The sequence below is a fragment of the Flavobacterium sp. H122 genome (assembly GCF_004959765.1).
GTDB lineage: Bacteria > Bacteroidota > Bacteroidia > Flavobacteriales > Flavobacteriaceae > Flavobacterium.
Window position 1 is genome coordinate 57,672 of sequence record NZ_SJZD01000010.1, and the last position, 48,357, is coordinate 106,028.

44 protein-coding genes and 1 tRNA gene (1 of these 45 cut by a window edge) are annotated in these 48,357 nt (G+C 34.7%); 20 read left to right on the top strand and 25 right to left on the bottom strand.

All coding sequences use genetic code 11. The features are described from left to right. The 7 genes from EZM65_RS13705 to EZM65_RS13735 form a co-directional block, all read right to left on the bottom strand. A protein-coding gene (locus EZM65_RS13705) for a UDP-glucuronic acid decarboxylase family protein (RefSeq protein WP_136669123.1) crosses the window boundary here: on the bottom strand, positions 1-172 show its 5' end (the start). It extends 812 nt beyond the left edge of the window; only the first 172 of its 984 coding nucleotides appear in the window; its start codon is at positions 170-172; its stop codon lies beyond the left edge, outside the window. Further along, positions 172-1,029 (bottom strand): dTDP-4-dehydrorhamnose reductase, encoded by an 858-nt coding sequence (gene rfbD / locus EZM65_RS13710; RefSeq protein ID WP_136669124.1) that lies wholly within the window; start codon positions 1,027-1,029, stop codon positions 172-174. Before rfbD ends, EZM65_RS13705 begins: the two co-directional genes overlap by 1 nt. Continuing rightward, positions 1,023-1,574 carry a dTDP-4-dehydrorhamnose 3,5-epimerase gene (rfbC, locus tag EZM65_RS13715; protein WP_136669125.1) on the bottom strand — a complete coding sequence of 184 codons (552 nt, stop codon included), beginning with the start codon at positions 1,572-1,574 and terminating at the stop codon, positions 1,023-1,025. Before rfbC ends, rfbD begins: the two co-directional genes overlap by 7 nt. Next, a complete protein-coding gene (locus tag EZM65_RS13720; RefSeq protein ID WP_136669126.1) occupies positions 1,574-3,259 on the bottom strand; it encodes a hypothetical protein in 1,686 nt (561 codons plus the stop codon). Before EZM65_RS13720 ends, rfbC begins: the two co-directional genes overlap by 1 nt. Positions 3,260-3,344: 85 nt before the next feature. Continuing rightward, complete coding sequence (locus EZM65_RS13725; protein ID WP_136669127.1) at positions 3,345-4,211, bottom strand: carboxypeptidase-like regulatory domain-containing protein; 867 nt, start codon at positions 4,209-4,211, stop codon at positions 3,345-3,347. A gap of 9 nt (positions 4,212-4,220) precedes the next feature. Further along, on the bottom strand, positions 4,221-5,708 hold the full coding sequence (locus tag EZM65_RS13730; protein ID WP_136669128.1) for a GH3 auxin-responsive promoter family protein: 1,488 nt from the start codon (positions 5,706-5,708) through the stop codon (positions 4,221-4,223). Next, positions 5,708-6,190, bottom strand: a complete 483-nt coding sequence (locus EZM65_RS13735) for a peptidase (RefSeq protein ID WP_136669129.1) — start codon at positions 6,188-6,190, stop codon at positions 5,708-5,710. Before EZM65_RS13735 ends, EZM65_RS13730 begins: the two co-directional genes overlap by 1 nt. 148 nt (positions 6,191-6,338) lie before the next feature. Between EZM65_RS13735 and tatA the strand changes: the two genes are divergently transcribed. Together tatA and EZM65_RS13745 are read left to right on the top strand one after the other, a co-directional pair. Beyond that, on the top strand, positions 6,339-6,515 hold the full coding sequence (gene tatA / locus EZM65_RS13740; protein ID WP_136669130.1) for a twin-arginine translocase TatA/TatE family subunit: 177 nt from the start codon (positions 6,339-6,341) through the stop codon (positions 6,513-6,515). A 23-nt stretch (positions 6,516-6,538) separates the two neighbouring features. After that, positions 6,539-7,000, top strand: a complete 462-nt coding sequence (locus tag EZM65_RS13745; protein ID WP_136669131.1) for an Lrp/AsnC family transcriptional regulator — start codon at positions 6,539-6,541, stop codon at positions 6,998-7,000. On the opposite strand, the gene argH is transcribed toward EZM65_RS13745, so the two are convergent. The 9 genes from argH to EZM65_RS13790 all read right to left on the bottom strand — a co-directional run bounded on the left by argH (position 6,997) and on the right by EZM65_RS13790 (position 17,349). Next, entirely contained in the window at positions 6,997-8,307 is a 1,311-nt protein-coding gene (gene argH, locus EZM65_RS13750) for an argininosuccinate lyase (protein WP_136669132.1), read from the bottom strand. The two genes, EZM65_RS13745 and argH, sit on opposite strands and share 4 nt — an antisense overlap. Beyond that, complete coding sequence (locus EZM65_RS13755; protein ID WP_136669133.1) at positions 8,279-9,373, bottom strand: M20 family metallo-hydrolase; 1,095 nt, start codon at positions 9,371-9,373, stop codon at positions 8,279-8,281. Before EZM65_RS13755 ends, argH begins: the two co-directional genes overlap by 29 nt. Before the next feature lie 3 nt (positions 9,374-9,376). Then, positions 9,377-10,150, bottom strand: coding sequence for an acetylglutamate kinase (gene argB / locus EZM65_RS13760; RefSeq protein ID WP_136669134.1), 774 nt, complete (start codon positions 10,148-10,150; stop codon positions 9,377-9,379). A gap of 4 nt (positions 10,151-10,154) precedes the next feature. Further along, the gene (locus EZM65_RS13765; RefSeq protein ID WP_136669135.1) at positions 10,155-11,102 is read right to left on the bottom strand and encodes an N-acetylornithine carbamoyltransferase; all 948 of its coding nucleotides are present in this window, start codon (positions 11,100-11,102) and stop codon (positions 10,155-10,157) included. Between the two features lie 64 nt (positions 11,103-11,166). Then, complete coding sequence (locus EZM65_RS13770) at positions 11,167-12,291, bottom strand: aspartate aminotransferase family protein (RefSeq protein WP_136669166.1); 1,125 nt, start codon at positions 12,289-12,291, stop codon at positions 11,167-11,169. Positions 12,292-12,326: 35 nt separating this feature from the next. After that, positions 12,327-13,289: an N-acetyl-gamma-glutamyl-phosphate reductase gene (gene argC / locus EZM65_RS13775; RefSeq protein ID WP_136669136.1), complete on the bottom strand. Its 963-nt coding sequence runs from the start codon at positions 13,287-13,289 to the stop codon at positions 12,327-12,329. Next, positions 13,276-14,487, bottom strand: a complete 1,212-nt coding sequence (locus EZM65_RS13780; protein WP_136669137.1) for an argininosuccinate synthase — start codon at positions 14,485-14,487, stop codon at positions 13,276-13,278. Before EZM65_RS13780 ends, argC begins: the two co-directional genes overlap by 14 nt. Then, a complete protein-coding gene (locus tag EZM65_RS13785) occupies positions 14,456-15,028 on the bottom strand; it encodes an N-acetyltransferase (protein ID WP_211196220.1) in 573 nt (190 codons plus the stop codon). The genes EZM65_RS13780 and EZM65_RS13785 overlap by 32 nt, the downstream gene beginning before the upstream one ends. 197 nt (positions 15,029-15,225) lie before the next feature. Next, the gene (locus EZM65_RS13790) at positions 15,226-17,349 is read right to left on the bottom strand and encodes a Tex family protein (protein ID WP_136669138.1); all 2,124 of its coding nucleotides are present in this window, start codon (positions 17,347-17,349) and stop codon (positions 15,226-15,228) included. Between the two features lie 54 nt (positions 17,350-17,403). On the opposite strand from EZM65_RS13790, the gene EZM65_RS13795 reads away from it, so the two are divergent. Next, positions 17,404-17,664, top strand: a complete 261-nt coding sequence (locus EZM65_RS13795; protein ID WP_136669139.1) for a DUF1294 domain-containing protein — start codon at positions 17,404-17,406, stop codon at positions 17,662-17,664. Here EZM65_RS13795 and EZM65_RS13800 read toward each other — a convergent pair. After that, entirely contained in the window at positions 17,661-18,704 is a 1,044-nt protein-coding gene (locus EZM65_RS13800) for a hypothetical protein (protein WP_136669140.1), read from the bottom strand. The genes EZM65_RS13795 and EZM65_RS13800 overlap by 4 nt on opposite strands. A gap of 82 nt (positions 18,705-18,786) precedes the next feature. Between EZM65_RS13800 and EZM65_RS13805 the strand changes: the two genes are divergently transcribed. Further along, positions 18,787-19,389 carry a trimeric intracellular cation channel family protein gene (locus tag EZM65_RS13805; RefSeq protein WP_136669141.1) on the top strand — a complete coding sequence of 201 codons (603 nt, stop codon included), beginning with the start codon at positions 18,787-18,789 and terminating at the stop codon, positions 19,387-19,389. Here EZM65_RS13805 and EZM65_RS13810 read toward each other — a convergent pair. Further along, complete coding sequence (locus EZM65_RS13810) at positions 19,386-20,300, bottom strand: cation diffusion facilitator family transporter (protein WP_136669142.1); 915 nt, start codon at positions 20,298-20,300, stop codon at positions 19,386-19,388. The two genes, EZM65_RS13805 and EZM65_RS13810, sit on opposite strands and share 4 nt — an antisense overlap. A gap of 79 nt (positions 20,301-20,379) precedes the next feature. After that, positions 20,380-20,811: a ribose 5-phosphate isomerase B gene (gene rpiB, locus EZM65_RS13815; protein ID WP_136669143.1), complete on the bottom strand. Its 432-nt coding sequence runs from the start codon at positions 20,809-20,811 to the stop codon at positions 20,380-20,382. Between the two features lie 805 nt (positions 20,812-21,616). On the opposite strand from rpiB, the gene rnr reads away from it, so the two are divergent. The 5 genes from rnr to EZM65_RS13840 all read left to right on the top strand — a co-directional run bounded on the left by rnr (position 21,617) and on the right by EZM65_RS13840 (position 26,861). After that, positions 21,617-23,797, top strand: a complete 2,181-nt coding sequence (gene rnr, locus EZM65_RS13820) for a ribonuclease R (protein ID WP_136669168.1) — start codon at positions 21,617-21,619, stop codon at positions 23,795-23,797. Between the two features lie 46 nt (positions 23,798-23,843). Beyond that, positions 23,844-24,527, top strand: a complete 684-nt coding sequence (locus tag EZM65_RS13825) for a head GIN domain-containing protein (protein ID WP_136669144.1) — start codon at positions 23,844-23,846, stop codon at positions 24,525-24,527. A 198-nt stretch (positions 24,528-24,725) separates the two neighbouring features. Beyond that, positions 24,726-25,397 carry a head GIN domain-containing protein gene (locus EZM65_RS13830; RefSeq protein WP_136669145.1) on the top strand — a complete coding sequence of 224 codons (672 nt, stop codon included), beginning with the start codon at positions 24,726-24,728 and terminating at the stop codon, positions 25,395-25,397. A gap of 66 nt (positions 25,398-25,463) precedes the next feature. Continuing rightward, positions 25,464-26,153, top strand: a complete 690-nt coding sequence (locus EZM65_RS13835; RefSeq protein ID WP_136669146.1) for a LysE family translocator — start codon at positions 25,464-25,466, stop codon at positions 26,151-26,153. 42 nt (positions 26,154-26,195) lie between these two features. Continuing rightward, entirely contained in the window at positions 26,196-26,861 is a 666-nt protein-coding gene (locus tag EZM65_RS13840; protein WP_136669147.1) for a GldM family protein, read from the top strand. A 120-nt stretch (positions 26,862-26,981) separates the two neighbouring features. On the opposite strand, the gene EZM65_RS13845 is transcribed toward EZM65_RS13840, so the two are convergent. Beyond that, positions 26,982-27,052, bottom strand: a tRNA-Cys gene (locus EZM65_RS13845). Between the two features lie 77 nt (positions 27,053-27,129). After that, complete coding sequence (gene folB, locus EZM65_RS13850; protein ID WP_136669148.1) at positions 27,130-27,486, bottom strand: dihydroneopterin aldolase; 357 nt, start codon at positions 27,484-27,486, stop codon at positions 27,130-27,132. Positions 27,487-27,595: 109 nt separating this feature from the next. Between folB and EZM65_RS13855 the strand changes: the two genes are divergently transcribed. Then, positions 27,596-29,281, top strand: coding sequence for a glutamine--tRNA ligase/YqeY domain fusion protein (locus tag EZM65_RS13855; protein ID WP_136669149.1), 1,686 nt, complete (start codon positions 27,596-27,598; stop codon positions 29,279-29,281). 418 nt (positions 29,282-29,699) lie between these two features. Here EZM65_RS13855 and EZM65_RS13860 read toward each other — a convergent pair whose 3' ends face one another. Next, on the bottom strand, positions 29,700-30,686 hold the full coding sequence (locus tag EZM65_RS13860; protein WP_136669150.1) for an SPFH domain-containing protein: 987 nt from the start codon (positions 30,684-30,686) through the stop codon (positions 29,700-29,702). A gap of 107 nt (positions 30,687-30,793) precedes the next feature. Between EZM65_RS13860 and EZM65_RS13865 the strand changes: the two genes are divergently transcribed. Further along, on the top strand, positions 30,794-31,453 hold the full coding sequence (locus EZM65_RS13865) for a PorT family protein (RefSeq protein WP_136669151.1): 660 nt from the start codon (positions 30,794-30,796) through the stop codon (positions 31,451-31,453). 35 nt (positions 31,454-31,488) lie between these two features. On the opposite strand, the gene gltX is transcribed toward EZM65_RS13865, so the two are convergent. Further along, on the bottom strand, positions 31,489-32,991 hold the full coding sequence (gene gltX / locus EZM65_RS13870) for a glutamate--tRNA ligase (protein WP_136669152.1): 1,503 nt from the start codon (positions 32,989-32,991) through the stop codon (positions 31,489-31,491). Between the two features lie 124 nt (positions 32,992-33,115). Here gltX and EZM65_RS13875 point away from each other — a divergent pair, with 124 nt between their 5' ends. From EZM65_RS13875 to EZM65_RS13895, 5 genes are all read left to right on the top strand, one after another. Continuing rightward, a complete protein-coding gene (locus EZM65_RS13875; RefSeq protein WP_136669153.1) occupies positions 33,116-36,445 on the top strand; it encodes a DUF4175 family protein in 3,330 nt (1,109 codons plus the stop codon). Then, a complete protein-coding gene (ybeY, locus tag EZM65_RS13880) occupies positions 36,432-36,854 on the top strand; it encodes an rRNA maturation RNase YbeY (protein ID WP_136669154.1) in 423 nt (140 codons plus the stop codon). The genes EZM65_RS13875 and ybeY overlap by 14 nt, the downstream gene beginning before the upstream one ends. A 210-nt stretch (positions 36,855-37,064) precedes the next feature. Further along, entirely contained in the window at positions 37,065-38,936 is a 1,872-nt protein-coding gene (gene mnmG, locus EZM65_RS13885) for a tRNA uridine-5-carboxymethylaminomethyl(34) synthesis enzyme MnmG (RefSeq protein WP_136669155.1), read from the top strand. Positions 38,937-39,274: 338 nt separating this feature from the next. Then, the gene (locus tag EZM65_RS13890) at positions 39,275-40,123 is read left to right on the top strand and encodes a bifunctional 2-polyprenyl-6-hydroxyphenol methylase/3-demethylubiquinol 3-O-methyltransferase UbiG (RefSeq protein WP_136669156.1); all 849 of its coding nucleotides are present in this window, start codon (positions 39,275-39,277) and stop codon (positions 40,121-40,123) included. Between the two features lie 251 nt (positions 40,124-40,374). Continuing rightward, a complete protein-coding gene (locus EZM65_RS13895) occupies positions 40,375-40,956 on the top strand; it encodes an OmpH family outer membrane protein (RefSeq protein ID WP_136669157.1) in 582 nt (193 codons plus the stop codon). 96 nt (positions 40,957-41,052) lie between these two features. Here EZM65_RS13895 and EZM65_RS13900 read toward each other — a convergent pair whose 3' ends face one another. After that, positions 41,053-41,436 (bottom strand): DoxX family membrane protein, encoded by a 384-nt coding sequence (locus EZM65_RS13900; RefSeq protein ID WP_136669158.1) that lies wholly within the window; start codon positions 41,434-41,436, stop codon positions 41,053-41,055. A gap of 3 nt (positions 41,437-41,439) precedes the next feature. Next, positions 41,440-42,588 carry an ATP-binding protein gene (locus EZM65_RS13905; protein ID WP_136669159.1) on the bottom strand — a complete coding sequence of 383 codons (1,149 nt, stop codon included), beginning with the start codon at positions 42,586-42,588 and terminating at the stop codon, positions 41,440-41,442. Positions 42,589-43,022: 434 nt separating this feature from the next. Here EZM65_RS13905 and EZM65_RS13910 point away from each other — a divergent pair, with 434 nt between their 5' ends. The 4 genes from EZM65_RS13910 to EZM65_RS13925 form a co-directional block, all read left to right on the top strand. Further along, a complete protein-coding gene (locus EZM65_RS13910) occupies positions 43,023-43,457 on the top strand; it encodes a hypothetical protein (RefSeq protein ID WP_136669160.1) in 435 nt (144 codons plus the stop codon). 47 nt (positions 43,458-43,504) lie between these two features. Next, entirely contained in the window at positions 43,505-44,788 is a 1,284-nt protein-coding gene (locus EZM65_RS13915; RefSeq protein WP_136669161.1) for a hypothetical protein, read from the top strand. A gap of 89 nt (positions 44,789-44,877) precedes the next feature. Beyond that, complete coding sequence (locus tag EZM65_RS13920) at positions 44,878-46,344, top strand: gliding motility-associated C-terminal domain-containing protein (RefSeq protein ID WP_136669162.1); 1,467 nt, start codon at positions 44,878-44,880, stop codon at positions 46,342-46,344. Positions 46,345-46,368: 24 nt separating this feature from the next. Further along, positions 46,369-48,357, top strand: a 1,989-nt coding sequence (locus EZM65_RS13925) for a PorP/SprF family type IX secretion system membrane protein (protein ID WP_136669163.1), incomplete at its 3' end; no start/stop codon positions are given.

Here is a 48,357-nt window from a genome sequence, read left to right on the forward strand (position 1 = left end):
CATCATGGTGATAAAACTCAAAATGTTCCAATTTGAATAAATGCTCTATGTTTTTTAAATCACCTGTAATCAGGTTATCCATTCCTATAACATGATACCCTTCCTTTATAAATCGGTCACAAAGGTGTGAACCTAAAAAACCTGCCGCTCCAGTGATTAATATTCGCTTCATTATATTTTTGTTTGTGCTAAAGCTTCCTGCCAATTTTTAATTGTTATCCCAAATGTACTTTTAATTTTTGATTTATCCAGCACACTGTACCCGGGTCTTTTTGCCGGTGTAGGATAAGCCTCTGTGGGTATGGGATTTACTTTTATATTTATATTGTTTTGTTTGAAAATTTCAACTGCAAAATCATACCAGGAACAGATTCCTTCGTTGCTGAAGTTATAAATTCCGTAATTATCATGAGCTGAATGTTTAAAGTCGGAAGAAATAATCTCCAAAACAGCTCCGGCCAAATCAACAGCATTGGTTGGTGTTCCTATTTGATCAGCCACAACATTCAACTCTGTTCTGTCCTGAGCCAAACGCAGCATGGTTTTCATAAAATTATTACCAAATTGAGAATATACCCATGATGTTCGGATAATATAATACTTATTACAATTTGAAACAACTTCGGTTTCCCCATCTAATTTTGTTTGACCATAAACTCCTATTGGATTTGTTGCATCAGCCTCTAAATAAGGCTTTTCAGAAGTACCGTTAAAAACAAAATCGGTTGAAATATGGATTAAAACGGCATTGTTTTTTTGACAGGCAATCGCCAGATTTTTGGGTCCGGTGACATTAACCAAATGCGCTTTTTCAATTTCAGATTCTGCTTTATCAACAGCAGTATAAGCTGCTGTATTGATACAATATCCAATTTTATTGTTTTCAAAGAAAGAAGTTACTCTTTCTTCATTTGTTATATCTAAGTCTTGAGATGACGCAAAAATAAATTGCATCTCTGGATATTGAGATGCAATAAATTGTAACGACTGACCTAATTGTCCCAAAGCTCCTGTAACTAAAACTACCATACTTTTCGGGCGTTTTCTATTGTTGGCAATACTTTATCTTTTTCAGAAATAATCAATTCCTGCTCAGGCATTTCCCAATCAATATTTAATGTTGAATCGTTATAAATCAAACCGCCTTCGCTGTCCTTATTGTAAAAGTTATCACATTTATAAAAGAAAGTGGCTTTATCACTAAGCACAATAAAACCATGGGCAAAACCTCGTGGAATATAGAATTGTTTTTTATTTTCTGCGGAAAGTAAAATAGAGTAGGATTGCCCGTAGGTTTCAGAATCAGGACGTAAATCCACTGCCACGTCCAACACTTCTCCTTCCAGCACACGAACCAGCTTGGCCTGTGCATGTTCACCGCATTGGTAATGCAATCCTCTTAAAACCCCTCTTGAAGAGTAGGATTGATTGTCCTGAACAAAATTTACTTCCTGCCCTATTCCTTTATTAAATACTTGTTGGTTAAAGCTTTCCATGAAATAGCCTCGCTCATCATGGAAAACTTTTGGTTCTATAATAAAACAGCCTTTAAGACTGGTCTCAATAAAATTCATTAACAGTTAAATATTTGCTCTAAAATCTTGATAGTAATTAGATAAGTTGGTTTTACCCCTGTTGTTCCTAAACCTCCTGAAGCTAACGTACTTCCTGTTTCCAATGGATTATCCGAAGCATAGTAGGCATAACGGACTTTTACATCAGGATTAATACTTTTACGGATTCTTGATGCCGATTGAATCGCTTTTTGATAATAGGCTCCTTCCATCTCCAGTCCTATTGCCTCCCAAGTAGATTCATGGAAAAATTTCAGTAACTCCCTGTTTTGCAGTGATGTTCCCAATACGGTAATCATAGGCCCTTCATATACAGGAATATCATTTCCTTCAAACATGGCAGCTGTCAATTGGTTTTCAAAAGGATAATTATCAGCTGTTCCTTCATTTACGTGAGCGGTAGCAATCATAATATCGCCTTTGCCTCCTTCAAGAATTCCGGCTTTACCCATTATGGATACCGATTCTACATTCAAGAATGTTTTCTTTTTCTCTACTTTATAAGGTTTCAAAAGCTCGTCAATAGTTTCAAAAGCCTGTTCCCCGAAGGCATAATCCATTACAATTAATACAGGTGCTTCCTCATTGATTTTCGCATTAGGGAATGCTGTTTTTTTCCAGTCGAATTTAGCCGTATCAAAAATCTGAACATCAATGTTTGTTCCTGAAGTATCCGGCATTGAAATCATTCCGTGTAATAAAGCAAAGTCTTCCACTTTTTTACGTAAATCTTTATTTCCGGAAGCCGATAAATCTTCATATATCTGATACTCGCCTTTTCCTTTGTATTTTGCAGCCAATACCGCTGGTGCAAAAACCGAATTCATCACACTGTGCATGTTTGCACTGATAACATGAATTGGTCTTTCCAATAAACCATTGTCGGCTAGTGTTTTCTTAATATTTGTAGCCCAGATATCACCGTAAATATGATGTCCTAAACGCTCTCTTAAAATCGGACTGAAAGTAATTGTACGTTTATTGTTGTCTACTACTTCTTCGATAGCCAATTTCCCCAGCCAGTAAATTACATGTAAAAAACGGTCAGGTTGTGCGGCATTTCCAAAATCATCATAAATGGCACTAACCTCAGCAAAAGTCCTTCCTAATACATTAGCTGCATGTGAAATCGCTTTTTCTCTTTCAATTAAAGTTAACTTTTTGGTTTGCAGTGCGGCTTGCTCTAATTTTTCCCAGTCACGAGAAACTTTACCTTCATCATCAATTAAAACACGATCTTTAATTTTGTGCGATTCGATGAAAATGAAAGTCAAGTGTGTCAAGATATCGTAAATATCTGAACGACCACGAGTGATTTCTACATTCATTTGTTCATCATCAATGCGGTAGCAATTTCTACGACGTTTAGGAGGAACGATGGGTTGGAAATGAGAATTTGAATACCCTTCGTCAGAAGTTAGGTTAATGTAACGACATTCTTCAATTCCTACTGGAAGACGTTCAATTACGTACAATAAACCATTCAATTCAACTTTTTCATCAGCAATTGAACCATAGATTTCAGGTCGTAAAGCCAATAAAGCTTCTCTTAGAGTTTCTCCAGAAACACCCATGGGTTTATAAAAACCTCTATTGAATAAGTGTCTCATGGTAATGTACAGTCGTTCGATAGCTGCCGACGACTCTTGCGCTCTTGAGCGCGAAATGTTTTTGATTTCTATCATCTTTTATATTTTACTAACCTGCAAAGGTACGATTTTATTCATATGTTAAAAATTTATTTACAATAGGAACCTATACAATCAATTTTTAATTCGTCAGAATTAATGTTATGGAAGGTTCAAAAACCCTGTTTTTAATAGTAGTATCAGCAGATTTTTTAAACTCCTTATGCCAGTTTCCACCGTAAAAAGTATAGGTAAAATCTCTTTCGATATAATTATAAAACAACAGTGGATAATATACCATATGTGTTTTTGTAGTTCCATCTGCAGCGGTACTTGTTTTACTAAATTTATTTTTATCAATAAACAGTCTTTCAACAGAAACAAAAAGTCCTTCTCTTGGAAAAACGATATTCCTGTTGGAAACATCAAAATAAGTTTTTCGGCTGCCTTTTTTAACTTGTACAATCAAATCTTTACTTAACAGTTCTTCTCCAGGAAGACCTTCACTATTAACGGCATAAAAATGAATTTTTACAGTTGCGGTTTCTAAGTTATTTTCAGTAAATATGGATACTTTTTTAATATATCTGTTTTTTTTCACTTTGGCATTATACGGAAAAAAACGAGCATCAGTTTTGGGTCCGTTTTCAAAAGCCTGTGAAAATGAAGTTGGCATTCCAATTTCTACTTCTTTTGTCTCTTTTTTATTTAAAACCACAACTTCATTCAATTCATAGGTCATGGATTTCATTTTTACCAATGCAGCTTCGGAAGATTTAATAAACACTTTTTCAAACCCAATTGCGGAAAAAATAAGTACTTTATCTTCCTTGACAGGTAAATAAAAACTTCCGTCTTCATCAGACGTTGTACCTATAGTTTCATTTTGAACCCAAATATTCACATAAGCTATTGGGTTATTATTAACATCTACAACTTTACCTTTAACTTGTGAAAAAAGGGAGATTTTTACAAAAAGAAATAGTATTAAAAGTATTTTTCCCTTCATCTTTTCTCTTTACTCATTTGCAAAATAATCTGCGATCTTTCTGTCATTGGATAATCTGGGTAATTTATTTTGTCCGCCTAATTTCCCAATTGATTTCATATATTCCTGAAATCCATTTTTCCCAACCTTTGTGATTACCAGAGTCTGCAACACATGTCCCGAAATCAAATCCTCGTAATACACATTTTGCTTGCGCATGGCAGTATCTATTTTTAAAGCAAAAGCTTTTACATCTTCGGGTTCATTTTCAAATTCAATAAGCCATTCGTGATACGGTAAACCTTCGGTAGGATTTATCTGAGGTGCTACTGTAAACTCATTAATTCTTACTGAAGTGCCTTCCACTGCTTCCTGCAAAGCACTTTCTACTTCTTTGCCTATAACGTGTTCTCCAAAAGCTGATATGTAGTGTTTAATCCTACCGGAAACTATTACTCTGTACGGTTTTAAACTTGTAAACTGAATGGTATCTCCAATATTATACGCCCAAAGTCCCGCATTGGTGGAAATGATTAATACATAGTTCACACCCATTTCAACTTCACCGATTGTATAACGTCTTGGATTTTCAGTGAAAAATTCATCAGCTTTTATAAATTCGTAGAAAATTCCAGAATTTAAAAGCAGTAACATTCCTTTTTCCTTTTGGGAATCCTGATAGGCAAAAAATCCTTCGGAAGCTGGAAACAATTCTATAGAATCTACTTTTCTTCCGATTAAATTTTCAAACTTTGCTCTGTAAGGTTCATAATTCACTCCGCCGTAAATAAACAAATTGAAGTTTTTAAAAACCTCACCGACTGGCTTTTTAGCTTTTTCAGAAAGTTTTTCAAAATACATTTGTACCCAGGATGGAATCCCGGAAATAACAGCCATATCCTCATGAAAAGTTTCTTCAACTATGGCATTGACTTTTGTTTCCCAATCTTCAATACAATTGGTTTCCCAGGAAGGCATTCGGTTTTTTTGAAGGTATTTAGGAACAAAATGCGCTACAATCCCTGAAAGACGGCCTAATTTAATTCCGTTTTTTTCTTCCAGAATCGGACTTCCCTGCAGAAAAATCATTTTCCCGTCCACAAAATCCGTCTTACCTGTTTCGTAAACATAACTCAAAATTGCATTGCGGGCAGCTTCGATATGATAAGGCATCGATTCCTTTGTAAGTGGAATATATTTTGCTCCAGAAGTCGTTCCGGATGTTTTGGCAAAATACAACGGTTTCCCTTTCCAAAGAATATCTTCTTCTCCTTTTACAACCCGGTCAACATATGGCCTTAATTCTTCATAGTCACGAATAGGGACTTTTTGAGCAAAATCTTCAAATGATTTTATGCTGTCAAAATTATGGTCTTTACCAAACTGTGTAGCTCGTGCCTCGGATATTAATTCCTGAAAGACTTTTTGCTGTGTTTCAACAGGATTATTAGCCCATTTTTGGGTTTTATGATAAATGATGGAAGCAAACAGTTTTGCTCCGATACTTTTAATTGACATTACTTACTATCTTTTTTTGCAGCTTCCTCTACCTGTTTGCGTAATTGCAGTTCTTCCTGAGAAGCGTTCATTTCATATTCTGAAGGGTCAACATAATCAGAAGCTAAAATAGAATCTTTATTTACCTTGGCGTACTCTAAATCACCTGTAAGCACTTTTTTTACAGATTCGATATAAGCATCGTTCTTTTTTAATTGAAATTCCAATGAATCAGATTTCAAACCCAGCAGCAGTGCTTTCTCTTTCAATTCTGTAGACGAATATCCGGGAATATACTCCCGTAAAGTAGTAAAAGCTATAATATAGGTAGTTACAGAAATCAAAAAAATGGCTCCGATTGTTGCCAATAAAAAAACATTCAAAATAGTCAGCCGAAGTGAAAACTGCTCCTCAAAAGTTTCTTCATTTAGTATAATTAATCGACGCTTGGTTATAATTTTATCAAGAAATTGTTTACGTCTGAATCGCTTTAATTTGGTCATAAAAAGACTGGATGTTTATACAAATATAGCAAATTGGAACATTGCAAAAGTTCAAACAATAATAATTCGTTAAAAATTAATAGGGTGCTTCATTTCTTTACTATATTTGTCCAATATTTAATTGCATTTTTGCACAATATTTAAAAGCATGGGAAGATTAGGTCCAACTGAAATTATATTAATTATTGCAGCAATATTATTGTTTTTTGGAGGCAAAAAAATACCTGAATTAATGAAAGGTCTGGGAAGCGGGTTGAACGAATTCAAAAAAGCTTCTAAAGGAGAAGAAACTGCAACAAAAAAAGAAGAAGAAACTAAAGAGTAAATAGTACTGCTTACCTTCTTTTTATGGATAAAATAGACGCAAAAATTCTTAATATTTTACAACAGGATTGTACACTTTCTGTGAAAGATGTTGCGGCTATGGTAGGACTTTCTTATACCCCGACTTACGAGAGAATCAAACACCTTGAAGAATCAGGGGTCATTAAAAAAAGTGCTGTTATCCTCAATCCTTCAAAAGTAGGTATCAAGCTTTTTGCTTACTGCAATATCACTCTTAAAAAACAATCACGCGAAAATTTAAAAAATTTCGAAGATGAAGTAATGAAAATGCCCGAAATACTGGAAGTAACCAGTCTTTCGGGTATTTATGATTATATGTTAAAAATTGCTACCACCGATATTGATGCTTACAATGATTTTGTAGTGAATAAATTGGCCAATATTCCTAACATCGGTCAGTATCACAGCAATATTGTGATGAGTATGGTGAAAAATGAAACTTCTTATTATTTACCTGAAAATTAAATCATCTGTTTTCTTTTCTGGATAAACTCCTCTTTTATTTTATCATTTTGTAAATTACCGATGCTTCCCTCATGGGTATGATTTAGTGTTTTGCTATTATAGGCAAACTGATTTTCTTCCACCTGTTTTGACACTATTTTATAGGCTTCCCTGAATGCAATTCCTGATAAAACCAATTCGTTAACAGCTTCCACCGTAAACAAATTAAGGTATTTTTCATCTGATAAAATATCCTTTTTGATAATACTATTTTCCAGCATCACCTCAAGCATATCCAGACATTCCTTCAGAGTAATAATAGCCGGAAACAAACATTCTTTTGTTAACTGCATATCCCTGTGGTAACCGGAAGGTAAATTGTTAGTCAAGAGCGTCAACTCATTCGGTAATGCCTGGATTCTGTTGCATTTAGCTCTGATCAACTCAAAAATATCCGGATTCTTTTTATGAGGCATGATACTGCTTCCCGTGGTCAGTTCTTTTGGAAAACTGATAAATCCGAAATTCTGGTTCATGTATAAACACACATCCATCGAAAATTTGGTCAACGTTGAAGCAATGCCAGATAAAGCCATAGCTGTAGTTTTTTCAATTTTACCTCTTGTCATTTGGGCATAAACCACATTATGGTTCATCGATTCAAAATTGAGTAGTGTAGTAGTCAATGTTCTGTTCAGTGGAAAAGAAGAACCGTAACCCGCTCCCGAACCCAATGGATTTTTGTTTGCCATGTGGTAAGCTGCAAGTATCAATTCCAAATCATCACAAAGACTTTCTGCGTAAGCACCAAACCATAAACCAAATGATGAAGGCATAGCCAGTTGAAAATGCGTATAGCCTGGTAATAAATCATTTTGATGTTTATTACTCAGATGGATTAAACTATTGAAAACTTTTTCGGTTTTTTCAACAATTTGTTTCAATTCTGATTTTATGAACAACTTAATATCCAACAATGACTGATCGTTTCTTGAACGTCCGGCATGGATTTTTTTTCCGACTTCTCCTTTCATTTGAGTCAGTAGCAATTCTACTTGGGAATGTACATCCTCCACTCCTACTTCGATAATAAATGTCTTATCATACACAGTTTGAAGAATCGTTTCCAAACCTTCATGCACCTGCTTCAACTCTTCCGTAGTTAACAATCCTATGTCATGTAACATAGAAGTATGGGCAATCGATCCCTTTATATCGGCTTCAGCCAGATACAAATCCCAGATTGTATCCTGTCCGATAGTGAATTGCTCCACCATTGCAGAAATCGAAGTTTTTACGTTATCCGATGTATTTTGCCACAGTTTCATAGTCAGTTGTATTAAATTTTTCCAGCATTTTGATATAAATTTCAATGCCTTTGTTGATTTCTTCTATATAAATATATTCATTGGCCGTATGCGATCTTGCCGAATCACCTGGTCCCATTTTGAATGTTGGAAAGCCATTCATCAAGGCTTGATCCGAAGTAGTTGGTGAAGCATAAATAGCTCTTCCCAATGCTATTCCGCTTTGTACAATAGGGTGATCTTTAGGTGCGAAAGACGGATTCAAACGGGTTGATCGCGGAATCACTTCACAAGCTACATGCTGTTTGATGATTGCTAATGCCTGTTCGTTATTGTATTTATCAGTCGTTCTGATGTCGACCGTAAACTGGCAGCTTTCAGGCACTACGTTATGTTGTACTCCAGCGTTGATAATCGTCACCGACATTTTTACTTTACCCAGCATTTCCGATTCCTCAGGAAACTCAAAAGTTCGAAACCATTCGATGTCTTTCAATGCTTTATAAATTGCATTTTCACCTTCTTCCCTTGCGGCATGTCCCGATTTTCCGTGGGCAATACAGTCAATTACGAACAATCCTTTTTCGGCAATCGCAATATCCATTTTTGTAGGTTCACCAACGATTCCAAAGTAAATTTTGCCTAATTCTGGTAAGACAATTTCCACACCGTTATTCCCTGAAATTTCTTCTTCCGCAGTCGCGGCATACACCAAATTGAACTGCAAATCGTCTCTTTCATAAAAATGTAGAAAACAAGCCGCCAAAGAAACCAATGGTCCACCGGCATCATTACTTCCTAATCCATATAAAATCCCATCTTCAATATCTGGGCTAAAAGGATCTCTTGTATATTGCTTATTAGGTTGTACAGTGTCGTGATGCGAATTCAATAAAATGGTTGGTTTAGATGCATCAAAATATTTATTCTTTACCCAAACATTATGCAACAATCTTGTTGTTGGAATTCCTTTCTGAACAAAAAAATCATTCAAAATTTCCGCTGTATTCTCTTCTTCTTTACTGAAAGAAGGTGTAGCAATCAATTTTTGTAAAAGTTCCAACACTTCTTTTTGTAATTGTTCCATTGTTTAAATTATTTGGGTTCCGATAAAAGATTCGCCTTGTTCACTCGCATAATCCGCATGGCAGATTTCAACTTTGGTCACTTTTGATTCACTAGCTCTAAATGCGTTTTCCAATTTTGGCAACATTCCTTTTGAAATGATTTGTCCTTCTTTTAGATAATCATATTCGGTTTTATCCAAAACTCTTAGCCATGAACTGTCTAAATCCGGATTGGTCAAAACCCCGAGTTTTTCAAAACAAAATCTAAGATTCACTTCGTTAGTTTCAGCAAGTGCCATGGCAACTTCAGTGGCAATGGTATCCGCATTGGTATTCAATAAATTTCCTTTTCCATCGTGTGTAATCGGACTGATAACAGGAACAATTCCGTTATCGATCAGATTCTGTAAAAATTTGGCGTTGATACTTTCCACATCACCTACCCAGCCATAATCAATCGTAGGATGATTTCTTTTAACTGATTGAATTATGTTTCCATCAACACCGCTTAACCCAATGGCATTGCATGATTTCGCCTGTAATTTGGCCACAATGGTTTTATTCACCAATCCGGCATACACCATCGCGGTAACTTTCAACGTTTCAGTATCGGTAATCCTTCTTCCGTCAATGATTTGCTGTTCTATATTCAAATCCTTTGCTAAACTGGTAGCCAATTTTCCACCACCATGAATCAATATTTTCGGACCTTCCAGTTTTGCAAAACGGTTCAGGAAAGCGTCCAGTTTAACTGTGTCATCAATAATATTCCCGCCTATTTTTATTACGTGTACCATACCTTTAAAAATTAGTCTCCAGTATTTTTTTCAATACCGTCTGTGCGGCATATACTCTGTTTTCAGCCTGCTGCAGAATCAAAGAATTTTTGCTGTCCAGAACCTCATCTGATAATTCCACATTTCTTCTCACCGGTAAACAGTGCATCACTTTTGCTGAATTTGTTGCTTCCAATTTCTTATTGGTTAACATCCAATCTTCTTCCACCGGCAATACCTTCCCATAATCTGTAAAAGATGACCAGTTTTTTACATACACAAAATCGGCATCTTGTAATGCCTTTTCTTGATTGTACTCAATTGTTGCTCCTTTGGTAAACGCTTCACTCAATTCATAGCCTTTCGGATGCGTAATGGTCAAATCATAACCGCTGGCCAAAGTCCATTCGGCAAACGAATTAGCTACCACCTGCGGAATCGGTTTGATATGCGGAGCCCAAGTCAGAACCACTTTTGGTTTCTCTTTGGTTTTGTGTTCCTGAATCGTGATCATATCCGCCAAACTTTGTAAAGGATGTCTCGTTGCCGATTCCAGACTCACCACAGGAACTTTTGCATATTGAATAAACTGATTGATAATTTTATCAGCGTAATCCTCTTCTCTATTTTCCAGATTCGGGAAGCAACGAATGGCCAAAATATCACAATACAAACCCATTACTGCGGCTGCATCTTTAATGTGTTCGACTGTTTTGCCGTTCATCACGGCGCCTTCTACGAATTCTAATGCCCAACCGTCATTATTCACGTTAAGAATCATAACTTCCATTCCTAAGTTTTGAGCCGCTTTTTGCGTACTCATTCTGGTTCTTAAACTTGAATTAAAAAACAATAAACCAATGGTTTTATTTTTTCCAAGATTTGAAATTCTTACAGAATTTTTAAGTTCTATCGCTTCTTTAACCAAAGCATTCGGATCAGCTATATCGTTTACTGATGTGAAATTTTTCATTTTTATTTTTTTTAACCTGACAAGTTTTAAATACCCGTCTGGTATGAAAAACTCTCAGCAATTTTTAATTCAAAATAATCTTTAAAGCATCTAATAATGCATCTAAATCTTTTTTTGCAACTGCCAAAGAAGGCAATATTCTCAATACATTTTTGTTGCTTGCTGTTCCGGTAAAAATTCCGAATTCGTCTAACAATCGTTTGCGGACTGAGACACAAGGTTCAAATAATTCAATGGCAATCATTAATCCTACACCTCTTATTTCCTTGATATTCGATATTGTCTTTAATTGCTTCATAAGATAGTCACCCATTACTTGAGCATTCTCCATCAGTTTTTCTTTTTCAATCACTTCCAAGACTGCTAAACCGGCAGCACATGCTAAATAATTTCCACCAAAAGTTGTCCCAAGCATTTCTTTCTTAGGCTGAATATGCGGTGCAATCAAAACCCCTGCGATTGGAAATCCGTTACCCATTCCTTTAGCCACCGTGATGATATCCGGCTGAATTGCTGCATGTTGGTGGGCAAAGAATTTACCGGTTCTTCCGTAACCGGACTGTACTTCATCTAAAATGAGGACGATACCTAGCTCTTTACACTTTTGCGCTACGTGTTGTAAAAATGTGGCATCAGGAATCTGAATACCTGCTACTCCTTGGATTCCTTCAATAATCACACAGCATACCTCATTGTTTACAGCCTGGTCGAAAGCATTACTATCGTTTAATGGTAAAAAAGTTATGTTGTTGTTTTCGTTCACCGGCGCCACGATTGCAGGATTATCCGTGCAGGCAACCGCCAATGATGTTCTACCATGAAAAGCTTTGCTAAAAGCAATAATTTTTTTTCTTCCGTTATGGAAAGAGGCCAATTTAAAGGCATTCTCATTTGCTTCGGCACCTGAATTACACAAAAACAGCTGATAATCAGTATAACCTGAAAGTTGGCCCAATTTTGCTGCCAATTGCTTCTGTTGGTCAATTACAATCGAATTGGAATAAAAACCGATTTTCTGTAACTGTTCCGTAATGCTAGCAACATAATGCGGATGTGTATGACCGATGGAAATCACAGCGTGACCACCGTATAAATCCAAATATTCTTTTCCGTTTTTGTCCCATAACTGTGAACCCAATGCTTTAACGATTTCGATATCTGAAACCGAATACACATCAAACAAATTCATTTGTAAAGGACTATTTATAACTGTTGTCTCCATAATTAAAATGCGATTGGTTTTAATTTCAAACCTGTGGTTTCGGGCAATGCGAACATTAAATTCATATTTTGTACTGCCTGACCCGATGCTCCTTTCAATAAATTATCAATTACACTCACAATCATTACATCATCACCATTTTTTTCCAGATATAACAAACATTTATTCGTATTTACTACTTGTTTCAAATGAATGTTCTTTGGTGATACAAACACAAAAGGCTCTTCTTTGTACTTCTCTTTATATAAAGCGTTCAATTGTTCCAAAGACATCTCTGATTTTAATGTGATGCAAGCCAAAATCCCTCTCGTGAAAGATCCTCTTTGCGGCAAAATGTGCAAATTCCCGGAATTATCATTCTGAACCTGTAGCACACTTTGATTAATCTCTGCCAAATGTTGGTGCGTAAATGCCTTGTATACCGACAAATTGTTCTGTCTCCAACTGAAATGCGAAGTCTCAGCCAAAGATTGTCCGGCACCCGTTGAACCCGTTGTGCACGAAGCATACACTTCACCGTTCAATAATCCAGCTTCGGCCAGAGGCAAAACGGCCAATTGAATCGCAGTCGCAAAGCAACCGGGATTAGCAACGTAATCAGCATTTTTAATTGCTTGTTTATTCCATTCCGTCAACCCATAAACGAAGGAATGATTTGCTGCAATTCTGTGATCTTGACTCAAATCGATTATCTTAACAGAAGGTGAAAATTCAGTCACAACCTTTTTAGCTTCACCATGAGCCACACATAAAAAAACCACATCGATATCCGAATGATACGTTTCAAAGAATTTCAAATCAGTATCTCCAAACAAATCATCATGAACTTCATAAATGAACTTCCCGGCATTGCTTTTACTGTGCACAAAACCAATTTCCACCTGCGGATGGTTAATAAGGATTCTCAGTAATTCCCCAGCTGTATATCCGGCTCCGCCAATAATTCCGACCTTAATTGTTTTCATAAACGCTTTCTTTATTCACCTGATGGTAAATCGAGGTTTGGTTCCCGAATATTTTAGTAAATCCTTTGACATCTTCACCTGACCAACCGTTATTCATTTCGCCATAAGATCCGAATTTGGCCGACATTAAATCAAAAGGACTTTCAATTCCATTCAATTCATATCTGTATGGATACAATGTGATATAAACCTCTCCGCTTACCGTTTTTTGGGTATTCGTTAAAAATGCTTCAATATCTCTCATAGTAGGATCCAACATTTGTCCTTCGTGTAACCAGTTGCCATACCAACCTGATAATTGTTCTTTCCAAAACAATTGCCATTTGGTAAGCGTATGTTTTTCCAGTAAATGGTGTGCTTTGATAATCAGTTCCGGTGCTGCTGCTTCAAAACCAACTCTTCCTTTAATACCAATAATGGTATCACCCACATGGATGTGTCTTCCTATTCCGTAGGGTTGTGCCAATTGTTGCAAATACTCAATAGCAACTGACGGATGTTCAAATGATTCTCCATTGATTGAAATCAATTCTCCTGCTTCAAAAGCCAATGTAATATCCAAAGATTCTGTAGCCGAAACCGGTGTTGGCCAAGCTTCTTCCGGTAAATTCTGATATGAAGTCAATGTTTCTTTTCCTCCGACCGAAGTTCCCCACAATCCTTTGTTAATACTATACACCGCCTTTTCGAAATTGAAACTCACATCATGTGATTTCAGGAATTCGATTTCAGCTTCCCTACTCAGTTTTTTATCCCTGATTGGCGTGATGATTTCAACATTAGGCAACAAATGATTAAAAATCATATCAAAACGCACTTGGTCGTTTCCAGCACCCGTGCTTCCGTGGGCAATTGTATTAATTCCCAATTGGATTGCATATTCAGCAATGCTTTTTGCCTGAACTGCTCTTTCGGCACTAACGCTTAATGGATAAGTTCCGTTTTTTAATACGTTACCGTAAATCAGATACTTAATGCAATCGTCATAGTATTCTTTACGGACATCAATACAGGTATAAGAAGCCACATCACACTGCAATGCTTTCTCCTCTAAAATTTCAATCTCTTTCTGATCAAAAGCTCCGGTATTGATTGTCACGGCATGCACTTCGTAATTTTCAACTTTACTCAGATACACCGCACAATACGTCGTGTCTAATCCACCACTATACGCTAATACTATTTTCTTCTTTTGCATTTTTCTGTTCTTTTATATTACTGTCATACAGCATAGCCGTACACAAACAATTCTTGTAGTTTTTACTTTGCAGGATTTCGAAATTCACACAACTCTGGCATCCTTTCCAAAATTTTTCGTCAGTAGTTAATTCAGAATACGTTACCGGTTGATAACCCAGTTCCGAATTAATACGCATCACGGCTAAACCAGTGGTCAATCCAAAAATTTTGGAATTTGGGTATTTAGTTCGTGACAATTCAAAAATTTTAGATTTGATCATCCGTGCCAATCCGCTTTGACGGAATTCCGGAGACACAATCAATCCAGAATTTGCCACATATTCCTCATTTTGCCAAGTTTCGATGTAACAAAACCCTGCCCATTCCTTATTTTCTGTCAAAGCAATAACCGCTTTTCCTTCCTGAATTTTTTCCACAATGTATTCAGCTGATCGCTTCGCAATACCCGTGCCTCTCACTTTCGCAGAAGCTTCCATCTCGTCGCATATCGTCTGGGCGAAGTGAATGTGGTTATTATTTGCAATTTGAATACTAAACATAGATTAATTTTTTTGCAAATATACAAACAAATAGATATAATATCTTTTTTTAATAAAATTTAACAGATATTTTATCTTAATAAATTAATATAACAATTCTAATCACCTGTTTATTTTTGATTATCAGATATTTTATCCAAATAAAAAACCCTGATTTCGATTTGAAATCAGGGTTTTTATTATAGATGAAAAAGATATTAAATAATCATCGTCAACTGAATGCGTTTTCTGGCTTCGTCAACCTCAACCACTTTCACTTGTACATGTTGATGTAATTTCACAACTTCATTTACATCGCTTACATAACCGTCTTTGAGTTGGGAAATGTGAACCAATCCACTTTCTTTGATTCCGATGTCAACAAAACAACCGAAAGCTGTTATGTTATTCACAATTCCAGGTAGAATCATTCCGCTACGAACATCAGCAATGGTTTTTACATTGGGGTCGAATTCGAAAATTTTAGCAGCTTTACGCGGATCCAATCCCGGCTTTTCCAATTCCTTCAGAATATCTTTAATACCCAGAATACCTACATTTTCCGAAATATAGCTTTCAGGTTTGATTTGACTTATTTTTTCTTTATTTCCAATTAGTTCATTGACTTTAACACCCAAATCTTTAGCCATTTTTTCGACCATTTTGTATGATTCAGGATGTACCGCCGAATTATCCAATGGATTTTTTCCGTCTTTGATTCGGATGAAAGCAGCAGCTTGTTGGAAAGCTTTTTCGCCTAACCGAGGCACTTTTTTCAACTGACTACGCTCTTCAAATGCACCGTTTTCACTTCGGTACGCCACGATATTCTCGGCCATTTTTTCACCAATTCCCGAAACATAACTCAACAACGATTTACTGGCCGTATTGATATTGATTCCTACTGAGTTCACACAACGAACCACGGTCGTATCCAATTCTTCTTTCAATTTCGTTTGATCCACATCGTGCTGATATTGTCCTACACCAATAGATTTAGGGTCAATTTTAACCAATTCGGCCAAAGGATCCGACAAGCGTCTTCCGATGGAAACCGCTCCACGAACTGTCACATCATAACTTCCAAATTCCTCACGGGCAATTTTAGAAGCTGAATATACTGATGCTCCGGCTTCTGAAACTACAAAAACCTGAACCGGTTTGTCAAACGCAATCTTCTTGATGAAAAATTCGGTTTCGCGGCTTGCCGTTCCATTTCCGATGGAAATCGCTTCAATATTATAAGCATTCACCATCGATTTCACCTTCTTCATCGCCATCGTCATTTCATTTTGTGGCGCATGTGGAAAAATGGTTTCGTTATATAGCAAATCGCCTTTTTCATCCAGACAAACCACTTTACAACCCGTTCTGAATCCAGGGTCGATAGCTAAAATTCGCTTTTCTCCCAAAGGCGGTGCCAATAATAACTGACTTAAATTCCCCGCAAAAACATCGATAGCCTTAATATCAGCTTTTTCTTTCGATTCTTGTAAGGTTTCGTTTGAAATTGCTGGCTCTAAAAGTCTTTTGTAACTGTCTTTTATAGCCAATTCTAAATGCTGGGTAGTATCATTATTCGATTTAATGATGTTTTCTTCAATAAACGAAAGTGCTTCTTCTTTCTCAATTTCCACATTCAGTTTCACAAATCCTTCGGCTTCAGCTCTCAGCATTGCCAGTAAACGATGGGAAGGCGCTTTACTGATTGGTTCAGCCCAATCAAAATACTGAGAAAATTTTTGGGCAGCTTCATCATCTTTCTTAGTTTTTACCACTTTGGTAGTAATTTCCGCTTTGCGCTGAAACATACGTCGCAGATTTTTACGGATATAGATGTTCTCATTAATCCATTCGGCAATGATATCACGTGCGCCTTGTAACGCTTCATCTTCATTGGCTACCTTATCATTCAGGTATTTGGATGCCAAAAATTCGATGTCATCATTACGTTGTGACATAATGATTTTCGCCAAAGGTTCCAATCCGTTTTCACGTGCAGTATCCGCTTTAGTTTTCTTTTTCTTTTTGTAAGGAAGGTATAAATCTTCCAATTCCTGCATATCAAAACTGTTTTCAATTTTCGATTTCAGTTCGGGTGATAATGCATTTTGCTCTTCAATCGATTTTAAAATACTCTCTTTACGCTTTACAATTTCATCAAACTGTTTGTTGAGTTTAGCGATTTGCTCGATTACCACCTCATCCAAATTGCCGGTTTTATCTTTACGGTAACGAGCGATGAATGGAATAGTACAATCTTCGGAAAGTAGTTGAAGCGTGGCCTCTATGTTTTTTGGAGCGGTCGAAACCACTTTTAAAATGTATTCTAAATTTGTCATTCTGTAAAATAAAATAAGGATGCTAAAATAGTATCTTTGAGGCAATTTTGAAGAATGAAAATCGTATTACTTTATCTTATTTGTATTAATATTTTAACCTTATCATTGTTTGGGATTGATAAGGTTTTAGCAATTAAAAACAAACGAAGAATACCCGAAAAAGATTTGTTAGCGTTTAGCTTTTTGGGCGGTGCAATTGGCGGTTTGTTAGGAATGTTTATGTTTAATCATAAAATTTCGAAAGGAAGTTTTTTATTGAAATTTACATTCGTTTTGATCGCCCAAATTGTTCTTTTCTATTTTATGCGCATCTAATTTGACTTATAGTTTCGTTTCATAAAACTCAAAGCCGCCTCCATAACTTCACCCATTGACTTGGCATTTTTAAAGTTTTTATCCTTTGTAAATTCGTAGGTTTCTTTTTTTAATTGTTCCAAATGCAATGTTGGAGACAACATCATTGACTTCATGACAGAAAGTAAGTCTGTTAATCGTTCTTCCGAATCTGCTAAGCGTTTGACTAATAAAGACCGTTCTTCATTTTGGTACTGATCGATGGAATCGGGTTCGAGTTTTTCTTTGACCAATCTGGTGAACTGGAAATTCTCTTTAAACAAATGTGGTTTGTATAATTTAAAACTTCCTTCATAACACTGCTGGTCAAAATCGATAGCCCTAATTTTATACACGATGTGGTCATAATCATACGTAGGAATGACTACAAAATTATACGACCGCATATCTCCTAAAAGTCCAATCATACAACGTTCATTGAATTTTACAAACTCTTTGGCAATCTGTGCTTTTTCGGCTTCAGTACATTTGTCCAAGTGCTCTTTCAGGAAAACATCTCCTGGAATTCCAACGATATGTTCTTCTATTAAAGTACTTTGATAAACTAAGAAATTGATCCGGTTGGGTGACAAGATATGTTCCAGTTCCAATCCGAAAATACGTGAAGCATCCGCCTTTTTGATATAAAAATGCGTGTAGTTTTCATTTAAAATATTTCTAACCTTTACTCTGAATGGTTTTGAATTTCCAAAGCCGCAGTAATCTATATAATCTACCGTAAGGTGTTTCAATACTCTTTCATCACCATCGGAATGGAGCAAGGTGTAAATTTTCTTCAGACTTAAATCAATTTCTTTTCTGTCGAACTCATTGTAAAAAACCCTCAACCAAAGTGTATCTTCACCCTTTTGATCATATACAATAACCGACCCTTGAAAACGCAGCAGGTCGTCATAAAAAACATTAGTTTTTGTGACTCTTTTGTATTTTTCAAGGTATTGAAATAACTTATCAGTTATAGGATAATACTGCTTTTTAAACAATGGTGCTTCTTCACTCATGATTATTACATTTAAAGCCTATTTTGTGATAGTAAATGTAAATCAATTTATTTAAATTTATCCTTATTACCTTTGTCTGATAATGGATACATTAGTGGTTTTATCATATTCGGGAGTTTTTGTTTTTGCGGTAACAGGCGTGTTAAAAGCAAGAACCAAACGCTTGGATATTTTTGGTGCCGCAGTATTGGCATTCGTAACGGCTTATGGCGGTGGTACTATACGCGATTTGTTAATTGGAATCAGACCTGTTAATTGGGTAAACGATAACCTGGCTATTTTTATAGTCCTTGCCTCAACAGTGGTTGCCTTTTTCTTCAAGATGAATACCAATATCATCAAAAAACTTATTTTTTGGGTAGACGCTTTTGGTATCGGGTTGTTTACCATTGTAGGGATTCAGGTAGCTTTACGCGCAGGGATTTCGAGTGGTTATTCCCTTGTCATGGGAATTATAACGGCTACTTTTGGCGGATTGCTGGCTGATGTTTTATGTAACAAAGTACCCAGTATTTTAAAACCTGGTGAATTGTATGCTACTGCTTGTTTAATTGGAGGGAGTTTGTTTTTACTGATGCATCAATATAAACTTCAATCTGATATAAGTATGATTACAGCAATTTTAGTCATTGCATCCATCAGAATTTTTGCAATCCGTAAAAAACTGCAATTACCCAGAATTTAATCCTGAACAATAAATTCTTTAGGGTCTTCTTTCTTGAATTCGGGCTGGATATTAATGTGGTTGATCCCAAATTTATCAAACAATACGATTTCTATTTCATGAAGTAAATCGTTAAATTCACTCATCAAAATATTTTCAGCACAATCCAAATGTGCTTCCAGATGCAGTTCTTCTTCGTTTAAATGCCAGACGTGAATATGGTGCAACTTCCCTACTCCGGGTATTTTATGCACTTCACGGACAATTTCTTTAATGTCAATTTCTTCAGGAGTGAACAGCATCAGCATTTTGGTAGAACTGATCAGTAAGTCATAACCCACATAAATCAAGTAAATAGATATCAGTAAAGTCATTACACTATCGACCCAAAACCATCCAAAGAATTTCATCAGCAAACCACCTGTTAAAACAGCTACCGATGCCATCATATCTGTCAATAAATGTAAATAAGCCGATTTCATGTTTAAATTATGATCTGCATCTTTTTTTAGCAACAAAACCGAAAGTCCATTAGCCACTATACCCAACAATGCCAGCCAAATCACCATTCCTGATTTTATGGGCTCAGGATGAAAAAATCTATGAACCGCTTCGTAACCTAAATAAATGGCAACTATTAACAAAGTCATGGCATTGACAAAAGCAGCAATCAATTCGGCACGTTTGTATCCAAAAGTATTGTTTATAGAGGCTTTTCTCCGGGATAATCTATGTGCGACATAGCTGAACACTAATGACAGTACATCGGAAAAATTATGTAAAGCATCAGATATTAATGCTAAACTTCCGGATATCAGTCCGCCCACAACCTGAGCCGCAGTTATTAACAAGTTCAAAAAAATAGAAAAAACCAGATTTTTTCCTTCTACATTGTGCTTGTGAATATGGACATGGTTGTGATTATGAGACATTTTAAATTAGATTTTTGGATTATCAGATGATTAGATAGTTAGACTTTTAAATAATCCAACTATCTAAAAATCTAACCATCTATTTACAGGCAATCTTATCTACTCTGTTTGCGTGTCTTCCTCCTTCAAATTCGGTAATTAAGAAAACTTCCACCATTTCAACAGCTTGTTGTATAGAAGTATATCTTGCAGGAATGCTTATTATATTTGCGTTATTATGCTGACGTGCCAATTCGGCAATTTCAACCATCCAGCATAAAGCACAACGGATATCCTGATGCTTGTTTGCCGTCATGGCGATACCATTGCCGCTGCCGCATATAACAATACCAAAATCAGCTTTTTTGCTTTCTACATCATATGCCACCGGATGTCCAAAATCTGGATAATCAACACTATCAAAAGAGTCGGTGCCATGGTTAATAACTGTATGTCCGTTTGTTTCTAAGTATTTTACAATAGCATTTTTGTAATCAGGACCAGCATGGTCGTTGCCAATAGAAATTATCATAATATATATATATATTGTGTTGTTGTTTGTTTTGCAAAAATACAGAATAAAGTAAACCTTGAAAAGGAAGTTTAACATAAAAAAAATGAATTTATTTATGTTTAATAACTTAACTCACTAATAATCAGAATAAATACAATTTTTACAATTCATTATGTTTAATAAAAGTACTGGAAATCAATAAAATATATAAGCTTTTAATGGTTTTATTAACGACTGTTAATGGTATTTTACAAATCGTTGATTTTTAGTTAATTAAAAATTAACAAGAATTGTTAACAACTTTGGAAAGAAAATCAGAAGTTTTTTTGGAGTCTATTCTTTTTTTTCTAATCAAAAATTGAATTGAGATAATCAAGAAAAGTTTCACCTACTTTTTGAAAAATTATCCCATCGAAATTCACAGTTATTAACAGTAATTAACAAGTTGAGTTTTCAAAAAAAACAATCAAAAACCAATTGTTGACAATTGTTAATAATGAAATATATTTTCTTTAATTTCAAATATTTATCCTTTTATAACTATGTTGATAACGTTGTATAACTTTGGAAAACTCCATAACAATGACAAAAACACAAAAGTTTTAAGGCTTATTAACACCCTATTATAACAATCATAAATTTTAAATTTAAAAAATCTTTTTTTGTTGTTTTTAGTTATTGTTGAAAACTCTTGAATTTAAAAAAAATTAAAAATGTTAAAGTTAAAATAGAAAATGAAAAGTTATATTTAATTTAAAACTGATTACTGTTTATAGATAACTGTAAACTATTTTGTAATTTTCAGCTGTAATTAAAAATGAAGATGAATAAAAAGCCTAGAAGATTTAGTAAAGGAGTAAAAGATTTTTCCGGAAAGATTTTAAAGATACTTTCAAAAGAAGCGAATAAACCCTTTAACTACAAACAGATAGCGGCTAAATTAGAAGTAGATGATACCAAAAGCCGAAATGAAATTATTAAAGACCTTAAAATTTTAGCTTCAAAGAAGCAGATTATTGAAATAGAACCAGGTAAGTATATTGTAAAAGCGCAAAGTCAGGATTACTACGAAGGTATAATTGATATGACGTCGCGTAAAACAGCATATTTTATTTCAGAAGATTTTGAAGAAGATGTATTTATTCCAACGAATAATTTGAATCATGCACTGGATGGAGATAAAGTAAAAGTATATGTGTATAACCGAAGAAAAGGTAAACGCCCTGAAGCTGAAGTAATTGAAGTTTTAGAAAGAAAAAAGACAGAATTTGTCGGGGTTATTGATGTACAAAAGAATTTTGCTTTTGTTACTACTGCCAATGCTAAAATGTATACCGATATTTTTATTCCTAAAGATAAAATTTGTGAAGCAAAAGATGGTGATGTCGTTTTAGCTAAAATAGAAGACTGGCCTAAAAAAGCAGATTCACCTTTTGGAACTATTTTAAAAGTACTGGGTCGTCCTGGTGAACATGATACCGAGATTCATGCTATTCTTGCTGAATATGGTCTGCCCTATGATTTTCCATTGGAAGTTGAAGCGTATGCTAAAAAATTGGATACTTCTATTCAAGCAGAAGAAATTGCCAAGCGTCGTGATATGCGAAATGTGTTGACATTTACTATTGACCCAAAAGATGCTAAAGATTTTGACGATGCGCTTTCTTTTCAAAGATTGGAAAATGGAAATTTTGAAATTGGTGTTCATATTGCCGATGTTTCCCACTATGTACAAGAAGGAACTATTCTTGATGATGAAGCATTCAAACGCGCTACTTCTGTGTATTTAGTGGATAGAGTTGTTCCAATGCTTCCTGAAGTCTTGAGTAATTTTGCCTGTTCGTTACGACCAAATGAAGAAAAATATACTTTCTCAGCCGTATTTGAAATCAGCCCGAAAGCACAGGTAATCAATCAATGGTTTGGAAGAACCGTTATTTATTCTGACCAGCGATTTGCTTATGAAGAAGCACAGCATATTATTGAAACAAAATCAGATACAATTCCTGCTGAAATTTCATTGACCGGAAGTGAATATGTTGTAACCAAGGAAATCAAAGAAGCAACTTTGATGTTGGATGAACTGGCTAAAATTTTAAGAAGAAACCGTATGAACAATGGTGCTATTTCTTTTGATAAAGTTGAAGTGAAATTCAAATTGGATGACAATGATGAACCAGTTGGTGTTTATTTCAAAATAGCCAAAGATGCCAATCATTTGATTGAAGAATTCATGCTTTTAGCCAATAGAAAAGTGGCTGAATTCATTGGTAAGCAAAAGAAAACTTTTGTGTATCGTATCCACGATGAACCAGATGAAAATAAACTAATGAACCTTCAGGGAGTAATTTCAAAATTTGGATATAGTTTAAATTTTAAATCAAAAGAAGCTATTTCCAAATCATTGAATATTTTATTGGAAGATGTGGTAGGGAAGAAAGAACAAAATATGGTCGATACTTTAGCTATCCGAACTATGAGTAAAGCTAAATATTCAACTGATAACATTGGCCACTACGGATTGGCTTTTGATTATTATTCACACTTTACTTCACCTATCCGACGATATCCCGATGTGATGGTACATCGATTATTGCAGTATTATCTTGATGGCGGTAAAAGTGCTGATGAAGAAGTTTACGAAGAAAAATGTGTGCATTCTTCTAACATGGAAAACAGTGCTACCAATGCCGAACGTGATTCCATCAAATACATGCAGGTAAAATACATGCAGGATCATAAAGATCAGGAATTTTTAGGTGTTATTTCCGGAGTGACTGAATGGGGTATCTATGTTGAGATTATCGAAAACAAATGTGAAGGAATGGTTCGCATTCGTGAAATAAAAGACGACTATTATACGTTTGATGAAAAGCAATATGCATTAGTTGGTGAAATGACCAAAAGTTTATTGCAATTAGGAGATGAAGTCTGGGTAAAAGTAAAAAATGCTGATTTAGTCAAAAAACAATTGGATTACCATTTCATCAGAAGAAACGAATAATTGGTTGACTGTTTTTTGTCAGCAGTTTTCAAAAAACAAAATGATTATGAAAAAACATTTTTTAGCATTCTCTCTGGTTTCTTTTTTTTTGATACATGGAAATGCGCAAACTACAAAGTCGTTAGGAAGTTTTACTAAAGTAACTGGTTTTGATAAAATTGAGATTCATTTGGTTCCATCCAATGAAAATAAAATTGAATTATCAGGAACCAATTCTGATCAGGTTGATCTGGTTAACAACAATGGTGAATTAAAAGTCAGAATGCCGGTAGGAAAGCTTTTAAAAGGTGATGATGTAGTAGCCTCGGTTTATTACAAAAAGCTGGAAGGACTTGAAGCTAATGAAGGCAGTCTTATCATCAGCAGTGATAATATAAAAGCCAGTATTTTTGAAATCATTGCTAAAGAAGGCGGTAATATTAAAGTTGGTGTTGAAGCTTCAAAAATATCGGTTAAAACATCCAGTGGTGCAGTTATCAGTCTTTCCGGAAATGCTCAAAATATCGATGCAGTGGCTACTGCCGGCGGAATTTTAGATGCATCCAAGTGTAAGACCCAGCAGGCAACAGTTACCGTAAATGCCGGCGGTCAGATAGATATCAGCGCTTATGACGTGGTTGAAGCCAAAGCCCGTGCGGGAGGAAAAATTACTGTTTACGGAAAGCCCAAACAAGTAAATCAAAAAATAGTTTTAGGAGGCAACATCCAAATTATAAAAGATAGTGATTAATTAAATTAATTCGTTTAAAACAATCAGGCCGGTTCAAAGGAATTTCTTTTGAACCGGCTTTTTTTATCCACTCACATAGTATTTATACACTTAATCGATTTTTTGGTAATTCTCTGTTTTTAAATTATAACTTAATGGTATAAAAGGTTTTAACCTATTTATTTTTATCATTTTACTAATTTGTAAACCATTGTAAATATGAAAAACAGAGTATTTTTTATACTGTTTCTTTTAGTATTTCCTTTTTTAGTTTATTCTCAGATAGAAAGAAAAGTGGGAGATTTTTCTAAAGTTACCGCATATGACCAGATTACAGTTTTCCTGATTCCATCGACTGAAAATAAAGTCGAAATTTCCGGTTTTAACGCTGATAAGGTTGAATTAATTACTGAGAACAACGAACTTAAAATTAAGTTTCCGCTTGCTGATGAATCAAAAGGGAATGATATTTTGGCTAAAGTTTATTTTGTAAAACTTATTTCAGTTGAAGCCAATGGCGGAAGCAATATTGGATCTGCCACTACCATAACTTCACCAAGTTTTGATATTATCGGTAAGGAAAGTTCCAAGATTAAACTTAATCTGAAAGCCGATAAAATCAACGCCAGGCTTTCACAGGGTTCAAAACTTGATTTACTGGGAACGACTGAAAATATGGATGTTGTCGCAAGTAATTCTTCAAAAGTTTTTGCAAAAGACTGCATTGTAAAACAAGCTAATGTGAATGTTAACGCCGGGGGAGAAATATATGTAAACGCTTCACAGGTTGTAGATGCAAAAGTCCGTGCAGGCGGAAGTATTTTTATTCACGGCAATCCAAAAAAAGTGAACAAGCAATTGATTTTGGGAGGCGATATAATCATGAAATAAATTGATTCGTTTAATTAGATTTTTTAAGAATATAAAACTAACTTGCCGTATCTTAAAAAGTTTTTGATGATTAACGATATTCTATCAGCAATTCCTTGGGGATTTTTATTAGCGTTTACTATAGGTCCGGTTTTTTTTGTTTTACTTGAAACCAGTATTACTAAAGGTTTCAGAGCTGCAATGGTACTTGATGCAGGTGTGGTTTTTGGTGATTTTGTTTTTATCCTGATTGCTTATTTCAGTACGAATCAGATTCTCGAAAAATTGAAAGACAATCCACGTCTTTTTATTTTTGGCGGTATTCTAATGTTTGGTTACGGACTTATTTCCTACATCAGCGAGAAAAAGAAATACGAAAAGAAACAAAAAGAAGAAATGGATGATGTTGTTGATGATATCAATAAAAAGAACTATTTAGGTTTATTTTTCAAAGGTTTCTTTTTAAACTTTATCAACATTGGTGTACTGGCTTTCTGGATGGGAGTTATTATTGTTTTTGCACCTAAACTGAACATGGAAACCAGCCGTATTATTACTTTTATTACTACCATAATTTTGTCTTATATTGCTATTGATGTGGTAAAAATTTTGGTAGCAAAACAATTAAAATCACGTTTAAACAAACATAATATTCATAAAATCAAGCGAATAATAAGTGTTATTTTAATGATTTTCGGTTTCTTCTTAATCGCCCAAGGCTTTTTCCCTAATGAAAAAGAAATGATTGAAAAGAAAATCGAACAGCTTCAGAAATAGTATTTCAAAGTTTATAATCTAACCAAACCTACTAAATTACCTATGAAAAAATTATTATTTTTTATTCTGTTTTCATTGTCATTTTATGCTCAGAATGATTCCACAACAGTAGCAAAACCTAATCTTTCATTAATTGGATTAAATAAATTAAATGTTGTTTATAAAGGAATTCCCAATCCTATTTCCGTTAACGTTAAAGAAGCCAAACCTTATAAAGTAAAAGGCGAATACGTTTTTCAAAATCTTGACGGTACATATGCTTTACAGCCAAAAAAAGGCAGCGATACTAAAGTAGTAGTTGAGATTGAAACTTCAGATAGTACTAAAGTTACTGAAGAACATACATTCAGAGTAAAAGATTTGCCTTATGCTGCTTTACTTGTTAATAACAAAGGTTGTATTAACGGAGACTGTGTTATTGAAATGCCGGGTAAAGAGCTTCTAAATGCAGAAGTTACTGTAAAACTGATCGATTATCTTTTAGATTATAATATTTCAGTAACTGGATTCAGAGTTAATTTAACCAGCAGTAACGGTGATTTTTTAGATAGTTTTGAAGTAAAAGGAAATAAGATTCCGCAGGATGTCTATGATGCTATTGCAGCAAATAATAAAGCCTCATTAATTATTATCCACAAGTTTACCTTTGCCTCCGATTTGAATTTATCTATAGCTAAAACACCTGTAGTTAAGATAAGAAAAGTTTAAGGTGTTTAATTTCACAATAATAAAAATGAAAAGAGCAATTATTAATTGCTCTTTTTTTATTGAAGTTTATTTTAAAAATTATTCATAAAAAAAGAGTTACTAGAAATAGTAACTCTTTTGAGGCATCGCCCGGATTCGAACCGGGGTAGACGGTTTTGCAGACCGGTGCCTAGCCGCTCGGCCACGACGCCATTGTGGGTGCAAATATAATAAAAAGTTTAAAGTTTAAAAGTCAAAAGTCAAAAGAATGTCTTTTTTCTTTACTCTTTTATCTTTTTTTAGATAGAATTATTGTAACTTCTTCAACATCACCACCTATAGGCGGATTTAATTTTGATACTTCTACTTCTACCCTATTTACTAAAATCAGTTCTTTTAAGGTTCTGTCAACGATTCTTTTGGCAGCATGTTCCAGTAATTCAGAACGGATAGCCATTTCTTCAACAACAATTCTGTTTAAATGTACATAATCAACTGTATCTGCCAGTTTATCACTAACAGCTGATGTTGATAAATCGGCTTCAATTTCTAAATCCACACGGTAATTACTCCCTATTTTACTTTCTTCAACTAAACAACCGTGGTAGGAAAATGTACGTATGTTTTTAAGTTTAATAACTCCCATTCTGTTTAAAAGTTTAGGAGTTTAGATGTTGGTTTATCATTTCTAAACGACTTAACCTCTCAACTTCTAAACTCTTTTTTCTATCTTTGTCAAAAGTATAAAAATTAACATGTCAAATACTGAAAAATCACTGAATTTTATTGAGCAAATCATAGAAGAAGATTTAAAAAATGGTTTGCCAAAAGATAAATTACGTTTTCGTTTTCCACCTGAACCTAATGGTTATCTGCATGTGGGTCATGCCAGTGCCATTTGCTTAAATTTTGGTTTGGGATTAAACTATAATGCTCCTGTAAACCTTCGTTTTGACGATACTAACCCTTCTAAAGAAGAACAGGAATATGTAGATGCTATCAAGCGTGATGTAGAATGGCTTGGTTTTAATTGGGATAGAGAATGTTATGCTTCTGATTATTTCCAGGAATTATATGATTGGGCGGTTGAATTAATTAAAAAAGGCAAAGCCTATGTTGATAATTTATCATCAGAGGAAATGGCCAAACAAAAAGGAACACCTACCCAACCTGGAGTAAATAGTCCCAACAGAGACCGTTCTATTGAAGAGAATTTAGATTTATTGACACGTATGAAAAACGGTGAATTTCCTAACGGTTCATACGTTTTACGTGCAAAAATTGATATGGCTTCACCTAATATGCTGATGCGTGATCCATTGATGTACCGTATTATGCATGAACACCATCATAGAACCGGAGATAAATGGTGTATTTACCCTATGTATGACTGGGCTCATGGTGAAAGTGATTATATGGAACAGATTTCACATTCACTGTGTACACTGGAATTTTTACCTCATAGAGAGCTTTACGATTGGTTTTTAGATAATATCTATGATACTTCAAAAGTACGTCCTAAACAGCGTGAATTTGCCCGTAGAAACCTATCGCACACAGTTGTTTCTAAACGAAAATTATTACAACTAGTGCAAGAAGGACACGTATCAGGTTGGGATGATCCTCGTATGAGTACTATTTCTGGTATGCGCCGTCGCGGTTATACTCCTATGGCTATCCGTAATTTTGCTGACACTATTGGTATTGCTAAACGCACTAATTTGATTGACGTTTCTTTATTGGAGTTTTGCGTCCGTGAAGATTTAAATAAAACCGCACCACGTGTCATGGCTGTTTTAGATCCGGTTAAATTGGTTATAACTAATTATCCGGAAGTTCAGGAAGAATGGCTAGAAGCAGAAAACAACCCTGAAGAAGAGGTAATGACGTACAGAAAAGTGCCTTTTTCTAAAGAAATTTATATCGAAAGAGATGATTTTAAAGAAGAGGCAGATAAAAAATTCTTCCGTTTGACTTTAGGTACTGAAGTGCGTTTAAAAAATGCTTATATCATTAAAGGTGAATCAGTTGTAAAAGATGAAAACGGTAATATTACTGAAATTCATGCATCGTATGATGATGATTCACGTTCAGGAAGTGGTTCTGAAGCAAGTAAACGTAAAGTAAAAGGAACTATTCACTGGGTTTCAACAAAACATGCTTTAGAAGCTGAAATCAGAGTTTATGACCGTTTATTTACACACGAAAATCCTGATGGAAATAAAGAAGTTGATTTTAAAGAATATATTAATCCAGATTCTTTAAAAGTGATTACTGGTTATGTCGAACCAAGTTTAGAAACCACAAAAGAGTTGGATCATTTCCAATTTCAACGGTTAGGATATTTTTGTACCGATAGAGATTCAACTGATCAAAAATTAGTTTTCAACAAAACTGTTGGTTTGAGAGATACCTGGGCAAAAGTTGAAAGTAAAGAGTAAAACACTTTTTATATAAAAATTCTATAACACTTATCAATTTTTGGTAAGTGTTTTTTATTTATAGAAATTACTTATTTTTCATTTAATTTTTGATAAATAATTATAATAATAGTTTTTAGTTATTTTAATTTAAAAATAATAGTTTTTATAAATTAAAAATGACTTTCATAAATGATTTCTGCTTGATTTTATTTTTTAAGTAAGGTGAATTTGCATTTATAATAATGAAAGTCTTTTAAATCGCTTTGTTTTAATTTTTAGTGTTTTTACCTTCGTTTTTAGCCAAAAAGACTATAGTGAAATCAAAAAACATTTTTTGACAGTTCAATTTTTGAAATCTGAGAAAATTTGATTTAAAAAATTATTGGATAAAAAAAAGAGCTTCATTTCTGAAACTCTCTTTTAAAGAAATTATTTTTTAAACTTCAGGTGTTGGATTTGAAGTATCCGATGGATTAAAATCACTTGAAGTGTGATCTGTATTTTTCTTTACACGTTTGGGTTGATTTTTCATTTGTTCCCCAATTTGATTACTGGCTGTAAAAGAGGCAACCATGTTGTTCAGCATGTCACTTCCGGCTTGAGGCGAGTTCGGTAATAAAATCAAGTTCGAATTGGTATCGGCACCAATAGCTTGTAGTGTATCATAGTGTTGTGTAATTACAATTAAAGCAGATGCTTCTTGCGAATTGATACCTACATTATTTAATACTTCAACACTTTCTACCAATCCGCGGGCAATTTCACGACGCTGATCAGCAATACCTTGTCCTTGTAATTTTTTACTTTCTGCTTCTGCTTTGGCTTTGGCAACAATACGAATACGTTGTGCTTCCGATTCAAACATGGCTGCAGTTTTTTCTCTTTCGGCTGCATTAATTCTATTCATAGCATTTTTTACCTGGATATCCGGGTCAATATCAGTTACTAACGTATTAATGATGTCATAACCATAGGCCATCATTGCTTCGTTTAACTCACGTTTTACGGCGATAGCAATATCATCTTTACGTACAAAAACATCATCCAAAATTAGTTTAGGCACTTCAGCACGAACCACATCAAATACATAAGCAGTAATCTGATCGTGTGGATATTCTAATTTGTAAAAAGCTTCATACACATGTTCCTGTATTACTTTAAACTGTACCGAAACCTTCATTTTAACAAATACATTGTCTTTTGTTTGTGTTTCGATGATAACATCTAATTGTTGAATTCTCAGATTTACCCTACCTGCAATACGGTCGATAATAGGAATTTTAAGTTGTAATCCGGAATTTCTGATACTTTGAAATTTACCAAAACGTTCAATAACAACTGCTGTTTGCTGTTTTACTGTGAAAAAAGAAGAAAGTAAAATTAAAAAGCCAAAAAATAAAATGGCTAATGTAAATGGTCCCATAATGTTAAAAGAGATTAGTTTGTTATGTTTATTATACGTTAAATTATTTTAAATGTTACAGTTCTTAACTAAAATAGAATGTTTACTTTCGCAAAAAAATTACATAAATGAAACGTATTTTATTGATTACTTTTAGTTTATCTACATTTCTAGGTTTTTCTCAATATAGAAAGAATGATGGAAACCGTATAGGAATTTCCGGTGGTATAACTAATACTGCTGTTTATACTTCTAATTTTAATACGAAACCAGAATCAGGATGGATTGCAGGTCTGTCTGTTCGTGGGAACTTTTATAACGATAACTGGAGTATGATTTATGGTATGCAGTTTACTGATAGTAATTTCTCTGTAGAAACAACAAATACTTTATTACAGAAAGAAGATGTCAAATATAAATTATCCGGTGTACAAATACGCTTGTTAGGTAGTTATCATTTAATTAATGATAATTTATGTTTTGATTTTGGTCCTGTATTACAAGTCAACGGTAAATTAAAAGTAGATGATAATGATAAAAACAATATAATAAACAAAACAGCTTTAGCAGCTAATGATATTGTTGATATTACAAAAGTCAACGCTAATTTCTTTGTTGGTTTGTCAGGTGGTGGTAAAGTTATCAGAGCCAATTTGTTTTATCAGTATGGCTTGACCAATATGTTTAATAATTTGAATAAATACTCAGATTTAAAACTAAAGAATAATAATAATGATTTTAAAGGACATCTTGGAATGATAAGCGGACAGTTGACTTTTAATCTGTAAAAATAAAGAAGCCCTGCATTTGCAGGGCTTTCTTTTTATATAGTTTCTATTGCTTTTCGAATACGTTTGATTGTCTCTTCTTTACCAAGAATTTCGACTATATCAAATAAATGTGGCCCCATCATCTTTCCAACTAAACTTAAACGGAAGGGCTGCATAACCTTTCCCATTCCTATTTCATTTGCCGTTAACCACTCTTTTACTGTTGTTTCTATAGTCATACTTGTAAAGTCTGAAATACCTTCTAAAACTGCAATTAATTGTTTCATCAGTTCCGGAGTTTCTTCTTTCCAGTTTTTTACAGCTTTCTCATCATAGCTTGTTGGCGCTTCAAAGAAATAATCTGTTAAATCCCATAAATCAGTGACAAAGTTAGCTCTCTCTTTGTTTAATGAAACTATTCGAGTGACATCAAGTGTTGTAGATATGTTTTTTTCAGCTAATATTTTTTGAAACATTTCAGCTAAATGTTCATCACTTTGCTTTTGTAAGTATTGATGATTGAACCATTTATTTTTTTCAGGATCAAATTTAGCTCCTGACTTGTTTACCCTTGCTAAATCAAATTTTTGAACCAACTCATCCAATGAGAATATTTCTTGTTCAGTTCCGTCATTCCAACCTAATAAAGCCAGGAAATTAACAACGGCTTCCGGAAAGAAACCATTTTCACGATACCCCATTGATGTTCCTTCTTTCGTTTTCCACTCTAAAGGAAACACAGGGAATCCCATCTTATCACCATCCCTTTTTGATAATTTACCATTTCCAATTGGCTTTAAAATCAATGGTAAATGAGCAAATTCCGGTGCTTCCCAACCAAATGCCTGATATAATAAAACGTGTAACGGCATAGATGGTAACCATTCTTCACCACGGATTACATGAGACGTTTTCATTAAATGATCATCTACTATGTTAGCCAAATGGTATGTAGGCATTCCATCACTTTTAAATAAAACTTTATCGTCTAATAAATTGGTATCAAATTTTACATCACCACGAATGATATCCTGTAATTCCAAAGTCTGGTCAGTAGGTGTTTTAAAACGTACTACATAAGCTTCTCCATTAGCTATGCGTTTCTCAACATCTTCACGTGAAACAGTTAATGAATTATCTAAAGTCTCACGTACAGTATGATTGTAGATAAAAGTATTTCCTTCTCCCTCGGCTGATTTACGTAATTCATCTAACTTATCAGCAGTATCAAAGGCATAGTATGCCCATCCATTTTCAATCAATTGGTCAGCATATTGTTTATACATGGCTTTACGTTCGCTTTGACGGTAAGGACCAAATTTTTCATTCTTCCCTACGGTTTCATCAGGTGCAATACCCAACCATTCCAACGCTTCAAAAATGTAAGATTCAGCACCCGGAACAAAACGTGTTTGATCAGTATCTTCTATTCTTAAATAGAATGTACCATTATGTTTTTTGGCAAATAAATAATTAAATAAAGCAGTTCTAACACCGCCTATGTGTAAAGGTCCTGTTGGACTAGGTGCAAAACGCACTCTAACTGGCTTTGACATTGTTTTTTTGTTTTTAAAATGCAAAGATACATTATTAGAAATCACTTTAATTAGTTGATTTTGAATATTGCTTTTGTAATTGATATTTTACTAACTTTATAGGTTATTAAGTTTGTATTTTAAATTGGATTCAAAAGCTATCATATTCGCAAAATTAGAAGATTTCACAAAGAAATTTTATACTAATGAACTCCTACGTGGAACATTGTTTTTTGTAGGTTTAGGACTTATTTATTTTCTTTTTACCAGTTTTGTAGAATACTTCCTTTGGTTAAAACCTTTAGGACGAACTATTTTGTTTTGGTTGTTTATAACTATTGAAATATTCTTGTTATTTCGATTCATACTGTTCCCGTTGTTTAAGTTATTTAAACTTCAAAAGGGAATTGATTATAATGACGCTTCGGTTATCATTGGACAGCATTTTACTAATGTTAATGATAAGCTTACTAATTTTTTGCAGTTAACACAAGATAAGAATCAGTCAGAATTATTACTGGCATCCATTGAACAAAAGGCAAAATCATTACAGCCTATTCCTTTTACAAATGCTGTTGATTATAGTAAAAACAAAAAGTTTTTACCATTAGCAATCATTCCATTGTTAATCATTTTGTTTTTTATGATTTCCGGAAAAGATGAATTTATTGCTCAAAGTATGCATAGGGTAGTGAATTACAATGAACAGTTCTCCCCACCTTCTCCATTTCAATTAGTTCTTACTGACAAATTAATTACGGAACAGAATAAGGATTTCACTCTTAAAGTTAAAGCTGTTGGTAAAGTAATTCCTGAAAAAGCCATGATTGTAATTGGAAATGAAACCTATTTTATGGAAAGCAAGGAACCAGGTATGTTTCAATATACTTTTGAAAAACCTGTTTCAGATATCAGTTTTAGAGTAGAATCAAATGAAGTTATTTCTGCTGATTATACTTTAAAAGTGACGACAGTTCCAGCAATCGAAAATTTTGAAATGCTTTTGTCTTTTCCTAAATATCTTGGAAAGAAAAATGAAATTTTAAAAGGAACCGGTAATGCTGTGGTTCCGGAAGGAACTTCGGTTACATGGAAAATTAATGCAATTGCGACAAACAATGTGCAGTTTCAGTCTAATTCTTTAGTAACCAACTTTAAAAATGAAGATAATGTATTCAAATTGACTAAAAATTTCAATCAAAATTCAGAATATCAAATACTTACTTCAAATAAAGCTGTAAAAAACTACGAAAAACTATCGTATTCCATTAATGTTGTCAAGGATCAGCTTCCAACAATAAAAGTTGAAGAAGCACCGGATAGTTTACGGGCAGGAAAGCCTTTTGTTTTAGGTCAGATTTCTGATGATTATGGTTTCAATCGTTTGAGTATTGTGTATTATCCAAAGGATAATTTGAAACAGGCTAAACGTGGAACGTTGCCTTTCAAGCAAGGAGTATATGATAAATTTGTTTTTGCTTTCCCAAGTAACTTAGCCATTACTGCCGGTGTTCCTTATGAATATTATTTTGAAGTTTCAGACAATGATGCTGTCAATGGTTTTAAGTCGGTTAAATCTTCTGTGTTTTCTCACCGTGAAGCTACTAATGAAGAAAAGCAGGAAGAATATTTACAACAGCAAAATGATAATATTAATAGTCTTTCCAAATCTTTAAAGGCTCAGGAGAAACAACAATCCGAACTGGAAAAACTGCAGCAGGCAGGAAAAGAAAAAAAGGAATTGGATTATAAAGATCAGCAAAAGATTAATGATTTCATCAAGCGCCAGAAACAACAGGAAGAGATGATGCAAAAATTCTCTAAAAACATTAAAGAGAATCTGGATAAATTTAACTCTAAAGAAAACGATCCAAAAAAAGAAGAACTTGAAAAACGTCTTGAGAATGTTGATAAGGACTTAGAGAAAAATAAAAAATTACTCGATGAATTAAAGGAGCTTAATGATAAATTACAACAGGAAGACTTGTTTGATAAGATAGAAAAGTTCCAGCAAAAGTCGAAAAACCAAAGTAAAAGTTTAGAACAGTTGGTTGAATTAACCAAACGTTATTATGTAGAAAAGAAAGCCCAGCAATTGGCTGATAAGTTAGATAAACTTGGAGACAAACAGAAAGAGCTTTCTGATAGTAAGGAAAATTCTGAGGAGAAGCAAAATCAAATTAATAAAGAATTCGATAATCTGCAAAAAGACCTGAACGACTTAGATAAGGAAAATAAAGAATTAAAAACACCTTTGGATATTCCTTCCGATAAAGAAAAACAGGAGAGCATTACTAATGATATGCAAAATGCCAGCAAAGAGTTGAAGAAAGATAACAAGGAAAAAGCATCTCCAAGTCAAAAAAGTGCTTCGAAGAAAATGAAGCAAATGGCTAAATCTATGGAAATGGAAATGCAGGGAGGAGCACAGGAACAAATGAATGAAGATGTAAAAATGCTTCGTCAGATAGTTGACAACCTGCTTAAGTTTTCGTTTTCACAGGAACGTTTAATGAATAATTTCAAAGCTATTAAAGGAACTTCAAATTCATTTTCCAAACATATAAAAACACAGCAGGATTTAAAATTCCAGTTCAAACACGTTGATGACAGTTTGTTTTCGCTGTCTCTCCGCAATCCTAAAATCAGCGAGAATATCACAAAAGAAATTGGTACTATATACTATCACATGGATAAATCCATTGACTATTTTACCGAAAATCAAATGGCCCGTGGTGCTTCAAGTCAGCAATATACTTTTACAAGTGCCAACAATTTAGCCAATTTGCTTGCTGATGTTTTAAATAGTTTGCAAATGTCCATGTCAGGTTCTGGTCATGGAACACCTAAACCCGGTCAGGGAAATGGTATGCAGTTGCCGGATATTATTATGCGTCAGGAAGAACTAACCAAAAAAATGGGACAGGGTAAACCTAAAAATCCAGGAGAAGGGAAACCGGGTGAAGATGGTAATAAACCCGAAAGCGGAAAAGGTTCCAAGCCCGGACAGCAAGGTAATCCCGGTAGTAAAGAAGGTGAAAATGGTCAGGATGGTGAAGGTAATGCTAAGGATATTTTGGACATTTTAAAGGAGCAACAGCAATTACGAGATGCTCTTCAAAAAGAATTGGAGCGTCAGGGTTTGGGACAGCAAGGCAGAAATGCTTTAGAGCAAATGAAGCAAATAGAAAAGCAATTAATTAATAAAGGCTTTTCACAGCAGGTAATACAAAAGGCTCTTAATTTAAAATATGAACTTTTAAAATTGGAGCAGGCTGTGCAGGAACAAAATCAGGATAACAAGCGGGAATCAAATACGAATAAAAATGAGTTTAATAACAACGCTACTGCCCTGCCTCAAAAGTTGCAAGAATATTTGAATAGTATTGAAATATTAAACAGACAAACATTACCTTTGCGCTCGCAAATTAATAAACGCGTTCAAGATTATTTTAGAAACAATGATAAGTTATAATTACGAAATTGATTTTATGGTTCCTGATGAAGATTTATATTCTTCATGGATTGAAAATGTTGTTGTTTCCGAAGGTAAGCAACTGGGTGAATTGTCTTATGTTTTTTGTGATGATGAATACCTGTTGGATATAAACCAGCAATATCTTGACCATGATACTTTAACAGATATCATTAGTTTTGATTACACAGAAGGAGATGTTGTTTCGGGTGACATTTTTATATCTGTCGATCGTGTACAGGATAATGCTTCTGATTTCAATGTATCGTTTGAGGATGAATTGAAACGTGTTATGATTCACGGCGTATTACACTACTGTGGGTATAAAGATAAATCAGAATCGGATGAAGTGTTAATGCGTTCTAAAGAAGATGAAAAAATTAAAATGTTTCACGTGAAAAATTTTTAAATAAAATTTTAATTCTGTTCCACGTGAAACAAAAAAATCTTTATTATGTTTAGGGTTTAAATAATGTAGGATTTTTTGTTCCACGTGAAACAAAAAATATAACCAAAAAGAAAAAGTTTCACGTAAAACATTTGAATTTAATTTAACGGGACAGTAATAAGTTCCACGTGAAACAAAATAATATATAATTCTTAATTTATAATTGAGGAAATGTTTTTAGAGAAGTATGATGTAATTGTGGTTGGAGCCGGGCACGCAGGTTGTGAAGCCGCGGCAGCTGCTGCAAATTTGGGATGTAAAACGTTGCTCATTACCATGAGCCTGCAAAACATTGCACAAATGTCTTGTAACCCTGCTATGGGAGGCATTGCAAAAGGACAGATAGTTCGTGAGATTGATGCGCTTGGTGGTTATTCTGGAATTGTTTCAGATAAGACAGCAATCCAGTTCAAAATGCTGAACCAGTCAAAAGGACCTGCAATGTGGTCACCGCGTTGTCAAAGTGACCGTATGCGTTTTTCAGAAGAATGGCGATTGATGTTGGAGCAAACTCCAAACCTTGATTTTTATCAGGAAATGGTTACCGGTATTTTGAATGAAGGTGATAAAGTAATTGGAGTTAAAACTGCCATTGGTTTGTCAATTTTTGCTAAAACTATTGTGCTGACGAACGGTACCTTTTTGAATGGTTTGATTCATATTGGAGACAAACAATTTGGAGGTGGCCGTGCAGGTGAAAGTGCTTCGTACGGAATTACAGAAGACTTGGTGAAATTAGGTTTTCAATCCGGAAGAATGAAAACAGGAACACCGCCGCGTGTAGATGGCCGTTCGTTAGATTATTCAAAAATGAGAGTGGAACCCGGAGATGTTAATCCGGCTAAATTCTCATATTCAGACATTACAAAACCGTTGACTGTGCAACGTGATTGTCATATGACGTATACTTCTCCCCTTGTGCATGATTTATTGCGTGAGGGATTTGACCGTTCACCAATGTTCAACGGCCGTATAAAATCATTAGGCCCGCGTTACTGTCCGTCAATCGAAGACAAGATTAACCGCTTTGCAGATAAAGACCGTCATCAGCTTTTTGTAGAACCTGAAGGTTGGAATACAGTAGAGGTTTATGTAAACGGATTTTCTACTTCGTTGCCGGAAGATGTTCAGTTTAAAGCATTGCGTTCGGTGGAAGGTTTTGAAAATGTAAAATTCTTCCGAGCGGGTTATGCAATCGAATACGATTACTTCCCTCCTACCCAATTGAAACATACTTTGGAAACCAAATTGATTTCCGGTTTGTATTTTGCAGGACAGATTAACGGAACAACCGGATACGAAGAAGCGGCATCGCAAGGATTGATGGCAGGAATCAATGCGGCACTCAAAGCTCAGGAGCGCGATGAGTTTACATTAAAACGTGATGAAGCGTATATAGGAGTGCTTATTGATGATTTAATTACTAAAGGAACTGAGGAACCTTACCGAATGTTTACTTCCCGTGCTGAATATCGTACCTTACTTCGTCAGGACAATGCCGATTATCGTCTGACACCAATGTCACATAAAATTGGATTGGCATCCGAAGACAGAATGCGTCGTATGGAATGTAAATTTAATGAAGCTGATAAAATGGTTGCCTTCTTCAAAGAAACTTCGGTTTCAGTTGCAGAAGCAAATCCTGTATTAGAAGCTAAAGAAAGTACTCCTATTATTCAAGGCGATAAAATGTTTAAAATTTTCTCCCGTCCCCAAATTGAAATGGATGATATGAGGAAATTCGAAAAAGTTGAAGAATACGTTTCCAATAATACTTTGGATAAAGAAATTTTAGAGCAAGCCGAAATCCAAGTGAAGTATTCCGGTTATATCGAAAAGGAAAGAACAAATGCTGAAAAGCTTCACCGATTGGAGAATATCCGCATTCCGGATAATTTCGATTATGACCAACTAAAATCTCTTTCTTATGAAGCACGAGAAAAACTTAAAAGAATCCGACCTGTAACTATATCTCAAGCATCTCGTATTAGTGGGGTATCCCCTAACGATATTTCAGTGATGTTGGTTTATATGGGAAGATAATTTTCTTGAATTTGTTTCACGTGGAACGGAATGCTTATGGATAAATTTCAAGATGTAAGTATTGTTTATTTAATTTTGATAGAAATTATTATTCTTATTATAATTTATTTAATGATACTCTATGAAAAAAATCGTGAAATATGGTTGTTTGAAAATAACGAGAATTTTGAATTTGAAAATAAAATCCGTTTTTGGAGATTATATATTATACCAACAGCTGTTTTTATTATTCTTTATATTCGAAATTTTTAATAGAATTTACAACTGCATATACTTTTAATTAATAATATAAAATTTTAACCTTCGAATTAATTCGAAGGTTTTTGAATAAATAGAAAATGAATTTTTCAGAACAAAACGTTTACATTAAAGTGCAGGATCATTCCGTATCTAAAGAAAATTTCGAATTACTTTTGGATTCAGAATTGCAATTACTAAAAACCCACCCCCAGCCTGCCTTGGAAAATTTGGGGTCGTATTACGAAAGCGAAGATTATATATCACATACTGACGCGAAACGTTCATTATTTGAAAAAATATACCATATCGTTAAATCCTATTCCTTGAAAAAGAAAGTGGGATTGATTAATTCTTATCATAGCAAAAAAGGAAGTTTACTGGACATTGGAGCCGGTACAGGAGACTTTTTAGTGACTGCAAAAGGCGCTGGTTGGCATACAACTGGTGTAGAACCTAACGAAAATGCAAAAAAATTAGCAGTTTCCAAAGGAATTTCCTTTAAAGATACTATAGAAAGTATTGAAAATCAGCAGTTTGATGTTATTACGATGTGGCATGTTCTTGAGCATGTCCCTGATATTGAGCATCAAATCAAACAGTTAAAGCGATTATTGAAACCAAATGGGACTTTAATTATTGCGGTGCCCAATTTCAAATCGTTCGACGCGCAGCATTACGGGAAATTTTGGGCAGCTTATGATGTGCCAAGACATCTTTGGCATTTTTCAAAAACCAGTATCGAAAAGTTGGTTTCACGTGAAAACATGAAATTGATAAAAATCCTTCCAATGGTTTTTGACAGTTTTTATGTCTCCCTCCTATCAGAAAAATACAAAACAGGAAAAATGAATTTTTTAAGTGCATTTTTGATTGGATTGCGTTCAAATATAAAAGCCAATCGCACTAAGGAATATTCATCGCACATTTATGTGATAGAAAACGACTAAAACGCATTTTCAGGCTTTTTAAAGGTATTTAAAGCTGTTTCATATCGAAACACCTTTTGTGTTTTTTTAAATTGTTTTAAAGGTGGTTTATTTAAGCGGGTTTTAATTATAAAAATCTATTGTTTTATAATATGTATAAATTTTTCTTATAATTCATTTTACCATTTTTTCTCTTCGTCTTTTTTCTCTTCGTCTTTTTAAAATAAAAATTCTATTTTTACCAAAATTTAAAATCAAACATAAAAATAAGCATGAAGAAGATTGTTGTAATGGCTGCGATTGCAGTTGCGGCTGCAGCGTGTAATAAAGCTCCTGAAGTAAAAGAATTTAAGACAGCCTATATTGATACTATCAAACTGATGGAAGAATATGAGGAGGCAAAAGAAATGCAGGACAAATTTAAAACCAAAGGTGAGGTTAAAGGACGTGAACTTGAGGTTGAAGCCCGTAAATTAGATGCTGAAAAGAAGGCATTCCAGCAAAATGCAATGGCAAAAGGTCAGGTATGGGCACAGCAAAAATATGCCGAATTACAGCAGCGCACACAGCAATTGGCTTATGCTGAGCAAGCTATAACACAACAGTTACAGGCTGAAGGCGGTTCAAAACGCGATTCAATTGTTGAAAAAGTACGTGGATTCATAAAAGAATACGGAAAAAAACAAGGTTACGACTATATTTATGGAACTGGTGATGCCGCTACTGTTTTATATGCAAAAGACAGCTATGACATAACTAAAGAGGTTGTAAAAGCTTTAAACGAAAAGTATACCGGTGGAGCAAAAAATACGGCACCAAAAAAAGAAGAAGCTAATCCGGCTGAAAAGAAATAATCTTCTTAAAATATAAAAGAAAAGCGCTCATTTAGAGCGCTTTTCTTTTATTAAAAAACCAGCAAAAAACTTATTGTTTGGTTTTTATTTTAATATTTATTGTAATAAATAAACCCCTAAAACAGCTGTAACAAAATATATTGCAATGGTGCGTGCTCCATCGTAATCCTTTGCCACACGCTGTCCGAATAACAGCATCAGCAATGTTACACATGAAACAACCGCGCCGCATTTTCCAAAAGCTGTTCCGCCGTTTATGAACAATTCTATGGCGCCTACAATACATAATAAGCCACCAATCAACTCTAAAATTAAAATGGTTTTTAAAGAGAAATCTACCTTTCCATCAAAAAAAGTGCCTTTAAAATGTTCTTTCAGCCATCCTAAATTGCCTTGGTAATCAGTAAATTTATCATAGCCTGACTGTAAAAAAGTCACGGCTAAAAAAAGTAAAATCATTAGTCCTGCTAAGTTGCTCATAATCTATTTTTTATGGATTAATCGGGTTAGTTTTATAGATAAGTCGGTAAGTATTATTTTCGCGTTGCCGTTACGCTCAATATGATAGACAGCATCGTTTAATTCCTTGTATATTTCTGTAATATTGTTGCCGGTTATGAAAGGTGCAAATTTTTCCAGATCAAAGCCTTTTATGCTTGATTCATAATAAACCAACGGTTCAGCCTTATAGTTTAACAGTAATGCCTGTCGGAACATATCTGTACAAAAATGCAGAAATTTTTTCTGAGTTTCACGGCCCAGTTTTGCAATATCCTCACTCCAGTTAATTAAATCCTGAATTGCGGCAGCATTCCCTTTCGCTCTGAAGGCCGCACGTACCCACGTAACAAACCATTCTTCAAAAGGCGCATCTTCGTTAACGTTGTGGCATAACGATAATGCTTTGTTATAATTTCCCTGTGCTTTGTGGGCAATGGTCATGGCTCTCCTCTCCTCTACTCCTTCATATTCTGCCAGCTGTTTTGCTATTGCAGCCTCACTTAAGGATGGAAAATGGATAACCTGGCACCGGGAACGAATTGTTTGCAGTATATCCTCCTCATTTTCAGTAGTTAAAATAAAAAGAGTTTTATCCGTTGGTTCCTCTAATAATTTTAAAAGCTTATTGGATGCGGCCACATTCATTTTGTCGGCCATCCAGATAATCATAATTTTATAGCCGCCTTCATATGATTTTAAAGAAAGTGATTTTAAAATTTCGGTGGCATCCTCTACCCTTATTTCTCCTTGTTTATTTCCCACACCCAGCTTGTCGTACCAGTCAAATAAGCTGCCATAGGGTTTCTCAGTTAGAAATTCGCGCCATAAAGGAAGAAAATCAAGGCTTTTAGGTTTCGATTTAACATCTTCTGTCGTGACTGTAGGATATACAAAATGCAGGTCAGGATGTGAAAAATTTTGAAATTTCAAATTACAGGCTTCTCTCCCGCCCTCGTTTTCAAAACCATGATTAGAGCATAAAACATACTGGGCATAAGCGATTGCAGTAAGTAAAACACCTATGCCTTCAGGCCCGGCAAACAATTGTGCATGAGGAATCCTGGCGTTTGCTGCACTTGTTAACAAATGGTTTTTAATATGTTCGTGTCCTGTAATTTCTTTAAATAACATAAAAACAAAAGTAAGCGAGTTGAATTTGAAATCAAATTTTTAATTGCGATATAGATATAAAAAGATTAAATTGTTAATAACTTTATTTTAATTGCATAATAATTATCAAAATAAGCGTTTTTTAATAAAATCGATAAAAATCGTCAAATCAACTCAAAATTAACAACTTAGTAAAAAAATAATTTTATATTTGTTATCGACAAAGCGTTAAAAATAATCGGTGAAAAACAGTTTTTATATTTTTTTTAACAGAAATAAAATTTTGGCACGCTTTTGGTTAGTTGTTTAAAAAATGAAATGCATTAAATTTTTTTACGACTTTTAAAACAGATTAACAAGCAGTATTAAAAAAAGTTATTAAAGAATTGTTAATTCAATTTAAAAGTATATTTTTGGACAATTAGAACTTTAACAACTAAAAATTAAGATTTACCATGAAGAAAATTATCTTTTTAAGCTTATTCATGCTTTTTGCAGTAGAAAATATGAATGCTCAAAAAAAGCCCAAAAGTATTATCAGTACTAGTGGTGCTGCTTTAAAAAAGTTTCATGAGAAAAGTGAGCTGGATGGAATGCAGAAAGGGCAACTTTTAGAGTTATACAAAGAACGGATAAAAGTATTAGTGAACATTTTACCATACATAGCATTGACTAATAAACCAGGAATGACTATGACTGACGTTGGTATTCCTGATACTGCTGAAAACAACAAAGCACTTGATTTACAGCAGGCAAATACTTTAGAATTTGTTAATGGAACTTTAGAATTTCAAAGTTTAATGACACCTTATGCAGACAAAGGGAACTTAGTATCATCAATTCTCTATTATGAAAGTATGCTGCGAGAATTAAATCAACTTAATGAATAATTAAAAAAAAATTATTATCTTAGTCTCAAATTTCTAAAATAAACCCCATGAAAAACCTATTTAACTTAAAATGGATAGCTTTGTTTGCAGCGATAGCTGTGAATGCACAGCAAGAGAAGGGAATCAATGGTTCTACAAATTGGTTAAATAACTGGACAGAGTTCAGACCAGCTAAGACGGAGTATAACGAAGCTACAGAAATCTTATACGGAAAGATTACAGCTAATAAAACGTTACAAAAGAGGAATACTTACCTATTGCAGGGTCCTGTGTATGTAACGGCAGGTGTAACTTTAACGATTGAAGCGGGTACGGTAATCAAGGGGGATTCTGAAACCAATGGTGCATTAATTATTGCCAAAGGAGGAAGAATTGAGGCTAACGGTACAGAAACAGATCCTATAGTTTTTACTTCAAACAAACCTGTGAAAAAAGCAGGTGACTGGGGAGGTTTAGTAATTCTTGGTGATGCTCCTATCAACAAATATGGCGGTACAGCTGGGGTTAATTATGAACTGGATCCATCACAAACTATTTATGGAGGAACAAATCCTTTTGCAAATTCAGGGATTATGCGTTTTTTACGTGTTGAGTTTGCAGGAAAAAAAATAAAAGGATTCAAAGACTATAATGCACTTACACTTGCCGGAGTAGGTAACAGAACAGTTATCGAAAATGTAATGACCAGCTTTTCTGCAGGAAATGGTGTGGAAGTTTTAGGAGGAGAAGTTGCTATGAAAAATATGGTAACACTAAGAGCTTCAGGTGATGATTTTAGATTTACGCAAGGAGCACAGGTAAAATTAGACAATTCTTTGGCTGTTAGACATTCATTATATTCAGGTTCATCAAGAGCAAGATGTCTAAACGTGAATTCTTACGATAAAAAAGAAGAGGCTGATTTCAGCAAACCAACTACAAATGTAGCAGCAACTAACTGTACGCTTGTAAACAATACTGACAGTTTTGAGCAGGATTTGGCAAGTGGCTTGGTTAAAGAAGGTATTTTTGTAGGGGCTAATGCTGGATTGAGCTTAAAAAGAAGTGTAATTTCAGGATTTGCACCTGCAGTGATTCTTGATAATGCAATCAAACCGGAAGCCGGCGGATTGAAAAAAATAGTATTCTCTGAGGTATTCTTCAACAATTGTAAAGGAAATATCTTTATCGCTGATTCATCAAATAATGATGATTTAGAAGACTACTACGGTAATCCTTCTTTCTTTAACTTATATGAAAAAACTGCTAATACAGAGTTGTTCATATCTTCTAATGAAACTAAATCTCCTGATTTTAGAGTTAAAGTTGGTAAGTTCACTGCTGGAAAATAAGAAATGAATTTAAAGTTTTAAAAGAATCCATTGGAATGTATCCAGTGGATTTCTTTACTTTAAAAACTTAACCTTAATGCTTTAGACGTATGAAAAACTTTCCTTTCATTTTTAATAAGAATGTATTAAAACATATTTTTATTTTATTAATAGCTCAGTTTGGTTTTTCACAGTCAATAGGCGCACCAACATATACTTTTGGTTTTATTTGTGCTACTCCGACTACAAATTATTTTGACTGTTCATTTACTTTTACTCCAGCTTCCTTTTCAGCAGGTAATAAATTTAGATTGGAATTGTCAGATAAAGACGGATTTTTCCCAGCTTCTAATCCAACAATTTTAGCTGAAATAACTGCAACTGTCAGTCCTGCAACCTTTAGTAATTTTGCAATTCCAGCAAATACTGATGGAATAGGTTACAGATTAAGGGTTACAAGTACCAGCCCTGTTGCGGCAAGCCCCTCTTCAACTCCATTTGAAGCGCACTATATGCCTTTTGATACAAATTTTTTCATAAATGGAAAAGCAGAAACTATTTCTATTTGTGGCTCCAATGGTTCAGTAAAATTGGAAATTGACCCGGATACGCCAACTATCCGTTCGCCGCGGTTTTATCCCAATCTTAAATATAAGTGGTTTAAAGACGGTGAGATAATTTCTAATGAAAGTACTTATTTTATTAATGTAACAACTTCCGGTGTTTACAGAGTGTTTATCGATTATGGGTCTTGTTCTACTTATGATGACGGACAATCATCTAAATCCCAGCCGGTTACAGTATCGATAGCAACAACATCAACATCTGTTGCAATTACATCAAGCAAAGGAACAAATATATGTCCTTCAGATCCTACTACTTTAAGTGCTACACCCGGCTATGCTTACCAATGGTATAAGGACAATGCAAAAATTACCGGAGCAACTTCTTCTACTTACCAAACTGGAGTTGCCGGTACTTATAAAGCTGTCGCTAATCCGGGTACAGCCTGTGAATCAACATCCAATAGTATTACATTGACTGCTGAAGTTTTTAATTTAGATATCGATGCTAAAGTAAGTCCTTCCATTAATTACATTGATGCAGGACAGTCTTTGACTATTACTGCAACTACTGATGCAGTCAGTCCTACATATACTTGGTTGGAACCTGGAAATACCACTCCGGTTAGTACAACCGATAATTACACTGTAGTAACACCTATTGATGGTGACTATAAATTAAAAGTAAGACAAAATTCAGGATGTGTTTTTGAGAAGGAAATTATTTTCAGAGTTAAAATTGGAATTGAATCGACTAAATTACCTAACCTGATCAGCCCGAATAATAAAGATGGAGCCAATGATACCTGGATTATTCCTGATCAATATAAATCCACTGACATTGAAATATTAATTTTGGATTCTTTCGGAAAAGAAGTCTTCAGGAAAAAAAATTATGATGACTCATGGCCTTCCGGTCCAATAGAATTTAAATCAGTTAATCCTATTTTCTATTATGTAATATCAAAAGGAGGAACTGCACTTAAAAAAGGTTCAATAACTGTTATAAAATAGTTACAGCAAATAAATAGTACCCCAATGAAATTGAAAGTTTTTAGCATTTTAGTTTTTACTTTATTCTTTATACAAACTCAAGGGCAATCTGATGAAAACGGAGTTGTTCCTTTTGACTTGCCAGCTAAAAACTCATTAAAATTCAATAAATTTCTAATCAACCCTACTTTTAGCTTTGTCCGCGAGGACGAATCCTTTCTGAGTTTTTATAATAAAAGACAATGGGTGGGTTTTGAAAATTCACGTACCGACTATTTTTTTAGTTTTTCAAGTAAATTCCGGGAGCAAAATGGTATGGGCTTTGGCTTATTTCAAAACAAGTTCAATGTCTATTCGACTTTTGGACTTGTAGGTAATTTTGTAAGGAATGTTGAGATTAACAGTGATTCCAACTTTACATTTGGACTGAATCTTGCCTATGTAAACAGTGGACTTAATTCAGGAGAAGTAATTACAAATACCCCTGAAAATCTTGATAATATTCCCAAACATTCTTTAATATCAGTAAATCCGGGAATTAATTATTCCACTGGTTTTTTTGATTTTGGAATCGTAGCAAACAATATTTTTTACTACAACTTTAATCCGTCCGGATTGGTTAAGGATGATCCGGCCAAAACCTTTGGTGTGCATGGTATGTACACAGGGTATCTTGATGGATACGGTTTTTTGGAAAGAGCAAAATTCTCTACTTTAATACGATCGGACATTGGAAAGGAAAATACTGCCTTCGCAGGTTCTATCCTATTCAATGCACCAAAAGCAGGTTGGGCGCAGGCTGGTTATCATACTTTAAATGGTATTTCTGTCGGTGTAGGTTTTATATTGGCAAAGAAATTTTCATTAGGATATTCTATAGAAAAAGGATTGGGCAATATCAGCAATTTTGGTTATTCGCACGAAATCACTTTAGCTTATAAATTGAGAGGTTATGGTGATTTTGAGGATGAAAAACCAATTGTAAGAGCAACGAATAAGACCAATCCATCAGGTGCTGATAAAGCTGTTGGTGTGAAAAAGAAAACTCCTCAGGAATTGGCTCAGGAAAGAGGTGCTGAATTAGCCTTAAAACAACAGCAGGAAAGAGAACGTCAGGAAGCTGAGAGATTGAAGAGAGAAGCAGAACTGGCAGAAGTAAGAGCTAAGGCTGAGGAAACCGCAAGGTTGAAAGCTGAGGAAGACCGTTTGGCAGCTTTAAAAGCTAAAGAAGAAGTAGAGGCAAGATTGAAAGCGCAGGCAGATGCCAAGTTACAAACACAACAGGATAGAGCTAAAGCATTAGCAGAGGCAGAAAGATTAAGAAAAGAAAAGATTGCTGATGCTGCTAAAGCTAAAGTTGAAGCAGCTACACAATTAAAAGAAGAACAGGCACATCTGGCAAGAGAGAAAGCCGAGGCTGATGCAAGAGCAAAAGCAGAAGCAAACAGAATAGCAGCGGATAAAGCAGAAACAGCACGTCTGGCAAAAGAAAAAGCTGATGCAGAGGCAAGAGCCAAAGCAGAGGAATCGTCACGCTTGAAAGAAGAACAGGCCCGTCTGGCAAGAGAGAAAGCTGAGGCTGATTCAAGAGCAAAAGAAGCAGCAGACAGATTAGCAGCAGAACGCACTGAAGCAGCACGTCTGGCAAAAGAAAGAGCTGATGCAGAGGCAAGAGCCAAAGCAGAGGAAGCCGCACGTTTAAAAGAAGAGGCAGACAGAATAGCAACAGAGAAAGCAGAAGCAGCGCGTATTGCTAAAGAAAGAGCTGATGCGGAGGCAAGAGCCAAAGCAGAGGAAGCGGCACGCTTGAAAGAAGAACAGGCACGTTTGACAAGAGAGAAAGCTGAGGCTGATGCAAGAGCTAAAGCGGAAGCTGATGCAAGAGCTAAAGCGGAAGCTGATGCACGCGCAAAAGAAGAGGCAGACAGAATAGCGGTAGAGAAAGCGGAAGCAGCGCGTCTGGCAAAAGAAAGAGCAGATGCAGAGGCAAGAGCTAAAGCAGAGGAAGCCGCACGTTTAAAAGAAGAAGCAGAC

Excerpts from the sequence above, each read along its gene's own strand:
- mnmG (WP_136669155.1), top strand. The coding sequence starts at position 37,065 with ATGTTTTTAGAGAAGTATGATGTAATTGTGGTTGGAGCCGGGCACGCA.
- EZM65_RS13720 (WP_136669126.1), bottom strand. The coding sequence starts at position 3,259 with ATGATAGAAATCAAAAACATTTCGCGCTCAAGAGCGCAAGAGTCGTCG.
- EZM65_RS13830 (WP_136669145.1), top strand. The coding sequence starts at position 24,726 with ATGAAAAACAGAGTATTTTTTATACTGTTTCTTTTAGTATTTCCTTTT.
- EZM65_RS13920 (WP_136669162.1), top strand. The coding sequence starts at position 44,878 with ATGAAAAACTTTCCTTTCATTTTTAATAAGAATGTATTAAAACATATT.
- tatA (WP_136669130.1), top strand. The coding sequence starts at position 6,339 with ATGGGAAGATTAGGTCCAACTGAAATTATATTAATTATTGCAGCAATA.
- EZM65_RS13795 (WP_136669139.1), top strand. The coding sequence starts at position 17,404 with ATGAAAATCGTATTACTTTATCTTATTTGTATTAATATTTTAACCTTA.
- EZM65_RS13780 (WP_136669137.1), bottom strand. The coding sequence starts at position 14,487 with ATGCAAAAGAAGAAAATAGTATTAGCGTATAGTGGTGGATTAGACACG.
- EZM65_RS13895 (WP_136669157.1), top strand. The coding sequence starts at position 40,375 with ATGAAGAAGATTGTTGTAATGGCTGCGATTGCAGTTGCGGCTGCAGCG.
- EZM65_RS13785 (WP_211196220.1), bottom strand. The coding sequence starts at position 15,028 with ATGTTTAGTATTCAAATTGCAAATAATAACCACATTCACTTCGCCCAG.
- EZM65_RS13745 (WP_136669131.1), top strand. The coding sequence starts at position 6,539 with ATGGATAAAATAGACGCAAAAATTCTTAATATTTTACAACAGGATTGT.
- EZM65_RS13800 (WP_136669140.1), bottom strand. The coding sequence starts at position 18,704 with ATGAGTGAAGAAGCACCATTGTTTAAAAAGCAGTATTATCCTATAACT.
- EZM65_RS13730 (WP_136669128.1), bottom strand. The coding sequence starts at position 5,708 with ATGTCAATTAAAAGTATCGGAGCAAAACTGTTTGCTTCCATCATTTAT.
- argC (WP_136669136.1), bottom strand. The coding sequence starts at position 13,289 with ATGAAAACAATTAAGGTCGGAATTATTGGCGGAGCCGGATATACAGCT.
- EZM65_RS13805 (WP_136669141.1), top strand. The coding sequence starts at position 18,787 with ATGGATACATTAGTGGTTTTATCATATTCGGGAGTTTTTGTTTTTGCG.
- EZM65_RS13915 (WP_136669161.1), top strand. The coding sequence starts at position 43,505 with ATGAAAAACCTATTTAACTTAAAATGGATAGCTTTGTTTGCAGCGATA.
- rfbC (WP_136669125.1), bottom strand. The coding sequence starts at position 1,574 with ATGAATTTTATTGAGACCAGTCTTAAAGGCTGTTTTATTATAGAACCA.
- argH (WP_136669132.1), bottom strand. The coding sequence starts at position 8,307 with ATGAAACTGTGGCAAAATACATCGGATAACGTAAAAACTTCGATTTCT.
- EZM65_RS13855 (WP_136669149.1), top strand. The coding sequence starts at position 27,596 with ATGTCAAATACTGAAAAATCACTGAATTTTATTGAGCAAATCATAGAA.
- EZM65_RS13900 (WP_136669158.1), bottom strand. The coding sequence starts at position 41,436 with ATGAGCAACTTAGCAGGACTAATGATTTTACTTTTTTTAGCCGTGACT.
- gltX (WP_136669152.1), bottom strand. The coding sequence starts at position 32,991 with ATGTCAAAGCCAGTTAGAGTGCGTTTTGCACCTAGTCCAACAGGACCT.
- EZM65_RS13865 (WP_136669151.1), top strand. The coding sequence starts at position 30,794 with ATGAAACGTATTTTATTGATTACTTTTAGTTTATCTACATTTCTAGGT.
- EZM65_RS13840 (WP_136669147.1), top strand. The coding sequence starts at position 26,196 with ATGAAAAAATTATTATTTTTTATTCTGTTTTCATTGTCATTTTATGCT.
- EZM65_RS13905 (WP_136669159.1), bottom strand. The coding sequence starts at position 42,588 with ATGTTATTTAAAGAAATTACAGGACACGAACATATTAAAAACCATTTG.
- EZM65_RS13770 (WP_136669166.1), bottom strand. The coding sequence starts at position 12,291 with ATGAATTTGTTTGATGTGTATTCGGTTTCAGATATCGAAATCGTTAAA.
- folB (WP_136669148.1), bottom strand. The coding sequence starts at position 27,486 with ATGGGAGTTATTAAACTTAAAAACATACGTACATTTTCCTACCACGGT.
- rnr (WP_136669168.1), top strand. The coding sequence starts at position 21,617 with ATGAATAAAAAGCCTAGAAGATTTAGTAAAGGAGTAAAAGATTTTTCC.
- EZM65_RS13810 (WP_136669142.1), bottom strand. The coding sequence starts at position 20,300 with ATGTCTCATAATCACAACCATGTCCATATTCACAAGCACAATGTAGAA.
- rfbD (WP_136669124.1), bottom strand. The coding sequence starts at position 1,029 with ATGGTAGTTTTAGTTACAGGAGCTTTGGGACAATTAGGTCAGTCGTTA.
- EZM65_RS13910 (WP_136669160.1), top strand. The coding sequence starts at position 43,023 with ATGAAGAAAATTATCTTTTTAAGCTTATTCATGCTTTTTGCAGTAGAA.
- EZM65_RS13735 (WP_136669129.1), bottom strand. The coding sequence starts at position 6,190 with ATGACCAAATTAAAGCGATTCAGACGTAAACAATTTCTTGATAAAATT.
- EZM65_RS13890 (WP_136669156.1), top strand. The coding sequence starts at position 39,275 with ATGAATTTTTCAGAACAAAACGTTTACATTAAAGTGCAGGATCATTCC.
- EZM65_RS13860 (WP_136669150.1), bottom strand. The coding sequence starts at position 30,686 with ATGGGACCATTTACATTAGCCATTTTATTTTTTGGCTTTTTAATTTTA.
- EZM65_RS13825 (WP_136669144.1), top strand. The coding sequence starts at position 23,844 with ATGAAAAAACATTTTTTAGCATTCTCTCTGGTTTCTTTTTTTTTGATA.
- EZM65_RS13755 (WP_136669133.1), bottom strand. The coding sequence starts at position 9,373 with ATGGAACAATTACAAAAAGAAGTGTTGGAACTTTTACAAAAATTGATT.
- ybeY (WP_136669154.1), top strand. The coding sequence starts at position 36,432 with ATGATAAGTTATAATTACGAAATTGATTTTATGGTTCCTGATGAAGAT.
- EZM65_RS13765 (WP_136669135.1), bottom strand. The coding sequence starts at position 11,102 with ATGAAAAATTTCACATCAGTAAACGATATAGCTGATCCGAATGCTTTG.
- EZM65_RS13725 (WP_136669127.1), bottom strand. The coding sequence starts at position 4,211 with ATGAAGGGAAAAATACTTTTAATACTATTTCTTTTTGTAAAAATCTCC.
- EZM65_RS13835 (WP_136669146.1), top strand. The coding sequence starts at position 25,464 with ATGATTAACGATATTCTATCAGCAATTCCTTGGGGATTTTTATTAGCG.
- rpiB (WP_136669143.1), bottom strand. The coding sequence starts at position 20,811 with ATGATAATTTCTATTGGCAACGACCATGCTGGTCCTGATTACAAAAAT.
- EZM65_RS13790 (WP_136669138.1), bottom strand. The coding sequence starts at position 17,349 with ATGACAAATTTAGAATACATTTTAAAAGTGGTTTCGACCGCTCCAAAA.
- argB (WP_136669134.1), bottom strand. The coding sequence starts at position 10,150 with ATGGTACACGTAATAAAAATAGGCGGGAATATTATTGATGACACAGTT.